General features: G+C 53.5%; 45 protein-coding genes, 1 pseudogene and 1 other annotated feature (2 of these 47 cut by a window edge). Of the genes and pseudogenes, 9 read left to right on the forward strand and 37 right to left on the reverse strand.

Annotation, left to right across the window (positions count from 1 at the left end; all coding sequences use genetic code 11):
* Positions 1-255, forward strand: the 3' portion of a protein-coding gene (locus DVH26_RS35280; protein WP_239630256.1) for a hypothetical protein. Its footprint begins 147 nt before the window's first position; the window shows 255 of its 402 coding nt (coding positions 148-402); its start codon lies beyond the left edge, outside the window; the stop codon is at positions 253-255.
* A gap of 78 nt (positions 256-333) precedes the next feature.
* Here DVH26_RS35280 and trpS read toward each other — a convergent pair whose 3' ends face one another.
* Positions 334-1,347 (reverse strand): tryptophan--tRNA ligase, encoded by a 1,014-nt coding sequence (trpS, locus tag DVH26_RS35285; protein WP_345774027.1) that lies wholly within the window; start codon positions 1,345-1,347, stop codon positions 334-336.
* A 188-nt stretch (positions 1,348-1,535) separates the two neighbouring features.
* Positions 1,536-1,811, reverse strand: a binding site (T-box leader).
* Between the two features lie 89 nt (positions 1,812-1,900).
* A complete protein-coding gene (gene mgrA, locus DVH26_RS35290; RefSeq protein WP_239630257.1) occupies positions 1,901-2,893 on the reverse strand; it encodes an L-glyceraldehyde 3-phosphate reductase in 993 nt (330 codons plus the stop codon).
* 199 nt (positions 2,894-3,092) lie between these two features.
* Between mgrA and DVH26_RS35295 the strand changes: the two genes are divergently transcribed.
* From DVH26_RS35295 to DVH26_RS35305, 3 genes are all read left to right on the forward strand, one after another.
* Complete coding sequence (locus DVH26_RS35295; protein WP_239630258.1) at positions 3,093-3,926, forward strand: AraC family transcriptional regulator; 834 nt, start codon at positions 3,093-3,095, stop codon at positions 3,924-3,926.
* 7 nt (positions 3,927-3,933) lie between these two features.
* The gene (locus DVH26_RS35300; RefSeq protein ID WP_239630259.1) at positions 3,934-4,185 is read left to right on the forward strand and encodes a hypothetical protein; all 252 of its coding nucleotides are present in this window, start codon (positions 3,934-3,936) and stop codon (positions 4,183-4,185) included.
* A 124-nt stretch (positions 4,186-4,309) separates the two neighbouring features.
* Positions 4,310-4,810 carry an NUDIX domain-containing protein gene (locus DVH26_RS35305; protein WP_239630260.1) on the forward strand — a complete coding sequence of 167 codons (501 nt, stop codon included), beginning with the start codon at positions 4,310-4,312 and terminating at the stop codon, positions 4,808-4,810.
* Positions 4,811-5,016: 206 nt separating this feature from the next.
* Here DVH26_RS35305 and DVH26_RS35310 read toward each other — a convergent pair whose 3' ends face one another.
* Both DVH26_RS35310 and DVH26_RS35315 read right to left on the reverse strand, forming a co-directional pair.
* Positions 5,017-6,051 carry a FecCD family ABC transporter permease gene (locus DVH26_RS35310; RefSeq protein WP_239630261.1) on the reverse strand — a complete coding sequence of 345 codons (1,035 nt, stop codon included), beginning with the start codon at positions 6,049-6,051 and terminating at the stop codon, positions 5,017-5,019.
* The gene (locus DVH26_RS35315) at positions 6,051-7,103 is read right to left on the reverse strand and encodes a FecCD family ABC transporter permease (protein WP_239630262.1); all 1,053 of its coding nucleotides are present in this window, start codon (positions 7,101-7,103) and stop codon (positions 6,051-6,053) included. Before DVH26_RS35315 ends, DVH26_RS35310 begins: the two co-directional genes overlap by 1 nt.
* Before the next feature lie 239 nt (positions 7,104-7,342).
* On the opposite strand from DVH26_RS35315, the gene DVH26_RS35320 reads away from it, so the two are divergent.
* Positions 7,343-7,516 (forward strand): hypothetical protein, encoded by a 174-nt coding sequence (locus tag DVH26_RS35320; RefSeq protein ID WP_239630263.1) that lies wholly within the window; start codon positions 7,343-7,345, stop codon positions 7,514-7,516.
* 187 nt (positions 7,517-7,703) lie between these two features.
* Here the strand turns inward: DVH26_RS35320 and DVH26_RS35325 are convergent, their stop codons facing one another.
* The 16 genes and pseudogenes from DVH26_RS35325 to DVH26_RS35395 form a co-directional block, all read right to left on the reverse strand.
* Positions 7,704-8,123, reverse strand: a complete 420-nt coding sequence (locus DVH26_RS35325; RefSeq protein ID WP_239630264.1) for an HIT family protein — start codon at positions 8,121-8,123, stop codon at positions 7,704-7,706.
* A gap of 98 nt (positions 8,124-8,221) precedes the next feature.
* Positions 8,222-9,100, reverse strand: coding sequence for an RNA polymerase sigma-70 factor (locus tag DVH26_RS35330; RefSeq protein WP_239630265.1), 879 nt, complete (start codon positions 9,098-9,100; stop codon positions 8,222-8,224).
* A gap of 26 nt (positions 9,101-9,126) precedes the next feature.
* Complete coding sequence (locus DVH26_RS35335; RefSeq protein WP_239630266.1) at positions 9,127-10,464, reverse strand: phytoene desaturase family protein; 1,338 nt, start codon at positions 10,462-10,464, stop codon at positions 9,127-9,129.
* Between the two features lie 282 nt (positions 10,465-10,746).
* Positions 10,747-12,108, reverse strand: coding sequence for an allantoinase (locus DVH26_RS35340; RefSeq protein ID WP_239630267.1), 1,362 nt, complete (start codon positions 12,106-12,108; stop codon positions 10,747-10,749).
* Between the two features lie 99 nt (positions 12,109-12,207).
* Entirely contained in the window at positions 12,208-13,311 is a 1,104-nt protein-coding gene (locus tag DVH26_RS35345; RefSeq protein ID WP_239630268.1) for an ABC transporter substrate-binding protein, read from the reverse strand.
* A gap of 49 nt (positions 13,312-13,360) precedes the next feature.
* Positions 13,361-14,242 carry an ABC transporter permease gene (locus tag DVH26_RS35350; RefSeq protein ID WP_239630269.1) on the reverse strand — a complete coding sequence of 294 codons (882 nt, stop codon included), beginning with the start codon at positions 14,240-14,242 and terminating at the stop codon, positions 13,361-13,363.
* The gene (locus tag DVH26_RS35355) at positions 14,235-14,984 is read right to left on the reverse strand and encodes an ABC transporter ATP-binding protein (protein ID WP_239630270.1); all 750 of its coding nucleotides are present in this window, start codon (positions 14,982-14,984) and stop codon (positions 14,235-14,237) included. Before DVH26_RS35355 ends, DVH26_RS35350 begins: the two co-directional genes overlap by 8 nt.
* 151 nt (positions 14,985-15,135) lie before the next feature.
* Complete coding sequence (locus tag DVH26_RS35360) at positions 15,136-15,825, reverse strand: GntR family transcriptional regulator (RefSeq protein WP_239630271.1); 690 nt, start codon at positions 15,823-15,825, stop codon at positions 15,136-15,138.
* A gap of 351 nt (positions 15,826-16,176) precedes the next feature.
* Positions 16,177-17,568: an amino acid permease gene (locus tag DVH26_RS35365; protein ID WP_239635598.1), complete on the reverse strand. Its 1,392-nt coding sequence runs from the start codon at positions 17,566-17,568 to the stop codon at positions 16,177-16,179.
* Between the two features lie 431 nt (positions 17,569-17,999).
* Positions 18,000-24,956, reverse strand: a complete 6,957-nt coding sequence (locus tag DVH26_RS35370) for a putative Ig domain-containing protein (protein ID WP_239630272.1) — start codon at positions 24,954-24,956, stop codon at positions 18,000-18,002.
* Positions 24,957-25,005: 49 nt separating this feature from the next.
* Positions 25,006-25,530: a phage tail protein gene (locus tag DVH26_RS35375; RefSeq protein WP_239630273.1), complete on the reverse strand. Its 525-nt coding sequence runs from the start codon at positions 25,528-25,530 to the stop codon at positions 25,006-25,008.
* An 18-nt stretch (positions 25,531-25,548) separates the two neighbouring features.
* Entirely contained in the window at positions 25,549-25,902 is a 354-nt protein-coding gene (locus tag DVH26_RS35380; protein ID WP_345774084.1) for a phage tail protein, read from the reverse strand.
* Positions 25,903-25,920: 18 nt separating this feature from the next.
* Positions 25,921-26,049: pseudogene (locus tag DVH26_RS37190) on the reverse strand (phage tail protein); the annotation flags it as partial.
* 37 nt (positions 26,050-26,086) lie between these two features.
* Positions 26,087-26,602 carry a phage tail protein gene (locus DVH26_RS35385; RefSeq protein ID WP_239635599.1) on the reverse strand — a complete coding sequence of 172 codons (516 nt, stop codon included), beginning with the start codon at positions 26,600-26,602 and terminating at the stop codon, positions 26,087-26,089.
* Between the two features lie 31 nt (positions 26,603-26,633).
* Positions 26,634-26,930, reverse strand: a complete 297-nt coding sequence (locus DVH26_RS35390) for a DUF6916 family protein (protein WP_239630275.1) — start codon at positions 26,928-26,930, stop codon at positions 26,634-26,636.
* Between the two features lie 25 nt (positions 26,931-26,955).
* Positions 26,956-27,432 (reverse strand): GNAT family N-acetyltransferase, encoded by a 477-nt coding sequence (locus DVH26_RS35395; protein WP_239630276.1) that lies wholly within the window; start codon positions 27,430-27,432, stop codon positions 26,956-26,958.
* Positions 27,433-27,686: 254 nt separating this feature from the next.
* On the opposite strand from DVH26_RS35395, the gene DVH26_RS35400 reads away from it, so the two are divergent.
* On the forward strand, positions 27,687-29,354 hold the full coding sequence (locus DVH26_RS35400) for a PhoX family protein (protein WP_239630277.1): 1,668 nt from the start codon (positions 27,687-27,689) through the stop codon (positions 29,352-29,354).
* Between the two features lie 89 nt (positions 29,355-29,443).
* On the opposite strand, the gene DVH26_RS35405 is transcribed toward DVH26_RS35400, so the two are convergent.
* Positions 29,444-30,331, reverse strand: a complete 888-nt coding sequence (locus tag DVH26_RS35405; RefSeq protein ID WP_239630278.1) for a LysR family transcriptional regulator — start codon at positions 30,329-30,331, stop codon at positions 29,444-29,446.
* 186 nt (positions 30,332-30,517) lie between these two features.
* Between DVH26_RS35405 and DVH26_RS35410 the strand changes: the two genes are divergently transcribed.
* A complete protein-coding gene (locus DVH26_RS35410) occupies positions 30,518-31,465 on the forward strand; it encodes a DMT family transporter (protein ID WP_239630279.1) in 948 nt (315 codons plus the stop codon).
* A 214-nt stretch (positions 31,466-31,679) separates the two neighbouring features.
* Here DVH26_RS35410 and DVH26_RS35415 read toward each other — a convergent pair whose 3' ends face one another.
* The 11 genes from DVH26_RS35415 to DVH26_RS35465 all read right to left on the reverse strand — a co-directional run bounded on the left by DVH26_RS35415 (position 31,680) and on the right by DVH26_RS35465 (position 49,191).
* Positions 31,680-33,032 carry a DUF2252 domain-containing protein gene (locus DVH26_RS35415; RefSeq protein WP_239630280.1) on the reverse strand — a complete coding sequence of 451 codons (1,353 nt, stop codon included), beginning with the start codon at positions 33,030-33,032 and terminating at the stop codon, positions 31,680-31,682.
* Positions 33,033-33,276: 244 nt separating this feature from the next.
* A complete protein-coding gene (locus DVH26_RS35420; RefSeq protein WP_239630281.1) occupies positions 33,277-34,899 on the reverse strand; it encodes a type 2 periplasmic-binding domain-containing protein in 1,623 nt (540 codons plus the stop codon).
* A 57-nt stretch (positions 34,900-34,956) separates the two neighbouring features.
* Complete coding sequence (locus DVH26_RS35425) at positions 34,957-35,841, reverse strand: carbohydrate ABC transporter permease (RefSeq protein ID WP_239630282.1); 885 nt, start codon at positions 35,839-35,841, stop codon at positions 34,957-34,959.
* A 12-nt stretch (positions 35,842-35,853) separates the two neighbouring features.
* Positions 35,854-36,792, reverse strand: coding sequence for an ABC transporter permease (locus DVH26_RS35430; protein WP_239635600.1), 939 nt, complete (start codon positions 36,790-36,792; stop codon positions 35,854-35,856).
* A gap of 635 nt (positions 36,793-37,427) precedes the next feature.
* Positions 37,428-39,668 carry a helix-turn-helix domain-containing protein gene (locus DVH26_RS35435; RefSeq protein ID WP_239630283.1) on the reverse strand — a complete coding sequence of 747 codons (2,241 nt, stop codon included), beginning with the start codon at positions 39,666-39,668 and terminating at the stop codon, positions 37,428-37,430.
* A 46-nt stretch (positions 39,669-39,714) separates the two neighbouring features.
* On the reverse strand, positions 39,715-42,735 hold the full coding sequence (locus DVH26_RS35440) for a chondroitinase family polysaccharide lyase (RefSeq protein ID WP_239630284.1): 3,021 nt from the start codon (positions 42,733-42,735) through the stop codon (positions 39,715-39,717).
* A 25-nt stretch (positions 42,736-42,760) separates the two neighbouring features.
* Positions 42,761-43,450, reverse strand: a complete 690-nt coding sequence (locus DVH26_RS35445; protein WP_239630285.1) for a DUF1961 family protein — start codon at positions 43,448-43,450, stop codon at positions 42,761-42,763.
* Between the two features lie 846 nt (positions 43,451-44,296).
* Positions 44,297-45,622 (reverse strand): ABC transporter substrate-binding protein, encoded by a 1,326-nt coding sequence (locus DVH26_RS35450; RefSeq protein ID WP_239630286.1) that lies wholly within the window; start codon positions 45,620-45,622, stop codon positions 44,297-44,299.
* Positions 45,612-46,499: a sugar phosphate isomerase/epimerase family protein gene (locus DVH26_RS35455; protein WP_239630287.1), complete on the reverse strand. Its 888-nt coding sequence runs from the start codon at positions 46,497-46,499 to the stop codon at positions 45,612-45,614. The genes DVH26_RS35450 and DVH26_RS35455 overlap by 11 nt, the downstream gene beginning before the upstream one ends.
* A 128-nt stretch (positions 46,500-46,627) precedes the next feature.
* Positions 46,628-47,860: a Gfo/Idh/MocA family protein gene (locus tag DVH26_RS35460; protein WP_239635601.1), complete on the reverse strand. Its 1,233-nt coding sequence runs from the start codon at positions 47,858-47,860 to the stop codon at positions 46,628-46,630.
* A gap of 32 nt (positions 47,861-47,892) precedes the next feature.
* The gene (locus DVH26_RS35465; protein WP_239630288.1) at positions 47,893-49,191 is read right to left on the reverse strand and encodes an ABC transporter substrate-binding protein; all 1,299 of its coding nucleotides are present in this window, start codon (positions 49,189-49,191) and stop codon (positions 47,893-47,895) included.
* A 195-nt stretch (positions 49,192-49,386) separates the two neighbouring features.
* Here DVH26_RS35465 and DVH26_RS35470 point away from each other — a divergent pair, with 195 nt between their 5' ends.
* Positions 49,387-50,205 (forward strand): helix-turn-helix domain-containing protein, encoded by an 819-nt coding sequence (locus DVH26_RS35470; protein ID WP_239630289.1) that lies wholly within the window; start codon positions 49,387-49,389, stop codon positions 50,203-50,205.
* A gap of 102 nt (positions 50,206-50,307) precedes the next feature.
* Here the strand turns inward: DVH26_RS35470 and DVH26_RS35475 are convergent, their stop codons facing one another.
* The 3 genes from DVH26_RS35475 to DVH26_RS35485 all read right to left on the reverse strand — a co-directional run bounded on the left by DVH26_RS35475 (position 50,308) and on the right by DVH26_RS35485 (position 54,853).
* Positions 50,308-52,653: a TIM-barrel domain-containing protein gene (locus tag DVH26_RS35475; RefSeq protein WP_239630290.1), complete on the reverse strand. Its 2,346-nt coding sequence runs from the start codon at positions 52,651-52,653 to the stop codon at positions 50,308-50,310.
* Between the two features lie 454 nt (positions 52,654-53,107).
* Positions 53,108-53,722, reverse strand: coding sequence for a PH domain-containing protein (locus DVH26_RS35480; protein ID WP_239630291.1), 615 nt, complete (start codon positions 53,720-53,722; stop codon positions 53,108-53,110).
* Between the two features lie 105 nt (positions 53,723-53,827).
* A complete protein-coding gene (locus tag DVH26_RS35485; protein ID WP_239630292.1) occupies positions 53,828-54,853 on the reverse strand; it encodes a LacI family DNA-binding transcriptional regulator in 1,026 nt (341 codons plus the stop codon).
* A 195-nt stretch (positions 54,854-55,048) separates the two neighbouring features.
* Between DVH26_RS35485 and DVH26_RS35490 the strand changes: the two genes are divergently transcribed.
* Entirely contained in the window at positions 55,049-56,368 is a 1,320-nt protein-coding gene (locus DVH26_RS35490; RefSeq protein ID WP_239630293.1) for an ABC transporter substrate-binding protein, read from the forward strand.
* A gap of 198 nt (positions 56,369-56,566) precedes the next feature.
* Here the strand turns inward: DVH26_RS35490 and DVH26_RS35495 are convergent, their stop codons facing one another.
* Together DVH26_RS35495 and DVH26_RS35500 are read right to left on the reverse strand one after the other, a co-directional pair.
* Complete coding sequence (locus DVH26_RS35495; protein WP_239630294.1) at positions 56,567-57,562, reverse strand: hypothetical protein; 996 nt, start codon at positions 57,560-57,562, stop codon at positions 56,567-56,569.
* A 69-nt stretch (positions 57,563-57,631) separates the two neighbouring features.
* Positions 57,632-57,671, reverse strand: partial view of a hypothetical protein gene (locus DVH26_RS35500; RefSeq protein WP_239630295.1) — the 3' portion only. 1,142 nt of this gene lie beyond the right edge of the window; 40 of the gene's 1,182 nt are visible here — the last part of the coding sequence; its start codon lies off the right edge, out of view — the gene reads right to left on this strand; the stop codon is at positions 57,632-57,634.

The following is a 57,671-nucleotide window of genomic DNA, read 5'->3' on the forward strand; positions in this document are numbered from 1 at the left end:
GCACCGGTGCAGCTTATTCCATTGACTGAAGCGGGTGGGGATTCTGTTTCTACACAAGCGGTCAAAATGTGGATCAAAGCGTTGCCGGCAACATCGACTGCGGCTGCGCAATTGGAACAAGCGGACGGCGAGGTCATCTTGGTGAAGCCAATGGAAATAAAAGAAGGCAAATTGGATGATGCTGCAGCGGTACCGGTACAACTGCACAATCTACAAACCGTGGAAGCGGCAAAACTCGTGCCTGCACAAAAATAAAATCATACACGTTTCCTAATGAAATGCGCCGGAACGGAGGTACTTATCGTACCCGCCGTCCGGCGCTCTTTTTTATACTTAACCCCGTCTGCCGCTTTTACCGAAATAATCAATACTCATAGCTTCCCGCACTTCCAGCATCGTCTCTTGGGCTATGGAGCGTGCCGCATCCGTACCGGACATGAGCAGCTCGTCGATAAATGCCGGCTTCTGCTCATACTGCCGTCTGCGCTCCCGAATCGGCTCGAGCACCGTATTCATCGCATCCGTTACCCGCTTCTTGCAGTCAGAGCATCCAATGGCACCGCTGCGGCAGCTCTGCTCGATCTCCTGCCTTCCCTCCGGAAGAAAAGCGGCATGATAACCGTATATTGGGCAAATTTCCGGATGCCCCGGGTCGTGCTTATGAATACGGCTCGGGTCCGTTTTCGCTTTTTTGATCTGGTTCGCCACTTCTTCCTTGGACGAATCGAGATAAATGGCGTTGCCCATGCTCTTGCTCATCTTGCTGTTGCCGTCGAGTCCCTCCAGACGCTCTCCGACGAGAGCCTGCGGCTCCGGAAACACAGGGGCATACAAATCATTGAACCGGCGCACGATTTTTCTCGTCTGCTCGATATGGGGAACTTGATCCTCCCCGACTGGAATGAGCGTCGCTTTGCAAAAGGCGATATCCGCCGATTGGCTTACAGGATAACCGAGAAAACCGTAATACATATCGGTATATCCCCGATCCTTGGCCTCCGTCTTGATGGTCGGGTTGTGCCGCAAAGCATTCACGGTAACGAACATCGAAAAATACACCGTCAGCTCGGCAATTTCGGGTATCATCGATTGCACGAACAGGGTCGATTTCGCCGGGTCGATGCCGACGGACAAATAATCGAGCGCGACTTTGCGCAAGTTATTCCGGATCAGCTGGGGATTGTCAAAATGCGTTGTCAGCGCCTGCACATCCGCAAGCATTATAAAGGTCTCATACTGCTGCTGCAGCTCCACCCGATTTTTCAAGCTCCCGACGTAATGGCCAAGGTGAAGCTTGCCGGTAATGCGGTCTCCAGTCAGTACACGTTCTTTCATCGTCATAGTCATCGTAATTCCTCCTGATATGGATTATGAAATTGCAGATCGTTCGCCACCACCAACCATCATCCATGGCCATCACCTCCTTTCAATGAGCTCTTGATCGGGCTTTGTGCTGTGCCGGCAGCACTTGTCACTACCTGAAGAAGAGCCTTACTGCCCCTGAGCTTCGGGAAAAATAAAAAAACTCCGTCCTGTATAAGGACGAAGTTGAATTCGCGGTACCACCTTGATTAGCCCGCCGCTGCCGGCAGACTCGCTTTACGGGTACGGAGAGATACAGCTGCCGAAGACGGCGCTCTTGCTCGATACCCTGTCTTTTGTAACGGTAAGACATCCGCTTCACCTACCGGCCGTAGCCTTCAGATCGGAGCTCCGAAGCCCATTCAACGCTGCGCCGACACGGATTCGCACCAACCATCCGCTCTCTGCCGTCATTAGCAGCGCCTACTCTTCTTCATCATCGCGCACTATTCATTTGCGCTATTATATCACAGACGCCAGTGCGTTTCACTCCTAAATTTAACCTGTGCAAACCCAGTCGTTCGTCGGCAAATTGGACTTAGCCTCTGAGAATGTTCTCGATTGCCGTCAGCTCTTCTTCGCTGAACTCCAGGTTGCTCAGTCCCGCTACCGCATCCTCGATTTGGCTCACTTTGCTTGCACCGATCAGAGCCGTCGTTACGCGGCCGCCGCGAAGCACCCACGCAACAGCCATTTGGGACAGCTTTTGTCCGCGCTGCTGAGCAATTTCATTGAGCTTGCGCACTTTGCCGAGCACTTCTTCCGTCAGCTCTTCCGGCTTCAGGAACACGCTCTTGCCGGCTGCGCGGGAATCTTCCGGAATGCCGTTCAAGTAACGGTCGGTCAAAATCCCTTTGTACAGCGGAGAATACGCAATACTGCCCACTCCCGCCTCGTCCAGCACATCAAGCAAGCCATCCTCTACCCAACGGTCGAGCATCGAGTACCTTGGCTGATGGATAACGACCGGCGTACCCATGCTTTTCAAAATCGCCAGCGCTTCCTTGGCGCGGTCCGCTCTGTAGTTGGAAATACCGACGTAGAGCGCCTTGCCTTGACGCACGATTTGATCAAGAGCAGCCATTGTTTCTTCCAGCGGCGTATCGTTGTCCGGACGGTGGTGGTAAAAAATATCCACATAGTCCAGGTTCATCCGCTTCAAGCTTTGATCCAGACTGGAGATCAAATATTTACGCGAGCCGCGGTCGCCGTAAGGGCCAGGCCACATGTAGAAGCCGGCTTTTGTCGCAATGATCATTTCATCGCGGTAGCCTGCGAAATCCGCTTTCAAAATTTTGCCGAAGTTTTCCTCCGCGCTGCCTGGAGGCGGCCCGTAGTTGTTCGCCAAGTCAAAATGCGTAATCCCCAGATCAAACGCGCGTCGCACCATCGCCCGGCCGTTCTCGTATACGTCCTCGCCGCCGAAATTGTGCCAAAGCCCCAGCGATACCGCCGGAAGCTTTAATCCGCTTTTACCGCAACGGTTGTACACCATGGAAGCGTAACGTTCACTGCTTGGAATGTAACTCATTCATATCCTCCTCAAATGGTCCCATAGGAACTCCCGTGACAGGCCGAGCTCCTTTCGGGCATCTCTTTTTGTTGTTCTTACATACAAGCGATGGTTTCATTCTAGCGTTTTCCTTGTCCAAACCATATGTCAGCATGTATGATATATATGTCATGATGTCTCTCGTTTATAAACCAGCTATGACCTATGGAGGTTGGCCATGTCTCAATTCGACTACCGTTTCACATCGGATCCTGCCACACCCTGTATAGAATTAAAGCTTTTTTACTGCGGCTCGGAGCAATGCGCTCCGGGACATTCCTGGGGTCCTGCATTGAAGGACCACTATAAATTTCTGTACATCCACAGCGGCAAAGGCATTTACCGCGTCGGCGAGCAGACGTACCGTCTCGGCCCGGGTGACGGCTTCCTGCTAAGCCCGGATGTTGTCTCTTATTACCGCGCGGACGACGAAGATCCGTGGGTTTACTCCTGGGTCGCGTTTGACGGACTGAATGCGGAGCTGTATTTGACCCGTGCCCGCCTGTCGGCGTACCGGCCGATTTTTCGCCCCCGCGATCCGGAGGAGCTCGAACAGTGCTTCCATCAAATTTACGAAGCCTGCCAAAGAAGCGGAAGCAGCGACACCCGGCTGCTCAGCCATTTGTACGGGCTTCTGTCCGTCCTCATCGAGGAGGCTCACACCGATATTCGTGCGCCCAAAGCCGAGAACGCCCAGGACCTGTATATCAAAAAAGCGATCGAGTTCGTGCATATCAACTACTCGCAGACGGTAACCATCGCTGAAATGGCCGACTGGATCGGCTTGGAGCGCAAGTATTTGTCCAAGCTGTTCAAAGCCGCTACGGGGCTGTCTCCGCAGGATTATTTAATTCAGTTTCGCTTGAACAAAGCGTGCGAGCTGATGAACAACCCGTCGCTGTCGATCGGCGAAATCGCCTACTCCGTCGGGTACAAGGACCAGCTTCTGTTCTCCAAAATGTTCAAGAAGCTCAAAGGCGTTTCCCCCTCGGAATACCGGAAGTCCTCGTGACCGGAACGTGGCGCGCGGGGCGCACTCGGTCGATGGCGGTTCAGGCTACTGGAACACGGAAAATCCGCGTTACAGCTCAGCAGCGGCGCGTTCCGTTCGCCGTAAGCCGCTTTTTCCGCGCTACAGCGGGGAATCGGCTCGGACGGAGGCGCAACAGGCTGCTGTAGCGCGGATAATCCGCGTTACAGCTCAGCAGCGGCGCGTTCCGTTCGCCGTAAGCCGCTTTTTCCGCGCTACAGCGGGGAATCGGCTCGACTGAAGGCGCTACTCTATTCCCATCTCAAGCTGAGAACGATTTCATCACAAATCGATGATGGTATTCCTGCTGCTCATCCCATACAATTGACCCATATTTATCCATAAAAATAGAAGAGGTGTGGGATATGAGCCACAGCTGGCACGATTCCTACTTGGGACAGCTTCGTCAAGTCGTAGGCACCAGGAAGCTCATTGTTCATTCCGTCCGGGCTATCCTGCTCGATGCGCAAGGCCGCGCGTTGTTCATCCGCCGCAGAGGCGACGGCAATTGGGGGATGCCGGCCGGCGCAATGGAGCTGAACGAATCCGTATACGACTGCATGGTGCGGGAAGTCAAGGAAGAAACCGGTCTGGATGTATTGCGGGCAACGCTGATCGCCATTTACTCTTCACCGGTCAAGCAGTCTTACACCGACAGGTTCGGCAATGAGCATCAGGTAGTGGAGTATCTGTTCCGGGTCGACGAGTGGACAGGAAGGCTAGAGACCGAAACCGATGAGAGCACGGATGCGCGCTTTTTTACGATCGATGCCCTGCCGCAAGCATCCAGCGAGCGGTTTGCCCAGCACCATGAAGAAGTGTTCCAAGACTATTTGAGATTCGATGGTACATTGATTTTGAAATAACCTGAATGCTGCAGGTACTAAGCCCTCGGTATCCGTGTACATGCAAAAGACGCTTCCAGCCAGCCCTACTTTTACGCGGCTTTGGAAACGTCTTTGCTTATTGGATCGACTCTCTCCCTAATTCAACTTTCGAGACAGACAGCCTCTGCATGACGCTGAGGCTGAGGCTGTGCAGCAAGCCTCGCTTGCTTTGCAGCTGAGGAGCTTTACGCTTTTGCCCGCGCCAGCAAATACAGGAAGTACGGCGCGCCGATGACGGCGACAACGATGCCGGCCGGAATTTCGCTCGGCTGAATCAAGACACGCCCGATCGTGTCCGCCACGATCAGCAGAAGACCGCCCGCCAAAGCGGATGCCGGGACCAAGTACTGATGCTTCGGTCCCACCAGCCCCCGAGCAAGATGCGGGCCGATCAAGCCGACGAAGCCGATTCCGCCGCCGACGGCAACACACGACCCGGCCAAAGCGACAGCTGCCGCTATGAGTCCGAGGCGTTCTTTTTCAAGCGGCGTCCCCAGTCCCGTGGCGGTCTGATCCCCCAAAGTGAGCACATTCAGCACCCGTGCCTTATACATCACATAAGGGATCAGAATGATAATCCATGGCAGCAGGGCGAGTACGAACTTCCAGTTCGAGCCCCAGATGCTGCCCGCAAGCCATACTTGCACGAATTGATAGCTTTGCGGATCGAGACGGAGCGTCAACACAATCATAGCCGCGCTTATGCCTGCCGCTACGGCAATGCCTGTAAGCACCATCCGTGTCGGCGACAGTCCTTCATTTCTGCGGTAGGCCAAGCTGTATATAAGCACGGCGGTCAAGCCCGCTCCGGCCAAAGCGAGAAATGGCAGCAAAAATACCGGAGCCGCCGCCTTGGTCGGATAAAACGAAATGAACAGCACCACCATGAGCCCCGCCCCGGCGTTGATCCCCAAAATGCCCGGATCGGCCAGCGGATTACGTGAAATGCCCTGCAATATGCAACCGGATACGGCTAGACCGGCTCCAACCAGCACCGATATGACGATTCGCGGAAGCCGAAACTCGAACAAAATCAACTCCTGCTTCGCTGTACCCGATCCGACTAAAGTCTTGATCACATCAATCGGAGCAAGCCTGGTAAAGCCCGTATTCATGCTGATAAGCAGCATGAGAAACAACAAAATGCCAAAGATCGATAACACCGTGACCGCGCGCACGCTTCGCCTGCGTTCCCCGACAGAAGACCGTAATGCTTGCATTACAGCTCCCTCCTTTCCTTGCGCACCAAATACAGGAAGAAGGGCACGCCTATTAACGCGATCAGCGCACCGACCGGCGTTTCATAAGGAGGATGTATCATCCTTGCGGCGATATCGGCAAATACCATAAGCAGGCTCCCCAATACGGCGGAGCACGGAATGATCCAGCGGTAATCGACCCCGACCAGCGCCCGGACGACGTGCGGAATGACCAGGCCGATAAACCCGATGGCGCCTACGGCGGACACCGCCGCTCCAGCCAGCACAAGCACAATGATCAAAGCCATCACCTTCACGAGCCCCGTCCGCTGTCCGAGACCTACGGCCAGCTCCTCTCCGAGGCTCAGCACCGTAATCGAACGAGACAGCAGGATCGCACCGATCATAGCTGCCGCCACCCATGGAAACATGATTTTAAGCTGCAGCCATTTGGTTCCAGCTACCCCTCCGGCATACCAGAAAGCCATATCCTGCCCGATACGGAAGTAGAGCTGGAGTCCTTCGCTCAGGGCAACCAGCAGCGCTCCGACCGCCGCGCCTGACATCGCGAGCCGGAACGGAGTGAGTCCGTTTTTGGCTATCGAGCCTATACCGTATACCATTCCGGCTCCCAACGCAGCTCCAACGAACGAGTACATAATGAGGTACATGAAAGGCATTCCTGGAAAGAACGCAAAGCAGAGCGCCAGCGCAAAACCGGCTCCGGCATTGACGCCGAGCAGCCCCGAATCCGCCAGCGGGTTGCGGGTGATCCCCTGCATGATGGCTCCCGCTACGGCAAAACAGGCCCCGACCATAGCCCCGGCGATCGCTCTCGGCAGCCGAAGCTCTTGTATGATTTGATGCTGCGTTACATCCGGCTGAAAGCTGAAAATCGCCTGCCAGACTGTAATCAAGCGAATATCCGCGGCACCCAGCGATATGGATAGGCCGAGCCCTGCCAGCAAAGCGATTAGCCCGCCGATCAAAACAAGTGACGCGGCAAAAGGCCGGGTACGAAAAGGAACAGCCGCTTTTTCTTCAGTAGGATTGACCGATTCTGAAAGTATCATCTAATCCAAACCATCCTTTATGTAGCAATTTCCTTAGCTTTCGATAATGAGAATCAATTTCATTAAGATAATAGCATATGTTGCTGCGAATGGGTAGCCAAAAATGCTCATAGAGGTGCAATCTACGCAAATGTAACTTGGGAGTGACAGATGATGTCATTCTTTTTTCGTCTCTCATTGGTATATATCGTAAATAGTAGGGCAGAATTGAGAGCAACTTGATTGAAGGGGTGCATGTCATGGAAGCCAATATGAGTGTAGTTGACGTCGTGTCGCAAATCCAACAGCTTAAACAAAGCGGAGAAACGATGAGCAAGAAAAAAATCAAGCATTCGCATCCGGATCTGCTGCAAAATGCGCTTTACTACTTCCCGAGCTGGGAGCATGCCATTCAAAACTCAGAATCCGTCTGATCGAACCGAGTGACAGCAGGCCGTGTCAGTTTCTTATGCCGATGTACATGACTTTCTTTCAACACATGCAAAAGGGCTCCCGAATGGGCGCCCTTTTGTTCTTTTATACATAGCAAATGAGAATCCGAATCTACCTTACTTGGCGTTCACGCAAAAAGACACCTGCGACAGGTGCCTTTTCTACTTCTTATAAGTTTTGCTTGATAAGTCCGATAATCTCTTCATATTCCGAAGCGGACAGCTGCTTGTTAGGCGCAGGGTTCATTTCAAACATTTTGCCCCAGGTGTACTCGTTCTCGTATTTCGGCACGATGTGAAAATGAACGTGCGGCATCGTATCCCCGAAGGCGCCGTAGTTGATTTTATTCGGTGAAAAAGCTTGCTCGATCGCACGCGCCACTTGAGCGACATCGCGCATATAGGCATCCTGCTTCTCTTGGGATAAATGGAAAAACTCCGTCTCATGCTCGTTCAAAGCTACGATGCAGCGACCGCGGTACGTCTGCTCCTTGAACAGGTATAGCGTCGACACGCGAAGCTTGCCGATTTCGATCATAATATTATCCAGTCTTTCGTCTTGAGCACAATAAATACAGCTTTGCGTCATGGCTCTTCCCCTGCCTTTTGGATGAATTATACAAGCCCGAGTTTAATACTAAACTTCGAGCTTCTATTTGTCCATGCACATTTTGGGCTTGGCAGCGGCTATTGGAGCCCTTGAGCCACATGCTTGAGCTTGTCGGGGTTCGACACCACAAAGATGCGCTTGAGCTTCCGGCTCTCATCCAGCTCGTAGCTCAATACCGTATTCTGATAATCTCCGCCGCTCAGCACGATTCCTGCTTGCCCGTTGATCACAGCCGTATGAATGACGGATTCCGGCAACAGCTTGGAGACAACGCCCTTGAGGAAAGCGATGACATGAGCTCTGCTCACGATCGGACGAACGGCGGCGTGCACTTTACCTCCTCCGTCGGATACGAGGATGATGTCCTCCGTCATCATGGCGATCAGCTCCTCCATATTTCCCGTTGACGCAGCGTGGATGAACCGTTTGACGATATGCTCCGTCTCTTCCAGACTCGGCAGCGAGGAAGGAGGCTCTGCCTGCTGCACCTTTCGCTTCACGCGGCTGAATATTTTGCGGCAGGCGACTTCCGTTCGGCCCACCATCCCGGCAATTTCCTCATATTCGTAGCCGAACGACTCCCGCAAAACAAAGACCGCCCGCTCCAGCGGGGTCAGCGTCTCCAGCATGATGAGAAAAGCGTAGGTGATCGTATCCTCGAGGATCAAATGCTCCTGAGGGTCCTCGGATGCATCCTGAACCAGCGGCTCCGGAAGCCACGGCCCAATATAGAGCTCACGCTTCTTTCGCGCCGATTTGAGGTGGTCGAGACAGCGGTTCGTCACCGTTTTGCACAGGTACGATTTCTCATTGCCGACATGATCCCATTGCACTTGTCGTGCTGTGACAAAGCAATCCTGCACGATATCTTCGGCGTCGGAAACCGAGCCCAGCATTTTATACGCAATGGAAAAAAGCAGCGGCTTGTAATCGCGGTATGCTTGCTCAAGCTCCATAGCTGATCCCTGCCTTTTTAGATAAATTAAAAAATACCGGCCTTAACAAGCTGAAGCTTCTTTCCCATTATACACGCCGCCGCCTGCCTTGCGCTTGCCAGAGACGCATCCAGCAGCATTCCTTCCGCCCCGACCCAATCGCCTGCCACATAGAGGCCCGGCCATGAAGCGACCTCAGGTGCCGGACGTCCTTTTATCCCGCCCATCGAGGCGGTTACAAGCGCGTGGGTCACCGTCAGATGCGGCATGAAGCGGCTGTTGACGACATGCTCGCGCCAGCCCGGCTGTATCATATCCACGAACCTCTCGAGCTCGTGCTTAACCATGGCAGCATCCTGCATTGATTCAGGGGGTAAATATTTCATGACATGTACTACCGAATGCCCGGGATCGTCCGTCAGCGATGCGGCGTACGAATGATTCGAGAAATACCAAGGCTGGTCTACGCCGAGAGAAAATGTCAGCTTCGGATTCGGCATAGCGGACAAGTGCAAGTCGAGACAAGCGGCGTGAACCGGAATCAGATCATCCCATCGGCGGATTTCCTCTGGAAGGACGCCGCCTCCGAGCATCGCCGCGGTTTCTTTAGGACCTGCCGTCGACAGCACCGTCCGCGCGGCAAAGACCGTCCCATCCTTAAGCGTTACCGACATCTCGGGGGAGCGCCCTTCGATTTTGTGTACCGATGCGCCGCAGCTGAAGGAGACGCCGGCCTCCTCCGCTTTTTGCTGCACTTCGTCTACGAGCTTTTGCCAGCCCCCGTGCAAATATAGCACTTGCCCCATCTGCAGCTGCCCGAGCACCGCTCCGGCGCTAACCCGCTCCGGCGCATTGCTATACGAAGAAACCCGCACGAGCGCCCCGATCGCACTCCGAATGACCGGGCTCTTAATATGGCTTTCCAAGTAGCTCTGCAAGCTGGTCCGCTGAAGCGCGTCCTCCTTCGTGTCGATTTTGCGCAATCCCCTGTAAAAGCGCAATAGCTCCATCTTTTCCGGCCAGCTCAACGCGGAGCCAAGAAACAGCTGAAGCATCGGCACCGCCTTCTCGCTCCCCTGCTCCTTACCGAATACTAACGGACCTTGCGCTTTCGGCTTCTCCCCGTGCGGTTGGATGCCGAGCTCATCCCACACTGCCGCGCCTGCGCCGTTTTTGTACAACGCGTGGGGGCCGAGATTGAAGATGCCCCCTTCTTTGCGCGTAGACATGGCCCGCCCTCCGGTTGCCGGTGATTTTTCCAGCACCAGAACTGACTTGCCGCCTCTCGCCAAAAAGACCGAGGCCGTTAAGCCGGCCAAGCCTCCGCCGATAATGACTACGTCCCAGATTGCTCTTTCTCGATTCATTTGCTGTTGACCTGCCATAGATATCCCGCCTTTGCATCGGTTATTGGGTTGCTTACCCCTAAGACGATTAGGTCGAGCGATCTGTGACCTCTTACCGGCAGGCAGATGAGGAAATTTGGTGTGCGCACTTCTATGTAGTCGGTACTCGACGACGATCTGCGGACACTTACAAAAAAAAAGCCGGGCAGGAGAATCCCGCCCAGCCTTCTTATTCACTTACTTGATTAATGGTTAACCACGCAAACCATACCGAATAGGCTGTATCCCCTGTGCGCTCCGCTGCACTCGCCGAAGACCGCCTCATGTCACGCTGCCGCTCAGCCACACGCCCGGCATCGCAGAGCTCAGCCCGCTCGCTTCTTCGTACACCAGATGCCCCCGGCACCATGTAGCCAGCACTTTGCAAGCGAAGGTCCTCCCGACATACGGGCTGTGCTTGTGCCGGTAATGCAACTGGTCCGCCTGCAGCTCATAAGAGCTGCGAAGCCCGACCATGGCGAGATCGGCGTCGGCGCCGATTCGGATCTCGCCTTTGTACGGATGCAGCCCGAACCTTCGGGCCGGCGCGTACGACAGCATGCGGGCAAGGTCCGGCAGCGGAATGCCCCGCTTCAGGTGGCCTTCGCCGATCATAAGCTCCAGCGAGCTTTGAGCGCCGGAGATGCCGCCCCAAGCTTCGAAGAAATTGCCCGACCGCTTCAGCTCCCCGGGGCATGGCGAGTGATCGGACGAAATCATATCGATATGGCCGTCGCGCAGAGCTTGCCATAACCGCTCCTGCTCCTCCCCGCTGCGCAGCGGGGGAGCGCATTTGGCGACAGGGCCGAGCCTCTCGAGATCGTCCTCCGTCAGCGCGACATAATGCGGGCACGTCTCCAGCGTCACATCGACGCCGCGCCGCTTCGCTTGAGCTATCAAGCGGACGGCTTCGGCGCTGCTGATGTGGACAAAATGCAGCGGACACCCCGTCTGCTCCGCATAAAAAAGCGCCCTCGCCACAGCCTCCAGCTCTGCCATTATCGGCCGCGAGGCCGAATAATCCTTCGCCGATACGGCGCCCGCCGCCTGCTTAGCCTGGCTTAGACGGGCTACAAGCGGCTCGCTTTCGGCGTGCAGCGCCAGCACGCGCTTCATGCTTGCGATGCGCTTCATGCCCTCCCACAGCGTCAGGTCGTCCACCTCGCGGAATGCTTCCTCGCCCGGATCCCCCGGAGAGGACATGAACGCCTTGAAGCCAATAACCCCAGCGTCGTTCAGCCGCTCCAAATCGTCCAGATGGCCGGGCACGAGCCCGCCCCACAGCGCATAATCGACATACGACCGGCCCTTGGCCGCCTCCAGCTTCTGCTTCATTGCCGCAACGGTCACGGTTGGGGGGATTCCGTTCAGCGGCATGTCGATATAGGTCGTGCAGCCTCCGGCAGCCAGAGCCGCGGAGCCGGTAGCGAAGCCCTCCCAGTCGCTTAAGCCCGGTTCATTCAGATGCACGTGAACATCGACCATACCGGGCATCACCACGCTGCCGGCCGCATCGATCTCGCTCTCCGCTTCGCAGTTCAGGTTCTCCCCGAGCTGAGCAACCACCCCGCTCTTGATGCCGATATCCATCAAACGAACCTCATCCTGCAGCACTACGGAGCCGCCTCGAATTATCCAATCCATTCTTTCCCTCATTGACGTACCCTCGCTTTCCACCCCGATTGGACAAAAAAACAGAGCCGAAGCCAAAGCTGCATCGGCCCTGCACACGGTTGCCTACCGTTACTTCACATCGACTTTGATCAAGCCTGCGTCCACTGCTTTTAACAAGCTCAAATCATGGTAAGAATCCGCCTTTGGAACCGTCTTGATATTGCCGACGCTCTTCAAATATTCGCCGACGGCCGGACCGTTGCTCCCATTAACATACGTATCGTCCACAACCATGGAATATACATTGCGGTCCATAATTTGCGTCAGCTCTTCCACACTTAAATGCAGCTCCGGAGCCAAAATTTTGATCGCTTCCGCACGGTTCGAATTAATATAATCGGTCGCTTTTTTCAGTGCAGCGAGAATGGCTTTGATCGTGTTCGGATTTTTCTTGATATAGTCGTCGGACACCTGCATCGTCGTATGGACGCTCATCCATTTGACGCTGCCTTTTTTATCCGGAAGCTCACTCTTCGTTCCGCTGAATAGGAACTTGCCGCCGCCTTGAATCGCCTTCGTAATGAACGGCTCCCAGGCCGCCATCGCGTCGATGTCGCCTTTTTGCAGTGCTACTACCGCGTCGCTTGGCGCCAGATTGACGTATTTGATCTTGCTTACATCGACGCCGAGCTCTTTCCCCATGTTATCGATCGCAATCTTCACATCGGCTCCATTCGGAATGCCGATCGTCTTGCCTTCCAGGTCCTTCGCGCTTTTGAGCTCCAGCTTTTTCGAGCCGACGACCGCCTGAGTACCGGCGATTTGCGCCAAAGGAGCGACAATTTTGACGGGAACGTTGGACGATTTCAAAATAATATCCATAAAGTTCGTCTGAATGGATACCGGCGCACTGCCTCCCGCCACCATCGGTCCGATATCCGGACCGCTTTCGATCAGCTGGCTCGTCACGTTCAAGCCGGCTTCCTTGAAGTAGCCCAGCTTATCGGCGATAATTTGCTGGGAAGAAATTTGCGCATCGCGCACCCCGACCAGCGTCACATCCTTCGTCTCCGGTGTAGTCGAGGCCGGAGCCGTCCCGGGAGCCGCTGCTGCCGGCGTTGCGGCCGGGGAATTGGTGCCCGATGCCGTTTCCTTGGAGCCACATGCTGCAAGCATCATGGATACGGTCACGATGAAAGCTAACGTACGAATCATTTTTCCTTTAATAATCATTGGGTTCCCCTCCGCATATGGCTTTTTTCTAGTGCAAGGCCTCTCGCTTCTACTTCTCAACCGCTTCCCGCATGCCTCCCTTACGCCAGGACAACACCCTCCTCTCCAGCAGCTTCACCAGGTAAGAGAACAAGCTGTATTCCAAGCCAATCAAAATAATGGCTACGAACATATTGGAAATTTTGAAATAGTTCCTTGCATCGACGATGATATACCCAAGCCCCGATTTGGCCCCCATCATTTCGGAGACGATCAGTGCCGAGAAGGATAAGCCTAGGCTGACACGCGCTCCCACGATAAAATTCGGAATGGCCGAAGGGATCATCACTCTGGTAAACACTTGCCTTTGCGATGCGCCCAGGCTAAGGGCCGAACGAATCAGCGTAGAGGGGACGGATTTGAATCCGTCTACCGTATAGACAAGGACGGGGACGAATGTTGTCCAAGCGATAAGCAATATTTTCGGAAACTCGCCGATACCGAACCAAATAATGAAGAGCGGGAGCAGAGCCAAGGCCGGGATGGGGCTGACGAGGTTCAAAATCGGTGACATCCACCGCTCCACCCCGCGGAATTTGCTCATAAGCACACCTGCAATAACCGCGAACAGACAACCGATGACGAAGCCGGCCGCTATTCGGATCGTGCTCGAGAGGATGCTCTCCGTAACAAGTCCCGACTTCGTTAACAGCCAAGCATCCTCCAGCACCAGCGTCGGCGGGGGCAGAAACAACGGATTGAACCAAGCCATCGTTTCGTTAAGCCGGGCGAACAGCTCCCACCCTATGAAGAAAACCAGGAACGGAAGCACATTCCATTGATCCCGGATGCCGGGTCCTTTGCGTTTTCCGGGCACTGCCGTTTGCGGGCCTGAAGCCTTCGCCTCGATCAATTTGTTGTCGGCAGCGGCCGTCACTGGCGCCTCATTCATCGAAACCCGCCCCCTCTTCGTCCTTCATTAAAATTCGTTCGATCCTGCGCATCGCTTCTCCGAATCCAGGCGAATCGAACGTCCGCGGATGCTCGATCCCGATCGTGAACATATCCGCTATTTCCCCGTCTTTCATGACGACGACGCGATCGGCCAAATATACCGCTTCGCTGATGCTGTGCGTCACGAACAAAATCGTCGGCTTCAGCTTGTCGCAAATGCGCCTCAGCTCCCGCCTCATCATATCGCGGGTCAAAATATCGAGCGCGCCGAACGGCTCATCCATAAGCAGTATTTCCGGGTTGCTGGCGAGCGCCCGCGCGATGCCGACCCGCTGCTTCATCCCTCCCGACAGCTCTGCCGGATAATGATGCGCATAAGCGTCCAAGCCGACAAGGCTCAGAAATTCCTGCCCTGTCTCGCGGGCCTTCGCTTTGGGCACGCCCTGCACCTCAGGTCCGAACGAAATGTTCTCCAGAACCGTGTACCAAGGAAACAGCGCATGATCCTGAAACACCATGCCCCTCGATTTGGAAGGACCTTGAATCCGCTCCCCGTCCACCGTAATTTCCCCTTCATCCGGAAGCAGATAACCCGCCACCATATTGAGCAGCGTAGATTTACCGCAGCCGCTGTGTCCCAAAATGCAAATAAATTCCCGGGAATACACGGTCAAATCGATCTGCTTCAATATGGTGCGGTCTCCGAAGCTTTTTCCAGCCTTTTGAACCGTCAGCTTCATGTCCCCTTCACTCCTCTGTTTCTCATTGTCGCTAACGTTGTATGCAAGAGCCGCCGCACATCCGATACGAGATTGTATACAATCCACGGCATGACAACCTTGCTTGATTCACGCAGGTACAACCATCGTTGTTTCCAAGCTATTTATTGGCTTATTTCCTCGCTCCCGCATACCCGAAGGACCTGAAAATATCCGCAAGCGAATTCGCCGATCCCTCCGTTTGTTCAAATTCCAGCGACGCCTCGATTTCCTTCAAATGATCGACCATCAGCCGTTCCGCGGCCAATGCATCGCCCTGCTTCATGACAGCTAATATTTGCCCGTGATCGTGGCAGTACACCTGCTTCCTCAAGCCATAAAACGCTATGATGACATAGGTGAGCGAGATGAGCTCCTCCAAATACCTGTAGTAATAATAGTTGCCGGCCAGCTCGCCGATCCGCAAATGAAAGTCGCCCGTAATCCTGAGCGCGCCGAGGGGGTCGCCCTGTCTATGGGCTTCATGCTCTTCCTCCAGCATGGAACGGAGCTGTTGAAACTGCGCTTCCGACAAGGTCCCGCACACCTTCTTGATCGCGGCGGCTTCCAGCACCCTTCGCATTTCGAATACTTCCCTTGCCTCATGGATTGTCGGGCACGAGACGAACGTCCCTTTATACGGGATGACCGTCACCAGCTTTTCGCCTGCAAGCCTCCTCAGCACATTGCGCACCGGGGTCCGGCTGACGCCGAACGATTCCGCTAGCACATCTTCCACCAGCTGCATATTGGGACGAAGCTTTTGTTCGATGATGGCGTCTTTGACGGCCCTGTAAATGTCGGCCTCACTTGCCTGTAGCATGGGCGCTTCTCCAATCTTTGAGATGGATTAGTGTAACACCATGGTATTATCAATTACCTTTTATGTAAATATAGTTACCATTAAAACAGCTGGTTTTTGTTTTCATTTACAAACAATCGCTGAGTTTTTGTAAAAAATAATAAATAACGAGGCAGGATACTATTTTTATGTAATTTTATATAACATAATTGTGACCTCTCACCAATTTGGCAACGCACGGCCACCGATAGAAACGGGTTTGCTCGGAATAACAACCCCACAACTTTGCGTGGAGCCCCGATTCTAAATTCTATATAGGCAAAAAAAGACCGCCAAGGTTTCCCCTGACGGTCTTTCCAGCAGCATTTTTTGCTACTTCATATCAAAATCGCACTCCTCCAAACGGAGCACCTTCGTTTTATGCTTCCACTTGTAACCGAGCCAAAGAGCCAAAAATAACGGAATCCCGACGTACGACGCGAACAAATACGGCCAATCGATCGTTCCGTCTTTAAAAGCGCCCATACACTGACCGACAATAACAACAAGGCAGAGAATTCCGGCCAAAATCGGTCCGAACGGGAACCATTTGGCACGGTAAGGCAGATCCTGCAGAGACTTCCCTTGAGCGATGTAAGCTTTGCGGAAGCGGTAATGGCTAATGGCAATGCCGACCCAGGCAATAAAGCCCGACATCCCCGAGGCGTTCAAAAGCCAAGTATACACTACCCCATCGCCGTAAAAAGACGACAGGAAGGCGAACATTCCCAAAACGGCGGTTGCGATCAAAGCGTACACCGGCACGCCCCAGCTGCTCAGCTTGGACAAGAAGCGCGGCGCTTTCCCTTCTTGCGCCAGCACCCACAGCATCCGCGTCGAGGCATACATCCCCGAGTTGCCTGCGGAGAGCACCGAGGTCAAAATTACAGCGTTCATAATCGACGCGGCCATGCTCAAGCCCGCTTTTTCAAATACGGTGGTAAAGGGGCTCATCATGATTTCGTCACTAGACAAGCTTTCCGTCGTGTAAGGAATAATCAAGCCGATTATCAGGATGGCAAGCAAATAAAACAGCAAAATGCGCCAAAATACAGTCCGGATGGCGCGCGGAACGTTTTCCCGCGGGTTTTCGCTTTCCCCTGCAGCCACTCCGACCAGCTCGGTTCCCTGGAAGGAGAAGCCCGCCGCCATGAACACGCTCAGAGCCGCCAAAAAACCACCATGGAAAGGAGCGTCGCCAAGGGTCCAGTTACTAAAGCCCATAGGCCGCTGATCGCTGGACCAAATGCCGACAATCATGAGCAGACCAATGATGATGAACACGATGACGGTGATGACTTTGATGAGCGCGAACCAAAACTCCGTCTCCCCGTAGCCTTTGACCGACAACAGGTTCAAGGCCGTCATTAACGCGAGGAACAGCGCGCTCCACAGGAAGGACGAGCTGTCCGGAAACCAGAACTTCATAATTAACGTTGCGGCAGACAGCTCAGCGGCGATCGTAATCGCCCAGTTATACCAGTAGTTCCAGCCGAGGGCGAATCCTAGGGCAGGATCTACAAACTTCGTAGCATAAGTGCTGAATGTGCCGGAAAGTGGCATGTAGGTCGCCATCTCGCCCAAGCTCGTTACAAGAAAGTAGACCATTATACCAATGGTCAAATAAGCGAACAGAGCTCCGCCCGGTCCGGCGGTATGAATGGCTCCTCCGCTGGCAAGAAACAAGCCCGTTCCGATCGATCCTCCGAGGGCGATCATCGCCATATGGCGGGCTTTTAAGCCTCTTTTTAATTGTCCTTGCTCCAAAAAGAACACTCCTTTATAATCATCAAACCGCGTACCGGCGGCACTTTATGGAAACAAAGCGAGCCTGCTCGGCCCCCATAGGAAGCCATGCAAGCCATGCGGTTCACCTAATAGTTTAAATGAGCTTTGCAACCAGCACACCGAGACACACAGCATCTAGCATAAGGCTGTTGAACACAGATTTCAACGACAAATTTTTACATTTATTCACAAGCTGAGCTCTTTTTTCTCCCCCTCGGTAAAACGGTTACTGTTTACGCCAAGTTGGAGCTGATCTCTACTATATTTTACCTCCTCCCGCTCCATTCGATTCCTTCAAAGGTCCTTGAAATAAAAATGGAGCCAGCCTCGGGATTCGGTCCCGATGAGCTAGCCCCATCTTCGTGAGATTACATGAATTGTACTGCTTTTAGTAAGCGATACAGCATCGTTGCCGCTTCAGCGCGGGATGCGGATTGGGCCGGGCGGAATTGGCCCTGGCTGTCTCCTTCAATAATACCCGCTTGAACGGCTTGCTTCACCGCTTCCGTTGCCCAAGTGGAAATGTCGGCTCCGTCCGTGAAGGATACGCCTTGCCCTTGCTTGTCGTTCGGCTTGGCTCCCACATACGATACGGCACGCATTACCATCGCGGCGAGCTCCTCTCGGGTCACGGTCTGATTCGGACGGAATGTCCCGTCATCGTAGCCTTCGATCAGCTTCGCCTTGTAGGCTGTGTTCACCGCCGCGGCGAACCACTGCCCGTTCATGTCGCTGAACGGTGCCTTGTCTTTGGCGTCGCTCAACCCCAGCGCTCTGACCAGCAATGCCGCCCACTCAGCTCGGGTAATGCTGCCGTTCGGCTCGAAGCTGTCCTTCGAGCGCCCTTGGATAATCAGCTTCGAAGCGAGCGTTTCGACCGTTGGCTTGGCCCAATGACTCGCCATGTCGCCGAATGCAATATGGCTGCTCAAGACGGTGTAGAAACTTAAGCCTTGACGTTTCAACTTCGCAACCGGTTGGCCGTCGCGCATCTCGAACACAGTCGGAACAAAGCGGAATTGTTGAGACGTAGGATCCCACCATACTCCCGTAGCCGTATTCGGATCCGCAGCCGCCGTAAGAGGCAGTACTCTTACGATATAGTTTTTAAAGCCGTCTGTATTGACCAATTTCCCTTGACCATCCACTATATTAATGAAAAAATCAAGCGGTTTGGCCAGCTGCGTGCTTCCCATTTCTTTCATCGCCGCAGCAAATTGCTGCTGCTCGTTTTCGTTTGGTTCCCGGATGCCGATTTGTACCTTCAAGCCCTCAGCGGGGATACCGAGGAGTTTCGCTAGAGTCTGCGGATCCATGGTGGCAAGAGGAACCTCAATCGTTCCCGCTGCCGTTTGGAACGCAACCAGCAGCTCCGGATTCAACGAGAGCAGGCTGCTAATCGTTGCCGCCGACAGCTCGGCGGTTCCTGAAACGGATGCCGTGTTCAGGACGACGACGCCTTTTTGAATATCTTCAACCGATATGCGTTCGGTCTCGGTCTTTCCATCCCCGATGATAATAGGCACGGACACTCCGTTATCAGGAGTCGGTGTGCTTCCTCCGGAAGACGAGCCTGAGCCGCCTCCGCCTCTGCCATAAACGACTACTCTGGTTGTTGTGGAGTAGCCCCCGTACGTTGCCGTAATTACTGTGTCCCCTGATTGTATAGCGGTTATAACTCCATCCTTGCCGATAGAAGCTATCGAAGGATTCTGCACTGTGTATGCTGTCAATCCGGTTACATCGACCGCGCTATTGTCCGACAGCTTCGCAGTGACAACCGCTTGAGTCCGTTCACCGATTCTGGAGGAATACTGCTCTTGGCTAAACCGGATTTCCTTAATATCGCTGCCTACCAGAACCACTGTATGTGCCAGCAGTGTGCCCTGCACGCTGCCGTATGTTGCGGTCAGTACCGTCTGGCCGGACTGCTTGCCGTAGACCGTACCGTTAGCGTCAACAGTCGCTATCGAGCTGTCTCCGATATGGTACACTACGCCGCTCGTTAACGGATACGTGCGTCCATCATACGTAACCGATACTACAGTAGCTTGCGATTGGCCTACCGAGACATCGTAAGTTGCTTTGCCGAACGACATGGTCATCGGACCTTGCGGCGCAGGATTTACAATGATAGTGGCTGTCGCGGTTTGGCCGCCATAGCTTGCCGATAGTTCAGCCACTCCTGGACGCAACGCTCTGATAACTCCATGAGAGTCGATTTCAGCGATAGCCTGATTGTCGATGGCATAGATCGCATTGGCTGTAACATCCTGATGAGCCCCATCAGTATACACGGCCGTCACTTTCGCTGTCTTCGATTGGCCCAGTTCGATCTGATACGACGGTGCATCCAATGTAAGCTTGGACAGCTGGGTATCTACGATAATCGTCGTAAGCGCAGTTTGACTGCCATAAGTTGCCTTCAACACGGTCGTTCCTTGCTTGATGCCTGTAACGGTTCCTGTACTACTGTCGACACTTGCGATAGCACCATCTATCTGATACGTCACACCGCTCGTGATGTCGCTTGTGCTGTTGTCGGAGTAGTTCCCCGTCAGCACAGTAGGCTGCTGCTGCCCAGCTTGAACGTTATAGGACGACTGCTTGAATTGAATGGATGTCAGTACCGGCAAGTTGACTTGCAGCGTCAGCTGCTGATCCTTCGTAACTCCATTGCCATCCGTTACTCGAACCGTAAAGGTTTTTGCATCTTTTGTGGTAGGTATACCTGCAATCGCGTATACATTGTTCGATACTTTGGCTAAGACTAAGCCATCCGGCAGATCGTCGCTGACCTTGGTCCATGAGTAGTTGCCGTCGCCGCCTGATGCCACCAATGTTTCACTGTACGACATGCCAACGGTTGCATCCTTCAGCGTGGTTGTCTTAATCTCCAGAGCAGCGTTAACCTGCAGTTCTATAAATTGTGTAACCCAAACGCCGTTACCGTCGGTTACTGTTACAGTAAAATCAAATGCTCCCGCTTCTGTTGGTGTCCCGCTAATTTTCCTCTGAACGATGTCAAATGTTAGCCCGGCAGGCAAATCACCTGAGAAAGCCCATGTGTACAACCCGTTACCTCCAGCCGCTGTGAAGGTTTTATCAGGATACGAGATCCCTACCGTTCCTTGTGGGAACGCAGGTGCTGTTATGATCAGCTGCGGATTGATCTTTAGAGTGAAATTTTTCTTAACCGTAATCCCTGCACCATCAGTAACTTGCACTGTAACAATGCTTGAGCCTTCCGTTGCCGGTTTGCCTTTAATCTGTTGCGATGCAGCGTCAAACGTTAATCCAGAAGGCAAGCCGGCTACAAACCAGGTGTATGTCGACCCGCTGCCGCCGGTAGCCGTGTAGATTTGTGCCGGATAATCTGCGGATACCGTTCCATCTGGCAATGCACCCGTTCCTATCACTAGCTCTGGATTTACCTTTAGCGTTACATTTTCTGTTGTCGCCACGCCGTTACCGTCGGTAACCCTTAATTGAACTGTACTGTTGCCTTCAGCAGATGGTCTTCCAGTGATCTTCTGAACTACTGTATCGAACGTAAGTCCAGCAGGCAATCCACTAATGATAGACCAAGTATAGGTTCCGTTACCTCCGCTAGCGCTATAAGGCTTATCCACATAGTCTACATTCACAGCTCCATCCGGCAGCGATATGGTACTAATCGTAAGCTTTGGATTTACCATGATCGATATTGGTTTCGTGTTGAATACGCCATTACCATCCGTCACTTTAACAACAAAGCTGTTCGTTCCGGCTGCAGTCGGCGTTCCGGAAATGGTAGCCGCCGTCGTTGCTCCTGCCAACTCTGTACCGAATTGAAGACCAGCTGGCAAATTGCCTTCCAGCGTCCAAGTATAGACCCCATTGCCGCCAACGGCTGTAATTACCTGCTTCGTATAGCCTGTTGTCTCCGTACCTTCCGGCAGGCTCTGAGTAATTATACTCAAAGCTAGGTTGATCTCCACCGTGTAGTCTTTCTTCGCTTCGACCCCGTTGCCGTCCGTCACTACTACAGCAAAGTCAAATGTTCCGGCTGTTGTCGGCGTTCCGCTAATCTTACGCTGAGCAGCGTCAAATGTCAGCCCAGCTGGGAAATTACCGGTGACCGACCATGTATACACTCCGTTACCGCCTGCGGCAGTAAAGATTTGATCAGTATAGGAGGTTCCAACCGTACCTTGCGGCAAGGTTGGCGCCGTCATAACCAACTCCGGATTCACCTGGATCGTGAACTCCTCCGTTTTCATAACGCCATTTCCGTCAGTCACTTGTAGAGTGAACGTTTTAGGGCCTGCCTGTGTAGGTACACCGGTTATTGCAGCTCCATTCAGTATCAAGCCATCAGGCAAATTACCGGCTACTGTTGTCCATGTATACGTTCCGTTTCCGCCGCTTGCTGTTAACGTCTCGCTATAGCTCTTCGTCACCGTCCCTTGCTTCAAGGACGTGGTATCGATCGTCAGCTGCGGATTCACAGTCAAGTCGTAAACCTTAGTAGCGGACGTTCCATTCCCGTCAACGACTTTGATCGTGAATCTGCCTACTCCTGCAGTCGTCGGCGTTCCGGCAAGCTTCCGCGTAGCAGGATCGAAGGTTAATCCAGCTGGCAGGTTGCCCTCTACTGACCATACATAAGCTCCGTTACCTCCTGTAGCAGTGAACGTCTGCTCATTATATGCAGCGCCTACTGTACCTTGTGGCAGCACAGCTGGAGCGTTCATGATCAGCTCAGGATTCACTATCATTGTGAGAGGTACAGTCGCTTTAACGTTGTTTCCGTCTGTAACTTCCACAGTGAAAGGAACCGTTCCAGCTGCCGTAGGTTTGCCCGTTATTATCCCAGTGGAGGCATCCAACGTTAACCCGTTAGGCAGACTTCCTACCGTTACAGCCCACGTATAGCTTCCATTGCCGCCCGCAGCCGCCAGCTGCTGTGAGTAATCTACATTCACCGCTCCATCCGGCAGCGATACAGTACTTACTGTAAGCTCTGGGTTGACCTTGATCGTCAGACCTTTCGTTGCTTTAACGCCTTTCGCATCCGTTACCTCTACGGTGAAAGTAAATGTATTTGCCACAGTCGGGGTACCGCTTACTACGCTGGACGCACTGAGGGTTAATCCTGTAGGCAGGTCCCCTCCTGCCATAGCCCAACTGTAAGGCGATTGTCCTCCGGAAACCTCTAGCGGTGCCGACTGGTACGATTTATTTACTGTTGCTTCCGGCAAACTCTCCGTGGTAACCGTTGGCTTTGCGATTACCGTTGTGAGATCGCTTGCCGAGTTGTTCGTTGTATTCTGATCCCCGCCACCTGAAAGCGTGGCGGTATTCGTCAAGCTTGCTGGAGCGCTATCCGCTACGTCTACGGTCACCGTAATGTCCGGATAGCTCGCACCAGCTCCCAGAGCATCCGAACGGGTACATTGCGAACCCGTCACCGAACATGTCCAACCGGTACCGACCAAAGACTTCAGCGTTAACCCCTGCGGAACCGCATCTGATACCGTTACAGTGCCCGATGACGCCACACTTCCGATATTGCCGACCGAAATCCGATATTGGCCGCCGGTTTGTCCCTGCGTAAAGTTCCCTGTATGTACCTTGCTGATGGTCAAATCCGGCAAAGGAGGCGCAGTCACCGTTAACGTGAAAGAGTTCGTTACCGTGCGCTTCACTCCTGACGTTTCGCTATCGACCTGCACCATGATGACGGCCGTTCCAGTTTGATTCAAGGCCGGCGTAATTGCCAAGGAGCGCGACGAGCCTGTTCCCGTAACGGTGATACTTCCATTCGGAAGCAGCGCGGAAGTCGGAGAGCTCGCCTGTACATTCGTTACTTTCGCCTCGTCTCCTACAGCTAACACGATTGTCTTCGTCGTATTGCCCTGCATCGACTGATCCGGCAGCCCCTCATAGGCTCCGATATCAACGCTGCTGCCCGTTTGGCGTGGAAAACCGCGCTGATCGAACAGATCCGACTGCGCATTATTGCCCTTATCCCGCGCCGGGCTGTCGGGTGCCAACGCGTGAGTTTCGGCAAAGCCTCCATTGGCTTGAAGTCCCAAAAGTCCCGGGTTCGCCACATTCAACAGGTTGCCCCCGGCTGTCGATAGCCCTCCCGATCCGCTACCGAACAAGTTATTGGTACTTTGCGTAGCAAACGCGAGCGAGCCGGAGACCGCTACATCGTTTGCTGCAGCTGCCTTCATGTTACCGGAGACAATCGAATTGTGTATAATAGGAGACCCTTTATCCAAATAAATCCCGCCGCCGTCACCGTTAGCGACATTTTGATAAATCGTGGCATGGTTGACAGTCGTCGTCCCTGCATAGTTCGAAACAAGCAGGCCCGCACCTTTCCCTGCCGACGTATTGCCGCTCAGCGTCGTATTCGTTAGGGTGGCCGCTCGGTTCAAATGAATCCCGCCGCCTCCACTGAATGCAGAGTCCGTACCGTCAGCGCGATTCCTAGAGAAGGTGCTGCCTGTGATCAGTACACTCCCTAAATTATTTGTCATCCCCTCAATGGCTAAACCACCGCCAAGACCGCTTCGTGCCGTGTTCCCGTCGATCGAGGAATGGGTAATCTCCACATCCATATCGCCTTCCAGGAACATGCCGCCGCCTTTTTTTTCAGCCTGGTTGTTTTGAATCACAGTGTTGCGAATATACAGCTTACCGCCTGCTTCCCCTGCTACGTTGAGGCCTCCGCCGTACAAAATGTCTCCTGTAGTTGAGTTGCCGGTAATAACGCTGTTGGAGATTGTAAACATTCCGGCAGTGTTTATGAATGCGGAAATACCTCCGCCGCCATACTGGTCACCATTTGCATAGGTAGCCGCCCCGTTGCTGATCGTTACCGACTCAAGTGATATCGTATACGCGTTGTCCATGAGCGGATTAATATCAAATATTTTTTTCTTGGCAGCTCCCGGTTTGTTGCGTATGATCGCTTTGGCCGGATCGCCGCTTTTCCCAACGATCGATATGCTGTTCTTGACCTCCAGTACGCCTTGCTCCAGCTCTACCGTTCCGTCCGGTATCACAATCGTATGAGGACCGGGAGTCGTGTTCGCCTTGCTAATGGCAGCGCGCAGCGTACATTTGCCGGGCTGTGCCGGATCACAGATCGCCGTCTGCCCCGTTCCATCGGTGAAATTGTCTATTTCAATCGTCGCAGCCGAAGCATAGGAGGCAAAAAATAAAGATGATAGTACAACCATCATCAGAAGTCCGGCACGGACAACAAGCCTCCCGGCCAGCATCCGAAGACGCTTGCCGAGCTCCCCTATACGTGAAACTCCTTCCATACGCATCCCCTCTTTCCAAAAACAAATTAGTCAAATCCGCAAACCCGGTTTAAGGTCTCGGAGGGAAAATCCCCTGCAAAGCAATAATGTACGTTACCTTCAAATACGGCTGCATATTATTGTGCGGCTGACTCCCACCAGAAATCAATATCGCGTCTGCCCTCATAGCCACCTGTTTCGACATCGCGCCGTAAGCTTGCCCTGTTAATCGTCCCGGCGTATTAGCCCATATCGACCCTTGGACCCCATTGGAATCGGAAGGAATACCGTAGTTGACCTGATGATTATGGGACGGCATCTCGCTATTCAACAGCGTGACGTCCTTATCGCCCCCAGATTCCCCTAAAGCTCTTGGAGTAAGACCCGGTCCTTGTCCGGGATGCATGGGTACTTTGCCCATAAGATTCGGCAGTCCGAACGTTGTTTTTCCATCGCCTCCATAATTGACTCCAAGCAGCGAAAACAAAGCCGTATTTTGGGATATTGGCATCAGCTGGCCATTGCATAGTGCCCATCCTTTTGGTGCAAAGTTGCCAGCAAACATTCGGATTTCGGCAAGAAACGGATCCGACATGTTCATCCCCTCCTTTAACTAGTTTCTTGAAGGAAAAATACCTTGAAGTGCAATACAAATATTCAAAGTCAAGTAAGGCTGCATATTATTGTGCGGCTGGCTTCCTCCAGCATTTCGAACCGCCTGCTGACTCAACAGGACATCGCCTGTGCTGTTATTGTAAGAGCTTACGGCCGTCTTCGCCCAGAGGTTGTTCGCCGGCGTCTTGGAGGCCGCGTTATCGTCGCTTCCATATACGGGATGCGTGTGCGACGGCATTTCCGATAGAATCAGCGTATGAGCAACCTCACCGCCCATTTCACCATGGGTGAATTGTTCGCCTACATGAAGCGGCACCCTTCCCCGCAAATCCGGAAGCGCAAACGTTGTCACGCCGTCCCCTCCATAATTCGTACCTAATAAAGCAAACAAAGCTTGGTTCTGAGCAATGGACAGTATCTGACCATTACATTGCGCCCATCCTTTAGGTGCAAATGGAAACGAAAAAACGGTGATTTGACCTAAAAACGGCTCTCCCATAAAATGTCCCCCTTAGAGTTCGAGATGCAATTTCATGCTAACCTTGACTCGGAAATATCCCTTCCGTAGCTATAATAAAATGGACACATAAATACGGCATCATATTCTCATGAGGCTGACTTCCCCCGGTAATTCCGACAGCAGCAGGATGCATTGTTCCAGGAATCGTCGTATCCGCTCCAAACTGGTCAAGAGTCGAATTCGCCCATACGGCGTTGTTAGGCGAGTTGGTATCTCCCTGCTGGGAAAATGCTCTCACGGTATGACTGTGAGCAGGGATCTGCTGTGTCGTGAGCGTCACGGTTTCCGTTCCTGCCGCTTGTCCAAGGGCGTAAGTACCGCCAGCGCCGGTACCCTGATGAATAGGAAGACGTCCCCGCAAATCAGGCAGTGCAAACGTATTTACTCCGTCTCCGCCATACGTAGTTCCAATTAATGTGTATAACGTACTATACTGGGCGATCGAAAGGAGCTGCCCGTCACACTTCAACCAGCCTAACGGTGCGAAATTGCCCCCAAACATCCGAATTTCACCTATAAACGGATCAGCCATCATGTATCTCCTTCTTCCCTATCCAGTTTTATCATCCTTCAATGAGCCTGTTAAAAACGATCTCATACAAATAGCCGTCCTTTTCCCGGCCAATAGGAACCATGAACAGCACAAGCTCCCCCAACTCCTCATGCTGCATCCGGTATAGCTGCTGCGGCAGGAACAGGGTTGCCGGTCCGGTAAACAATAGAGAAAATTGCTCTATTTGCGGTGAAGACGTTGTATTCTCCACCTTCACCAGCTGAATGGTGACGGCTCCTGCTTCGGTCTCCACTTGAAATAAACTATGCAGCGCCCGTTGAAAGTCCGCCAAGCTGTCTTTTGCCAAAGTACATCATAACCTCCTTTCTTCACTAGAAATGTGTCGAGGCCGGAACCCATTTCATTTCGCAATACATGGAATCCAAGCTCACCTGCTGAAATCCTAAACGTTCATACAGCTCCTTGGCCCGATTCGCCGTCTGGACATGCAGAATAATCGGCTTGCCGCATTGTTCGGCTTCTCTCTGAAGCGACTGCATGAATGCCGATCCGTAGCCCCTATTCCTGTGTTCAGGCAGCAGCGCAATATCCACCAGCACGATAGCATCATGCTCACGCGCCACCAGCAGCTTGCCGATCCGCCTCCCGTCTTGTACAATCAGCTGCACCACGGCTTCCGGATACCGCGACCGGTACGATTGTTGTTGAAACCGATACTGCATATGTAGAAAAGCTTCCAGCTGCAGGGCATCCCAGCCCCAACCGCTCACCTCCTCCTGTCTCGCACCGGCATACACCGCCAGCAAAAAAGGCTCGTCCTCCGGCATGGCGTCCACGACTTCAAGCATGACAACCCTCTCTTCCGTACCCGTATATGCCCGGCAAATCAAAGAGCGAAGAACGGCTTTCTCCCAGGTACCGTCAGCATCTTTGACGCAGGCTGTCTATTTCTCATCATATCATTTTGTGCTATTTTAAAACTATGATTCTTTCAAAAAAAATTTGTGAAAATTGATACCGTTCGCTAGAAACTACCTTCACGCCGCAATAGTTAGCCTTATAATAGAGTTATCAGTAAAACTTGAATAGAAGGAGCCCCTTCATGAGTGTAAAAAAACCGATTTCCCGCCGTACCTTCCTCGCCTATTTGGGTACCGGCGCAGCCGCCATTGTCGCAACGTCCACAGGTCTCGGAGTCTTGCCGGGGAAAGCTCTTGCAGCAGATCCTCTGTTTTCGTTTCAAACCAACAAAATTTCGGACGCCTTCCAGCCTATCGAGCCTTCCGACAGCGATGAGCTAGTACTCCCCAAAGGGTTCAAAGCCTATGTGCTGGCGGCCTACGGAGATAAAATCAACAGCAAAGGCGACACGTTCGGGTACAACAACGGGTATACCTGCTTTTTCCCGATAGAAGGCTCCAGCGTCAACGGCCTGCTCTTTGTCGGCCATGCCTCCATTCATTCCGTGCTGATGCACGGTAAAAAGCCGCAGGGCCAGCCAAGCGCGGAGCAAATCAAAGCGGCTCTAGTGAACCAAGGCGCCTCGGTCATCGAAGTATACCGGGATCAAGAGGGAGTCTGGAAGATGAATACGGATTCCATCTATGCCCGACGGATGACGGGATACGATCCTATCGAGCTGACCGGACCGGCCAAAGGCTCCAAAGCCGTTCATGGCGCGTCCAGAGTACAAGGGCTATTAGCTGGAGGATCGGGTACGCGAACGCTGTGGAATACGGTTTTATCGTTTGAGGGCGACCATACGGAAGCAAGTCGCGATGCCGGCCTTCCTTCGGAGCAATACGGCTGGGCGGTCGAAGTTGACCCGTTCGACGCCAAATCCGGGCTGCGCAAGCATACCGCGCTAGGCCGGTTCAAGCATGGCAGCGCCGCGATGACGCTGAGCAAGGACGGCCGCGTCGTTGTCTATATGGGCGGAACGTCGCAGCATGGGTGCATTTACAAGTTTGTCAGCAAAGGGACGTATGCAGCCTCGGCGGGCAAACGAAATGCCGACTTGCTGACGGACGGCGCTCTCTATGCCGCCAATCTGGAAACCGGCGAATGGGTCGAGCTAACGATCGACGCCGTGCAGAAAAAGCTGAAGGATAGCGACTTTCAAATCCCAAGCCCTCTGAAAAAAATAAAAGAGGTGCTCACAGGCATGTTCAAGGAGCAGGCCGATGTCCTGACGCATGCGCATGAAGCGGCCATCCTTCTCGGCGCGACGCCGACGGATCGCCCTGCCGGCCTCGCGCTGCATCCGGCCGACCATTCGTTATACATAGCTCATACAAGCCATTCGCGGCACGGCAACATCCACGGGCACTTGACCCGGCTGGAGGAAGCGAAGGGCGATGCCGCTGCAGCCGCGTTCGAATTCGACACGGTCTCCTACGGCGGCCGGCAGAGCGGCTATAGCGCTCCCGGCGCGATCAACTTCGACAGCAACGGCAATCTGTGGCTCTCGTCGGACATCCAAGCCGACAAGCTGAACCAAGGGTCCGTTGCCTCGTTCAAAAACAACGGACTATATTTGCTTCAGACGTCGGGAAGCAAGAGCGGTCCGGCCATGCAGTTCGCCTCCGCACCGATGGAAGCACGGCTGACAGGCGCGAGCTTCGTTCCCGATGAGCGGACGCTGTTCTTGTCGGTACAGAACCCCGGAGACGGTACCGCCGACTCCGCACAACCGACAAGCCATTGGCCGCATCGGTCGAACGGCAAGCCACTCCCGGCTGTCGTCGCGATTAGCGGGTTTAATTATTAATCTTTTTAAATACAGACAAGGGCTGTTCTCTTGAAGCTTACACGCTTAAGAGAACAGCCCTTTTTTCGTACCATTGGCAGCAAATCCGACTACACCTGCAGCTGCACACTTCCGTTTCTAGACTCAAACGACTGCACGCTTTCCAGAAACCGGTGCATCGTCCCGCTGCTCAGCGAATCGTGACGGCGGATAAACACCGTCTTAATACGGCTGTATTCGTCGGGAAGCGTAAAGCAGCGAACGCCTCCCCCGGCTTCCAGCAGCGATACCGTCGATTTCGGGACAAGGGAGATGCCGAGTCCGGAGCTTACCATCGCCAGGATCGTCTCCAGTGTCCCGAACTCCATAATTTTCACCGGCACGACTCCCTGCTGCCCGAGCCATTGGATCAATCGGGCCCGGTAGCCGCATCCCGACCGAAATACGAGCAGCGGCTTCGTCGCGCACTGCTCCAGCGTCGCGAACGATTCGTCCGCCTTCGCGATCAGCACAAGCTCATCCTCGACCAGCTGGTCCTGCACCAGCTCGGGATGATGGATCGGGCCGGTCACGAACGCCCCGTCCAGCTGATACTGCAGCACCTCGCTCATCAGCTTCTCCGTAACCCCGGTAACGAGCGACAAATCGACGCGAGGATATTGCTTGCAATAGTCCGCGAGCAGAATCGGCAGGCTCGACACCGTTTCGACCGTACCGATAAGCAGGGGGCCGGAAGGATCCTCTTCATCCTGAAACGCATGCTTCATTTCGTCCATCAGCATAAATATTTTTTGCGTATATTCCAGCAGCTTGCGTCCGTCCGCGCTCAAGGCAACGCCTTTGCGGTGCCTGTGAAACAGCGTCGTCCCGAGCTCCTGCTCCAGCTGCTGAATACGGCCCGTCACGTTGGACTGCACGTAGCTCAGCTCCCTCGCCGCTTTGCTGACGCTGCCTTCCTGCGCGACGGTTTGAAATATTTTCAAGTCGTTAATATCCACTTGCAGCCTGCCCTCCCAGTCGCACACATCCATTTATAGAAACCTTATGCTCAATTCATCTTCATAATATCAATTCTACTGATGTTTATGATCATTTTCAATCATTTTACATGATATAAATTTCGGAATATGATAGAACCCGTGTGAATTGAACGTACGACAACTGGAAGAAGGTAGGATGGCACCGTGCAAAAAGACCGTGTTTTGAAAGGCGTTTTGATGTGCTTGTTAGCCAGCGTAGCGTGGGGAGCCATGTTTCCTGTAGCGGAGAGCGCCTTTACGTATTTGGATCCTTTTTATTTTTCCGTAATTCGCTATTCTTCGGTTTCTGTCATTTTGCTTGTTTTGCTCTGGATGAAAGAGGGCAGACAAGCGCTTAGCTTCGGCGGTCAAGCCAAATCGCTCTGGTTTTTCGGCACGATGGCTTTTACCGTATACAATCTTCTTGTGTTTTGGGGGCAAAATCAGCTTGGAACGTCGGGCGTTATTCTTGCTTCGGTCAGCGAAGCGTTAATGCCGATCATCTCCGTGCTGGTGCTCTGGATTTATAAACAGCGCAAACCCGAAGCGCCGACCATTCTCTGCATTGCCGTTGCGCTTATTGGCTGCGTGATGGTGATTACCAAAGGCGATCTGAGCGCCTTCATGGTATCCGGCGGAGGCATGTTCCCCGTACTGCTTATTTTTCTCGGCGTATTGGGCTGGGTCATCTATACGATCGGCGGCAGCCAGTTCAAGGACTGGTCGGTTCTGCGCTACTCCACGCTTACATGCGTGCTGGGAACAGCCACTTCGGCCGTTATCGTGCTGATCCTTACGGCGTTTAACGTACTGCAAGCACCTACGCTGCAGACCGTATTTAACGCGGGCTACGAGCTCAGCTTCATGATTATTGTAGCGGGCCTTCTCGCCCTGATCAGCTGGAATGCGGGAATCAAGCTGCTGACGCCGATCAACGGCATCCTGTTCATTAATTTCGTGCCTGTCACAACCTTTGTCATAACCGCGCTTCAAGGTCATAAGATGACCGTTTACGATATCGGAGGCACGCTGTTGATTATGGCCGCTCTGATCGCCAACAATGTGTATCAGCGCAAACGAAGCGGACTTGCGGCTGCCGGAGCCGCCCATTAATGCGGCAGACTGCCTCAACCAACGGCAACCCGCCATAGCACTACTGTACATTCAGCGCATTAATATATGCAAAAAGCCGCAATTTGAACCCGATCCGTTTCTTGCGGCTTTTTTTGTTGCAAACACTGTCTCTACCAGCTACCCCGCGATCATGTGGATGCCACTGACTTTTCTGTTGTCTATGCAAATAAACTTCAGACCGAAGTTTTTGCTTTTACCTAGTCTGAGCCTGAGCCTTCCTCCCGCCAAGCCATTCCGTGAACAAAGCGTAATCCTCCTCCACCTGATGCGCGTAAGAGATAGCCCAATGGGCGATATAATCGCAAAACGCGTCCGTATCCGAGCCGATTGCGAGAAGAATCTCATCCTCGCTGTGGTAGGACATCAGCCCGTGCTCCATATCCGCATCCGCTCTCCCATGAAGCTTCGCCGTGATCCGTCCCATACATTCCAGCACCGGCAGCAGATCTTCCGTCCCCGTCAGCTTGTCCGCTTTCAGCCGCTTCTTGTAAGGAGACCGCTCCCGTACGTAAAAATCGCGGTCATCCATCGTCAAATAGCCTAAATACGGGTCCGCCTCGTGATGCATCGACTGCTGAGTGGTGATAACCCGCTTGCCCTGATGGCCAAAATACGTCCAGAACGATTCGTTGTAAGGCATAAAGTATGCCGGTACCGGGACCCGTACTTCCTTCACCTCGATGATAATATCGTCCAGCGCGTGCTCGCCGCCTTCGCCCTCAATGAGCACGTAAAAACGGTCCAATCCGATGGACGCGGTACCCGAGCCGTGCTTCACCGCCACGTCCTTGATCGAGTAATACCCGTCAGGACGCTTCGTGCTCTCCGCGAGCGAAGCCAAGTATTGCGGCCAGCTCTCCTCCAGCTTGCTGCGTTCCTCCTTCGTAGGCGGTACGATCTCCTCCGATTTCGTAAACCGTCTTGCCGAGCGCGTCAACGTTGTAACCCCTTCTAGAAACTGCGATGCCAGCCGCTTCTCCGTCTTTTTTAACAGCTTGCGGATCGGCCCTGTAGTCCTATCCTTGTCGAAGACGAGCGTCCGCGGATCATCCTTGCGCTTCGCAAACCGTCGAATCTGATTCACGTACGCCTCCAAATACGTAGTGATCGCATTCTTCTGTCCGTCCTCTTCGATCTGCTTGGTCCGGCACACCATCGCTACGCTGACCGACATCCTAAGCAAGTCGTACAAATAGGAGCCTAGATAGCCTTCGTCAAAATCGTTCACATCGTATACGATCCGGCCTTCTTCGCTGCGGAACGCCCTGAAATTCTCGAAGTGCAAATCTCCTTGAATCCACGTCGGCCGCTCCGGCGAGCTGTGGTAAGGAAACCATTCCCGGCTCACGTCAAAATAAAACAAATACGCGCTCCCGCGGAAAAACGAAAACGGGCTTCCCGCCATCTTCGCGTACTTTTGCAATCGCTTGTCTTCCGGCAGCCCCATCAGCTGTCCGTCGAACTCGTCGAGGACGCTTGCCAGCAGCTCTTTGCGCAGCCGTTTCTGCGTAATCCGGACGCGTTCCGTAAGCAGCTCCGTCTTCATGGGCAGTACCTCCTCTATTTATCCCAAATTGTATATTTTCCCATGTTAGCCTACACGCCAACGACGTGTCAACGCGGCTTCCAATCCATTCCGGCAGCCGTGCCGTACCCATTTTTTCAAGCTATAATTATCCGAATCCGCGTCTCTAAAATATTGCCATAGTATTGCCAAAAAGGGGCGATTGTACCATACGACAAAAAAACTGCTTCCCCGAAAACCGGAGAAGCAGCTTTGTATCCTATTCTTATTTCGAAGCGTTGTAACGGTCGTACACGCCTTGGTAAATTTTCATCATTTTATCGAGGCCCATTTCGTTCAGCTTCTTCACGTAATCGTCCCATTCCTTATCGATGCCGCCGGACATCATCCATTTCGCGGACATTTTGCTCACATATCCGTCGATATCGGTCAAGTAACGGGAAATCTGGTCATTTTCCTCGGCTGTGAAATACGCTTTAGGGAAGCCGTTGTTCACCAGGAACGGAGCGTACACGTTATCAACGTCCACCTTCGTTCTCTTGCCCGTAGACGTAACGACCTTCATGTCCTGCACCGCTTTGCCTAAGCCCCATACCGAGTAAGCCGTAGGAGGCACTTTCTTGAATTCCTCCTCCGTCGCGTTCGCCGGCAGCGGAATTTCTTCGAATTTGCCGTCCGGACGCTCCTTCAGGCTGTCGCCTCCGATGACGCCGCTGCTGAATTGAAGGGAAATTTTCGGATCGAAGGAGTAGTCGATCCAACGCATCGTAGCTTCAGGGTTCTTGTTCACATTGGTAATGGAGAACGAGCCTCTCAGCAAAATGCCCGCCGGATAGTCAGCCCACACCGGCTTTTGGCCGTTTGGCCCTTTCAATGGAGGCAGCGACACATAATCCTGGTTGGTCGGGTTCCAGTCGAACGCCACGCCTACGATGCCTTTGCTCGTCTTCGCATTGAACACCTTCGCGTCCTGCGTGAAGCTCTCCTTGTCGGCCAAGCCTTCGGCGAACAGCTTGTTCACGTATTGAATCGCATCTTTAAATTGCGGCTGAACAGCCGTATAAATGACTTTGTTGTTTTCCACGGACAAATGGTTATGTCCGACCTTGTGAATGTCGCGGTCGATCACGCCGAAGGCTCCGAACAGCGCGTTGATATCGGTATTGCTTCCGTTATTTTGCACGAAGGACAGCGGAATTTGATCCTTTTTGCTGTTGCCGCCCAGATCGTTATCCCGGAACGCTTTCAACGTCGTATACAGCTCGTCGGTTGTCGTCGGCATAGGCAGGTTCAATTGATCGAGCCACTTTTTGTTGATGAACATCGTCGATTTGGTCCGTGCATAGGCCTCGTTAATAGTCGGCAGCGAGTAAATGTGGCCGTCCGGAGCCGTCAGCTGTTTCCGGTACGTCGGATTCTCGTCGAGCAGCTTCTTGATGTTCGGAGCATATTTATCGATAAGCCCTTCAAGCGGGATCAAAATGCCCTGCGAGCCGTATTTGACGATATCCGTATCCTCGCTCAAAATACCGTGACCGTAAAAAGCGTCAGGCAGCTCGCCGCCGGCGAACAGCAGGTTTTTCTTATCCTGCCAGCTGCTTCCCGGAGTCAGGTTCCAGTTGATGTGGATGTTCGTTTTCGCTTCGATATCCTGGAACAGCTTGTAGTCGTTCAAGTCTTTGCCTGAAGGCGGCTTGAAGCCCGCGAAGTTCAGCGTCAGCTTCTCCTTGGCGATAGGAAAATCGGTCGCGTTGATGTTGCTCGGCAGCTGCCCCGTCTTTTGGTCATCGCCGGCTGGCGCACTTTTGTCCCCTCCGCAGCCCGTTAATCCGAGAGCTACCGATAGCGTTAATGCCGTTGCGGCGACTGGCCATTTTCTGTTTTTCATAAGAACTTGTCCCCTCTCTATTTCTCCCTGTTATATGGTTGGCGGAAAAACCGCATTTTACCCTTTCAACGAGCCTACAAGCGCGCCCTTGACGAAATAACGCTGCAGGAACGGATACAATACGAGCACCGGCAAGCTGGATACGATAATAATACCGTATTTCATCAGCTCCATCCGCTTCTGCTGCTGTTGTGAGCCGTCGACCATATCCTGAAGGTCCGAGCCTTCATTCATGATGAGAATGTTGCGCAGTATAACCTGCAGCGGCTGCATATCGTTGCTTTTCAAATAAATGAGTGCTTGGAAGTACGAGTTCCAATGACCTACCGCATAAAAGAGCACCATAACGGCCACGATCGGCATAGCGAGCGGAATCGCGATTTTGAAGAAAAACTTCATGTTCGTACAGCCGTCCAGCATCGCGGACTCTAGTACTTCGCCCGGAATATTGGACTGGAAAAACGTACGCGTAATGATCACGTTAAAGACGGAAACGGCATTCGGAATGACCATCGCCCAAATCGAATTGAGCAGCCCCAAATCTTTGACCAGCAGGTAGGTCGGGATCAGACCGCCGCCGAAAAACATCGTGAAGACAAGCAGAAACATAAATACGTTTCTTCCGACCAAATCGGTCCGCGACAGCGCATAGCCGGCCGATACTGTCAGCACGACGTTGATAGCCGTTCCGACTACCGTATACAGCAGCGAGTTGCGGAAACCGAGCCAGATCGAGGCTTCGGACAGCAATCTTTTATAGCCGTCGAGCGTAATCTGTTCGGGGAAGAACAGCAGCTTGCCGGAATAGACGAGATCCGGGTCGGTGATGGAAGCCGTCACTACGAAATACAGCGGATAAATGACCAGCAGCAGCAAAATGGATAAGAGCGTATAGTTAGTTATATCGAAGGCGACATCGCCCTTGGTTCTTGGCAGTTTCATCGTGTCACTCCTTTACCATAAGCTGGTCTGCTTAAGCGATTTGGCAATTTTGTTGACCGAGATCAGCAGGATGAAGTTAATCACCGTGTTGAACAATCCGATCGCTGCAGCATAGCTGTATTGCGCCTGAACGAGACCGGCTTTGTAGACGTACGTTTGAATCGTTTCCGATGCGTCGACGTTAAGCTGATTTTGCATCAGGTACACTTTTTCGAACCCGACGCTCATCATATGGCCCACGTTCATGATCAGCATAATAATGACGGTAGGCATAATCGAAGGAATATCGATATTCAGCACGCGCTGGAGCTTCGATGCGCCGTCCACAACAGCCGCTTCATGCAGATCCGGATTGACCGCCGTCAACGCAGCCAGGTAGATGATCGTCCCCCAACCGACGCTCTGCCATACGCCCGACAAAACGAAGACCGTCTTAAACCAGGAAGCTTCTCCCATAAAGAAGATCGGGTTGATGCCGAACAGTCCGAGGAACGTATTGACGGCGCCTGTCTTCGGCGACAGCAGCAGGGAGACGATCCCGACCACGACGACCGTAGAAATAAAATGCGGCGCATACGTAACCGTTTGCACGAACTTTTTAAATCGTTCGCTGGTCAGCTGATTGATCATCAGCGCCAAAATAATCGGAGCCGGGAACGCTACCAGCAGCTCGTAAACGCTGATTCCGATCGTGTTCTTAATGATTGTGCCGAATTGATACGATTCGAAGAACCGTTCGAAGTTGTCGAATCCTACCCATGGGCTTCCGCTGTAGCCTTTGATCGGATTGAAGTTTTGGAATGCGATTTGCAGACCGTACATCGGAACATAATGAAAAATAATAAAGTAAGCCAGCGTCGGGAGCAGAAGCAAATACAAATCGTAATTGCGAATAATGCTTTGCATTTTTTTCGCCCATGCCGATTTCGAATTCTGTCCCTTTCTTTCCATCATGAGTCCGGTGCCGGCCGTGTTGGTTGATTGTGCCATGGAATGACGTTCACCTCCGCGTGGATGTTGGATCTTGCTATTTTGGTGGGGTGACATGGTAAAACCCGATTTGGACTTGCCCTTTCGGCGAAACCGGTGAAACCGCTTAACCCTCGTGTGACTTAATTAAACAACGGACAGTTCGCCGATGTATATAAGCGAGATTCGCCATGAACTATGCGAAAATTGATATGCGGTGTTTTTACAGGAGAATCGGTGAAAATTGACCGGAGATATGCCGGTTTTGCCTGCGGCAGGGGCAGATCGATTGATGAGATCGTTGAGTAAGGAAATACAGTGCGCTCGCCAAAACAAGAGCAAATGAATTACGGAGATCCGCACAAACGGCGGAATAAATAGGTGTCGCACAGGCCGTACTTCGTGCGGATTCGAGCTATGCCGTACGTAAGCTTGCGCGTAGGCAAAAAGCCCTGCGCCGCGGAAGCCGCTTTGGGAAGCGGACTCCGGGACATGCAGGGCGTAGATAACGAACATGGACTGCGGACTGCTTTACTTGAAGAAAGAGATGGCAGAGACTCCCGTATACAAGGCAGGTAGACTGGCTCAAAGGATAAAGGCTGCAAAGCAGCTCCAGGCTATGCGCGCTGTTGCTTACGGTATTCTCCCGGCGTCACGCCGACGGACTGCTTGAACTTGCGGATAAAGCTGGATACATCGTAATAGCCTACCTGTTGAACGATATCCTTCACCGAGTTATCGTTGGTCCGCAGCAGCAGTTTGGCCTGATCGATCCGGATCTCGTTCAGGTAGTCCATGACGGTACGTCCGGTCTGTTCCTTGAAATACCGGCTTAAGTAAGACAGCGAGAGCGAGAAATGATCCGCAATCTTTTGCACGGAGAAGTCGGACTCGCTGTAATGGTGCAGTATATATTGCGTGATCTGCTCGATCAGCGCCGTAGACGAGGCCGGCTTGCGCTCCTTCAGCGAATCGCACAGCGTTGCGCAGGCGGTGGTGAACAGGTCGGCGATTTCGTCGAGCGTCGTGAAATCGGTCAGCGTCATGACGTCCGGAAAGCTGCCATTCGAGCTGCCCGGCTGTTTTTTCTCGATATAGGCGATAAACTTGCGAATGATGTCGTAGCACAGCTCTCTCGCGATGAACAGCGTCAACCCGCTTTGCTTCATGCGTACGGCGATTTGATTGACGGCATCGGCGATCCGGTCCGGGTTGCCGTGCTGCAGCACCATATCGATCTCCTCGAGCACCCGTCTCGGATTGAACACATCCTCATGATCGTGAGCCATCAGCTCATCGAAGAAAATCGTCCGCTGGTTGCCCCGGATCAGCTTGTAATCGATAGCCGTAGACGCTTCCAAATAAGAGCGCCCTACCTGGGCAAGCTCCGCATACAAATTGCCGGCTCCCATTGTGATCGGCGCCTCGAAGACGGCGCTCAAATGCTCGCGAAGCTTTTCCAGCCACTGCTTCCAATCGTCCGTGGAGCTGTACACCGACATGATGAACATCGCCCGCTGCGGCTCCAGACTTTCCTTGCAATAGCCGATGCAATCACTGTCAAACTGCCGCTCCACTTCGCCGATGATGTTGTCCTTGTAGGGAATGAGCGATGCCGGAAACTCCAACAGCAGCACGGCAGTCTGAGCGAACGGGAACACGATCCCGACCTCTTCCCCCCGCTCGTTGACCTCCTGCAGCGTTTTCATTTCGCCTTTCAGCAGGCCGACCAGCAGATGCTCCTTGATCGCCGAACGGTTCTCCTCGAGCTTCCGGCCGAGCATCCGGTTGGAATCGACCATATCGTGAATGACGCTGCCGATGGCATCGAACTCGTTCGCCCTGCGGATCGACTGGCCGCGGACCGCTTCCACCAATGCCGCCAGCCGTTGAACCGGCTTGTAGTTGAAGAGCATGATGAAATAAACGAATAAGCAGCCCACGATAAAAATGACCAGCAAGCTGTTGATCCATTCGAAAATAACGCGGTTTACGGGCGCAACAACCGATGTTTGCGGCAGCAGCATGACGTAAGTCAAGCCGCTTTTGGGCGATTTCTGGTAGGTGACGGCATACGTCTTATCCTGAATATCCAGCTTTATATCGCCTGTGTTTCCCGTAAGCTGCCGGTAAAAATTAGGGTCGCTCAAGTAAGGCTCCTGCTTGTATGCCGACAGCACCCGTCCCTGCTGATCGAATACGACCGCATTCCCTTGGGGAAGCGTCTTCTGGGGACTCAGCCCCCTCAGCATCATATCCTCTTTCATAATGAACAGCACCGTCCCATACGGACGCTGGCTGTTAATCGGAATCGGCACCACGTACGTAACGAGCCGCTGAACGGGAAGACCATCAATCTTGACGTCCTCCGCCGGCCGCAGCACCGGTGCGGTTAAGCTGTTCAAATCCTCGGGGAACTGCTTCTCCGACCAGTCGGCATAATGATAGAAATCGGTTACAAAGTCCTTTACTTTGTATACGCTAAGCGAGGAATACAAATAGTCCGAGCCGCGGATATGCAGCAGCACCTCGCGGATGCTGTCGTCCACGACCTTGCCTTCCAGCACTTTTCTTCCCTCGTACATGCTAAGCGGATCGTGCGTCAGCACATAAGGCGACAACTCGGGCGTCTGCGTAATCTGCCCCGCGATTTTGTTCATCTGGATCAGCTTCTGGTCTACCTCGTCCTGCATCTTGTCCAGCATCGCCTGGTTGTTGCGCTCGACCTCGTTGCCAACAATATCGGCGAGCCGCAAATATCCTGTCGTTCCAAGAAAGAGAAGCGGAAGCAGGAGAAGCACAATAAAGGACAAAAGATATCGATAAAAGACCGGCAGCCGATTAATCGCAGATTTCATCCCAGTACTCCTCCCCCTCAAATGTTCATTGTCGACGTGTTCCCGGTTAATCGTTTCGTTTCGTGAGCTTCCACTGCAGCGGCATCGCATCCTTGCACGTCAGCTCGATGACGGTGCGCCCATCCCCGCCGATAACCGCGCGGATGCCCTCGGCAGCGGTCTCCGTAACGGTCCAGCTCCCGTTCAGCGTAATCCGCAGCGTGTGCGGCTCGCTCTCGGCATGAACCCACTTACGGGAATATAGGCTGACTTCGCGCAATTGGCCCTGCTCGTCATATTGGTCGGCCTCGATTCCCGAGTATAGACGCAGATCGGGATCGACGGCGCTGATTATAAGGTCGTCCCCTTCTTCCCGGACCATGATCATGGAAGGGGTATCGACGGCAGCGACATGGCCGCTGTTGACGCTTTCATTCGCTTCGAACAGCGCGTAGGAGGTTGTTCGGCTGGCGCGGTCACGGACGATATGCGCGGTACGGTCCTTGCGCAGCACCGTATAAGGCGCCGTCTCCGCGGATTGCATCGCTTCGCAGAAGCTTTGAATGGCATCGCGATCGGTCTGCACCACCATCGCATATTCGTAACCGGCATTCTTCGGCGCCGTCCCATGCTCCAGCCACGCGGAAGCGAAGAATCCTTCGGTATCCGCATCGGTCGCCTGATGCTTCGAAGATTGCAGCAGCTTGGTTAATGATATCGATTGTCCGGCCGGAACGTAAAATCCGTTGTCCTTATTATCCAATATCCATGCATCATTGTCTAATTCCATTTTTCGAGAGCCGCCGTCAAAGCCGGTTCCGTTCAGCCATACGCGCTCGCTCGAGCTGGCTACATGGTTTTGGAACAGCGTCGTTTCGGTAGCATACCGGTCATTATCGTTCTCAATGTCCGTACCGAGACAAATGATTCGGTCCTCGAAGAAAAAGAACGATTTTCTCGCTCTATGCGATCCCTCGTACTTCGGATGCTCATGCAGCTTCATCGCGAACATGCCGTTGCTCCCCTCGAGATGGAGCCCGCCTGCGTACGTTTCATCGGACAGCAGCATTTCCTCGAAGCCGCTGAACGTATCTACGTTGCGGACGTTGGAGCGCAGCTCCGCAATCGGCTTATGGACCGTCGTAGTGCCGGGCCAGCGGTTCCAGTCCCAGCCGTCGTGCGAATATCCGCTGTCGGCGTTGTTGATCGGGTCGCCCTTGGCCATAATTTGCAGATGGCCGTGCGAGATGTATCTTCCGTACAAATTGGCGCTTACGTAGGTCTCGTTCGCCCACAAGTAGCGGCTGTGTCCACGTACTCCCACCAGCCACGAAGCTCTGCGGTGCATGGCGAGCGCCGCATAATTCATCGTCCAGTGTCCGTTCGGGTCCTGCTCCGGCCGAATGCCCATCGCAGCGAACCGTTCGGCCGATTCGCTCGTTTCTCCCGGCTGCAGCAGGCGCAAGTAGGCTGCTGCCACCTCTTCGTCTACCTCGCTAGCACCATCAGGGCTTCCAGCCAGCGCCATAAACTCGAACGGCTGGACGTCGAGAGCCCAATTGCCCGTAGGATGGCGGGCGGACAAGCTGACCAGCCACTCGTATTTGTTCGAATACAGCCGCATGGATAGGAGAGCCTTGCGGGCCGTCCGGTGCGCCTCCTCCGTCACGCGGTAAGGCGTGCCGCTCAGGAAGTACATGACCGGCGTAACGCCCTGAAAGCCCCCGACCGCATAGGCCGGGTAATGGTTGACGTGGTGGTACGCCGATCCGTCGATCTTGTAGGCGGCGCGCAGACCGCGTGCCGGGAGCAGCGACTGGCTCAGCCATAGGCGGAAAGCCTGAAGCTCGCGTACTTTGTGCGGCGTTTCGTCCATGATGAGCAGACTGGCGAGCATCCCGTGCAGCGTCGTGTTGAAAATATCGATGTTGCCTTCCACTTCCTCAAGCGGCGTATGGATGCGCCCGGCTCCGCTGAACCAGTACATCGTCCGCTGCGTCCGCTCCAGCCGCCCTTCGCGTCTTAGCACATCCCGCATCAGGAAGACAGCGGGGTAAAACGTACGGAAGCTGTAGCCGAAATGGTGCACCGTCCCTTGCGAGCTCCCGTAGGTCCATCCCTGATCGTCAAGATGGTCGATCAAGCCGATAAACATCGCCTGCAGCTTCTTACGCCACTCGTCATGCTCCGTGGAACGGTAGTTTAAGGCGATATTCATCATCAGCTTCGTATAGTCGATCAGCTGCACGCTGTTCGCCAGCGCCTTCAGCCGATCCTTATCCTGTAGAGGAAAATGATCGAAGAAAGGCAGCTCAACCGGCCGTCCTTCGATAGTGCTGCCATTTCGGGCGATGCCGTACGAGGCGAAGGCCGCCTCCATTTTGTCCATATCTTCAGCCGTAACGGTGCGCGCGCGGAAAAAGTACCGCTCAAACCGCTCGTTCATGCGCTCGTGGCTTTGGGTTTGCTCCGGTGCGATAGCCCGCTCTACCGGGAGCCGACGCTCCAGCTGCTCGAAAGCGTACAAGCTGAGCCAATGCGAGTTTGCCGCTATGTCGGCCCGCAAGTTCACGAAGGGCACTTGGAAATCGCGCGTATGGAACCGCGGATCGATCGGAGTGCACAGCAGCAGCTGGTCGATGAACAGCGTACCGCGGCCCGTTCCCGGGTGTTGAGGCCCTTTGATGATCAAACGGTTCATCTCTGGATGCGGCGCTCCCTGCATATCTCTTTCGTAGGCGACCCATGCCGTCCGCCAGCCTTGAAACTGCAGCCCGAACTCGAACCAGCAGTCGACCACGGTCTTTCCTGCGGCTTCCCGGCCGAACTGAAACAGCAGCTTGCCGTCCTGCGGCTCCGGATTGTAAATCCATACGGCGAACGAGTCCCGTGCCTGACTTTTCGAGCCTTCCTGAAACGGCCGGTATCCGATGGGCCCGCTTACTTGGAGATAAGCTCCCTCGGCCGAATAGTCCCACTGCAAGCTGTTATTCCCATCCTTATATCGTACATTGCTTATGGCCAGCCGAGACTGGCCGTCGCAAGTAATATTGTCGGGGATTCCCGTTTCGAAGCTGTATATCGTCATCTTCCTGCCCCTCTCTAATGTGGCGTTACGCCTGTCGCAAGTCGTATACCGTCAAGTTAGCGTATTCTCCAATGAGCGGCGCCATCTGCCGGAAGCCGAGCTTGCCCCCGCCCAGCAGCGGCCCGTACGTCTGCCCGTCGTCCGTCCAGCGGAACACCGTCAAGCCGTTCACGGAAAAAGTAATGTCCGCACCGAATTTCGTCAGCTCTAGGCGGTAAGGGCCTTTTGCATCGTACACGTCGGGAATCGGATCGGCCCCTTGGCATACGAGGTGGGCTCCATAGCTTTTGCGTAGGTTGCAGGTGTGAAAAGCACGCTCCTCCGGGTACCTGCGGCGGAAATACGATACGTGCAGCGCGTTGATCTCCCCGCTGTGATAATGCTCATACGGCCCCGACCGCGGCGCCAGGTGAGGCGCGAACAAGTCTTCTCCGTTGCGGCCTGCAGCGGAGAAAAACAGCATGCACAGCCCCGGCTCCCGCACCGGCCAAAAATCCCACGTAACGGCAATATCCGCCGGGAACGTCTCCGGGCACCAGAATACGAAATTGGACGACTGGCCTTCCGCCGGGTCCAGCTTATTTTCCATCCGCATGCGTCCGTTCGGAAACGACACTGCCGCTTCGCCCTCCATGCGAAAACCGCTTACATCTTTGTCCGCAGCGAGCGGATTATAGTAGATCTTCTCTCTTTGAACCGGAACCGGTACCCCCATGATGCATCTCCCTTTTTTCGACTCGCTTTTTCTAACGAGCTGCAGTCGATCTGTTCGTGCCTAACCATGCATTTCAAACCATGCATTTCAACGTTCAAATAATGGTTTAGTTTAATCAATCCATGCCGCATTTGTACATAAGCCGTTTCGATTGCAGCATATGCGAAATTTGCCCTTACAGCGCAGCGGCGGGCTTTTTCGGCCTTTTCGATGTCAATCGGCAGGCAAGCGGTCGATTGCAAACTGCGATGCAACTGCAAGCTGGAGTTGTTGTTGAAACAGGAAGCGTTGAATTCAGACACGGTTTCAATCCTGTGTCTACTACTGCAAGCAACAAGTATCCTGCCAGCCCCATTTCACCGAACTCGACACCTGTATTGCCTCCTTTCACTCGGAGCGGACACACGTTCCGCTATTTTGCCAAAAACGCACCGTTTCTGTGCTCTTACGGACAGAGAATCCCTTATTAGCCGAAAGAGACCTCCTTTTCGCTGCAAATAGAGTGAATAACGGATCCTCTGTCCGCAAACGCACCGTTTTGGCTCCAACATGGTGAAATAGCGGATCTACGGTCCGCTTCGTCTTTGTCACACTTCTTACCCTAGCCGCCTATAGTCGCATTGCATACCAACGCCCGACGAACGCGCTCCAGCCTCTGCAAAAACATACACCGTCAAGCATCACCTCGATCACGAAACATCGTCCTATGGCTCCGCCTATCAAAAAGCCCACGCAAAAAAGCCGCCGCAAACCGAAACGCTTCCACACCTGGAAGGCTTCGTTTGCAACGGCCTTTTCATTTTAAACTGCATAGGCAGATCATCGACTACAACGACGGCTCCCCATCTACTTCTTTTTATCCGTCTCGATCATTTGGTTAATTTTCTCGTCGGCTTCTCTCAGCGCCGTATTCACGTCTTTCTTGCCGTCCGCCACCTCGGCGAAGCTGTTGCGCAGCAGTGCGATTCCCTTGGTGTAGAACATCGAGAAGGGCGGGCTCTGCGCCGGCTTGCTTTTGAAGATGCTCTGCAAGCTTTTCCCCTTCAGATGCGGCATATCTGCGCCGAAGGCCTGATTGAATTTCGGATCCTTGAGCGGCGATACCCGCCCCGTCTCCTTCGTACTGATCATCTGTACCTCATCGGAGAATAGCACCTCCAACACTCTCATAGCGTCGTCCTTATGCTTGCTTGTTTTCGTAATGAAGATCGTGTGCAGGTCGAACATGCCGAAGGTATTCGGCCTCTCCGAGTAGCTTGGATATTGCGCTACATCCCACTGAAACCCCGGGTCGGTGCGGAGCTTGTCGAACATATTAACGGTAGCCAGCATCGCTACGTTTTTTTCTTTGATAAACACATCGGCCGCATTTTGCGTGAGCGTTTTCGGCTTGTTGCCCGGCAAGGAATAAATACGGTTCGTCAAATCGAATACCCGCTTGTAAGGTTCGGTATTCACACTCGATTTCTGCGTCTTGTTATCAACAACGTTAAGCGACATCGGGAACAACATTCGGGTCAGCGACTCCGGATCGAGACCCCTGTAAGCAATCCCGTTTTCCTCGCGGGTCAGCTTCTTGGACAGCTCCATAGCGTCGTCCCAAGTCATACCGTCCTTCGGATACGGAACGCCGAATTTGTCAAAGATGTCCTTGTTGTAATACAATGCATTGATTTGCACACCATATGGAAGCGCATACAACTCCTTGTTAGGAGCTACCTCGCGGATTGTATCCAATGCACCTTGATCAAACCGGCTCAGATCCAAGTTAAACTTCTTCGCAAGCGGCGTAATGTCCTCGTACAAGCCCAAATCCTCATAGCTCGGCAGCGTACCGTTCCATATCGTCACCAGGTCCATGATTTCTCCCGACGCGACGTAATCCGGCAGCCATTTGGCCGAGTCTTTGGCAACCATCTCCACCGTGATATGCGGGTACTTTTTCTTGACCGGGTCCGCAATCAGCTTCTTGAAATCGGCATCGGTTACCTGTTGGTTCGGGAACAGCCGGATCGTCACCGGCTTCAATTCCTCCTGTTTGGCCGGCTGGTTTGCCGCTTCCCGGGACGCCTTCCCGCTCCCGGCAGCTCCTTCCGAACCGCTGCCGCAAGCGGCAAGCACGGTCGAGAGACAAGTACATGCCAGCACAAGCTTCCATGATTTATGCTTCATCGCCTGTTCCCCCCTCAGTATTTTCTTCTTTGAGCTTCTGTCCAGCTCTCTGCACCGCGTCCCGGATATGTGCTATGGCAAACCGGCAGTCCTCGTCGCCCGACGTCTCCTCGTCCGCTGACTCCCGATGCGATGCAGCATAAGGATCGGATACTCTTGGCAAAAACTCCATCGTCAGTGGTCCCTTATACCCGATCTGCAGCAAGGTACTCACGATACCGTCAAAATCGGTCTGTCCACGGCCCGCCGCCTCACGGGTATTATCGGCCAAATGGACGTGGATCAGTTCGTTGGCGATGAAGCGCAAAGCTTCTTCAAAGCTTCGCTCTTCTATGTTCATATGGAACAGATCGGCCATCAGCTTTACGGAAGGAACGTCGACTTCCTCAACGAGCCGCTTCGCATCGGCCAGCCGGTTCACCAGGTACGTCTCGTACCGGTTCAGCGCTTCCACCGCCAGCCGTACTCCGCGGCCTGCCGCATAGCGGCCCGCCTCCCGCAAGCTGTCAACTGCGCAGCTCCATTCCTCTTCCCTCGCCGCCGCAGGAGCCAGCTTGCCTACAGGGGACGGCACTACGATGACATGCGCTGCGCCGACCTCCTCTGCCAAGTCTATGCAATCTTTGACATATTGTACGGCCCGCTGCCTCAAGCCCGGGTCCGCCGAGCTCAAATCCCGCTCCGCCGTATAAATGCCACAGATGGAGGTACAGCTCAACCCATATGCCGACAGCAGCTCCTGAGTCGCACGGATATCCATCCCGTACGGTTCGCCGGACAGCTCGATACCGTCATACCCAGCCGAATGCAAGCGGGCGCATGTCCGCTCCAAAGGCTCTTTTCCAAAAATCCACTGCGTAGCGCTGTACCGATACACGAATGTCCTCACTCCTATTCCATTATGAATTTCAATAATCATTCAAATTCGGTCGCTCCCAAACCGTTCTGCTTTCACTACGGTTCTGCTCCGGGTCCGCTTTACGTATGCACTGCTTCCGCCTTAACCTACGCTTCCAACGGCTGATCCGGGTTCAGCAGCTCCCAGCCCTCCGGCGCGTCGCCGAAATCAGGAATGTCCATCATGACGCCTTCGCGTAACGCCGATTCGTGCGCCACCAGACCGGGGGCGCAATATTTGGCCGCCTCCCATACGTTGACAGGGGGCAGCTTACCCGTAAACACGGACTTGACGAAGTCGTCCACCAAAAATTGGTGCGAGCCCAGATGCCCGTTGCGGAGCCCTTGGAACGATTCCGGGAGCCGGTGTACGGGATGGATCGGCGAGAACAGGCTGTTGAAATCTTTTTGCAGCACCTCGTGAAGATGTTCGTCTTCCTTCGGTATGTGGTTTCTGGCACAGTGAAGCAGCTCCGACAAATCGACGATTTGGTTATGCGCAAGCTCCGTCCAATATTGCCCTCCGCTGTTCTCCTCAAAGCTTCCTTTCGTTCCAAAAATGCTGACCGGGTTGCTGCTCGACCGCCCCCACCAGCCGACGCGGCGAAATTCGTTGATGCGGACCATCCCGCCGTCCGAAGAACGGAGCAGCGCCGTTTGATTGCTGTACGGATTGCTCCACAAATTGCCGCCCTCCGTAAAAATACCGTCCTCATGCCGGTCGCGATAGCCAAGACAGCTGACCTGCGTCATCCGCTGTCCGGTGACGGATATTATCATGCTCGTGGAATGCGTCGGGTAAAACATCGGCGGAAAGCCCGCCACCTTCTTCCAATCGGCGCCTCCGGAATGCTGGAACGCCTGGTAAAAGCCATGTGACATATCGTGCAGATAGGCCGCCTCGCCGTAGACGAAATGGCCGAAATCTCCCTGCTTGAACCGGTCTCGGCAATAAATCGTATGCGGGTAATAGTAGCAAGTTTCACCGTTCATATAGATGAGCTGCGTTTCTTCAACCACCTTGACGACATCCGCGATCTCCTCCAGTGTCGAAGCGATCGGCACGGCGCAGTATACATGCTTGCCTGCCCTCAGCGCTTGAATGGTCAACGGTCCGTGCAAATGCCTCTGCGCGAAGATCGCTATGGCGTCCACATCGCTTTGGCACAAAGAATCGTGAGAGGGAAGCGTCCGTTTGATCCCGTATTTGGCCGCTACATGTGCCAGCCGATCCGGCAGCAGATCCGCAAGCACGACTTCGCTCACCAGCGGATGAGCCTTAAACAGCGGAATGAACGCCTCCGAAAAGGAGCCGACACCGCATATCCCGATTTTCAACATGGTGTTCACTTCACCCCTTCCAATCCTCAACTTTATTTCTTCTTCAGCTGTTCGATCTGAACGGCCTTGTTGATTTCTTCCTCCGCCTGCCGCAGCAGCGTATTCACATCCGCCTTGCCCGCAGCGAAATCGTCGAATTTCTGTCGCACGATTTTTTCGCTAAGATCCCGGTACACATAGACCGGATATTTTACCGGATGGCTTTTGACGATACCCGCCGTATTTTTCCCTTTCAGCAGCGGATTGTCCTGCCCGAACGCCTTCTGGATATCGGGGCTTTTGAGCGGAGATACGCGGCCCAGACGAGATACGTTCATCTGCACCTCGTTGGAGGTCATCACCTCCATCACCTGCAGCGCCTGCTCTTTATGCTTCGATGATTTCGTTGCTCCTACGACATAAACGCTCGCATTGCCGAACACATTCGGCTGCTCCTTATAGTACGGATGCTGCACGACATCCCAGTTCAGCCCGCTTTTCTCCGCTTCGGTAAGCTGGGAGAACAAATTGATGTCGGAGAGCATCGCCACCGTTTGTGACTTCAAAAATCCTTTCTGCCCGTTCAGCTCGGCGTTGGCCGAAGGGGCGTTGCCCGGAATCGTGTATACTTGCTTGCCAAGCTCGAATACCCTCTTCCACGTATCGGTGTTGACGATCGCTTTTTCCGTCTTGCGGTCCACATATTCAAGCCCTAGAGGCTGTGCCAGCCGGGGAACATTCGTTATATCCAGTCCTCTATATTGGACGTCGTTCTCTTGTCTCGTCACCTTTTGCGCAATGGCAATCGTTTCTTCCCAGGTCATGCCGTCTTTGGGGTATGCGACCCCGAATTTATCGAAAATATTTTTGTTATAGTACAGCGCATGGAAGGTTGTCTCTATAGGGAGTCCGTACAGCTCGCCTTTTTCCGTAACGGCGTATCGGATATCGTTCAGGTAATTGTCCAGAAAACGGCCCGTATCCAGCTTCCTGCTCTGGAACTGCGGCGTCATATCTTCTATGACCCCCCGTTCGGCGAGAGGCGGCAGGTTGCCGTTAAACGTAATGAACATATCCGGAATTTGTCCCGAGGCGATGTATTGGTCCCACTGCTCCAGCTGATTTCCCGAAATGACCTCCAAAGTAATGTTCGGATACTTGGCGCGCACCGGCTCGATATACAGCTTGTTGAACTCGTCGTTGATCGGCAGATGACTCGCCAGCACCAGCTTCACAGGCTCCGCCGCTCCTTTATCCCGTGGAGCCGTTTCTTCCTTCCCGCAGCCTGCCGCCGTTCCCGCAAGCAACAGCACCGTCAAGCATGAGGCATGCACTCTTATTCCAGCTCTCAAACAAATTCCCCCCGCCTTTGTGAAAACCCTTTCTCGCCTTTATTGTAAGAAAAGCGCCATCTGAATGACATACCTTCAATTGAAGCAGGCATATCTTCATTTTCCATCTACGAAATGAGCGAAACTAACGCAAAGGCCGGTAATCCGATGGTATACTATATTCATAACAAGTCACCGCGAAGGAGACCGGGCCGGATGAAGCCTCACTTGCTTTCCGATTATATTCCCACCATTACTTACTACGATTATTGGGAACGAAAAGAGAAATTTCTGCTTTATGAGGACCGGTATACCGATTGGACGCTGTTTGCTATAGAAGAAGGCGCCATCTACTATGAATTCGGCAAGCATAAAGGTACGGCCTCTTTCGGGGATTTGCTCTTGTGCCCGCCAAATACGAGCTTCCACCGGGTGGTGGTGGAACCGGCCAGCTTCCATTTCGTCCGCTTGATCTGGACCCATGAGAAGGATCCGCACGCCAACCCCGAAGAGACGGTGATCTCCGGCAAAATAACCATGCAAAATACGGAACGGCTCGTAGCGAACTACACTTGCCTGCGCAGCATCCCGATTGTTACCACTCTCGCACAGGGCAATCGGCGCAATCATTACGTGCGCGATTTGTGGTATACGTTTTGCTCCGAGGAGGAGCCTGCAGAGCCGTATCCGACGACGCTGCGCAGCCGCAAATCGGACAATCTCATGAAGCAGGCGGAGAGACGGATCCGCCACAATGCGTTCGAATCGTTCGAGCTTAGGCACATCGCCGCGGAGCTTGGGATGAGTCCGGCTCAGCTGACCAAGCGGTTCAAAGCCAGCTTCGGATGGACGCCGAGCGATTATTTAACGCATCTCAGGCTGGAAAAGGCACGCTCCCTGCTGCTCGAAACGTATTTGACGCTCGACCAGATAGCACAATGCTGCGGCTATGAGAACGGCTTTTATTTGAGCCGCATCTTTACGAAGCAGTATCATATGCCTCCGACGGACTACCGCAAATCGTACCGTGTGTAGCCGGCAGGACTTACGACACCGCAGCAATGGAGCTGCTGCTGTCATGGATTTGCGGAAATTGCACATGTAAATGCACCGTCCCAACAAGGCCAAATGAACAGCTCACCGCCCTCCGGCAATCGTGTAATGCACTCCCGGAACCAACGGGAACCGGTAGGAGCCGGTTCGCTCCATGTACCGATGCGGGACGATACCGATTTGATCGCTGAGTATGCACAGGGTGGCGGGATTCCAGCCTTCGTTGCCATGCATAACGGTGGATATCGTTATGCCGTCCACATGGGTGTGCGTATATTTGCGGCCTTGACCGGCGGCCGTGGTCGTTGGATACACCTCAACCATATAGCCTTCCTGCGGCTCGTGATACACTACGACTCCTTTGCCTCCGATGAAAACGGGGATCTTCCACTCCGGAACCGGATAGTCGTGAAGCGTAACCGGACCTTCGAACCGTTCACCCGTTTCGTAATCGATCCAAGAGCCTGCCGGCAAATAGATGTCCCGGGCGGACGCCGTACCGAAATCGTTCCCGTACAAAGGCGCAGCCAGCATCGAAGGGCCAAGCATCCACTCGTACTGCCTCGTCTGCCGGTTGATCAGTTCATAGGTTGACGGATCGTCGGCATAAGCAATATGCAGAGGGGTCATCGCATGAGGGTAGCCCGTGCGGAACCCCTCCATGACGGCGCTGTAAATATACGGCGAGTACCGGTTGTGCCAATCGGCCGCTTTTTTCACATAGCTCTCGTATTCGGGATGGTTCATATCCCAAGGCTTACGGCCCATGGACATCCCTGGCGTTACGGCATTGAGCATTGCATTGCGCACGAAGTACCGCTGATAGTTAGGCAGGGTCGGATCGGTCTTGGGCGTCCCTCCCGTAATATCCGGGTACAGATTGGATGCTCCCGATGCAGCGATATTGAGCAAATTGATCGGAACGCGGTCTTGGTCGAAATGATAGCCTTCTCCGCTTCCGTAGTACGTATCGTTAATCCTTATCAGATCGCCCGGCACCGAGTACGCCGAATTGCGCACGATAACGTGCAGATCGCGGTCCATCAGCGCTTCGTTCAGCTTGTTCCAATTGCCGTCCGCATAATGCTTCGTATAAATCATGGCATCTTCCTTGAAGCCCTGCGCCTCCCACGTCTCCGCCTTGGAGACGAACCAGCTCACCGCCTCCGGATTGCGGCTGTCCAGAACGTATACCGTGCCGGACGGGAATTGCGCATTCGTAATACGGACCAGTCCGCCTTCCGGGTGCCGTAGGAAATAATCCCTCTCCAGCGCTTCCTGCAAATACGGTCCGTTGTATACAGGATGATGGCAACCCCCGTCCTCTTCCGGCGCTTTGAGGTGGTTGCGCAGCCCGAGAATGAGCTTGATGCCCCTCTCCGCAAAAAAAGCCTTCAGCCCCGCCACATCCGGAAATCTCGGATTGGCCAGCCCGTCCGTACGCCCTTCCTCATAGGTGTCGTCCCACAGATTAAAGCTGGTGGTCGTTCCTTCGTATTTGCCTTTCCGGTCGCCCTTCCAGAAGCCCGAGCCGATAACCCCCCAGGCCAGATCGTAGCCCCGGTCCAAATATTGCTGTATCGCGTCCTGCACCTCGCTTTGGTAAGAATTCCAGCCGAGCGAGCCGTACGCTTCCCAGCCTACGCGGAACATCGTGTAGCCGGGCCGCTTGTCGATATAGCCTTCGGCTTCGCGAACCCGCTTGTAATCGGCGTACAGTTCCGCCATCTCGCCCATGAAATAATACAGCCGGACGGTGCCTTTAGCCCGGCTTGCTCCGAGCATCGTCTCGGTATCCGTAAAGGCGACGCGCTTCGAGCCTTCCTCGAACAATACCGCGGCGAACCGGTGAGCCGGAAACACCGCGAAGTTGGACACAAACCGCATATTGGTCCCCTGATTGACCATATCGCTGCGCCTGTAGCCGGCGAGGTTCGCCCGGTCCCGGGCCGGGATGTCGAGCTTGCCGTGGGCCGGCGGCTCCTCCGTCGCCACGGTGTCGATCTGCGACCCGTAGTCGCCGAGCCCGTATACCGGCGACATCGGCCCGGTCCTCCCTTCCACGAGGAAGGGAGCTTCTCCTCGAACGGTGATGTCGAATCGGACATACCGTTCGAAGCATTCGATTCGGACGTCCGCTTCGTGTCCGGCTTCATTGTCCACGACGAAGCGGACCGCCGCCCCTTCCCAAGCCGCCAGCCGCGCGGACTTCGCAGGTGACGGAGCTGGCCCGTCAGCCCGCGAGAAGCATAGGCCCGATCGGGCGTGCGGCTCCACCTTCGCCGCCTTGGTGCAACCGGGCTGCTCCAACCCGTACCGAAACCCGTCCTCATCTATCGTCAGCTTATACTGGGACGTGGTTATCTCGAATTGTCGTCTGTTATGCCGACAATTCATCTGTACTTCTGCTGCCTTGAACTCCATAGCCATGCTGTTGTGTCTCTCCTCCTATCCTAACGCCCATGGATGAGAAAGTGTTTGTCCCTGATACCTGTCATTAAACCACGGCATATCGAAATTTCCTCCATGCCGGTATCTCTCATCGGGTATCATGCACGCCATCTCAAAAGATCCTCTTGGAACGATTCCATATCCAGAGCGCCGTCAAAGCGTAATGTAGCTTCATTGTAAGAGAACGTCCTCGCCGTTAACATAGCCGGAATTATTACAAAGCATATCTCCAATTTCCAATACAACGTGCCACTACTACGACTTGCCTCCATTTCCATATCCGTATCCGTATCGAGCAGGTGCAAGCATTCCGCAGCCCTCAGCTCCCCCAATACCCTCCGAGCTCCGAACACACACCAAAAAAAGCATATTCCCGCCATAAAGGCGAAAATATGCTTATATGCTGCGGCAGCACATGCGTCACAACCGCTTGTTATTGATTGATGTACTTCTCGAACACGAAACCGAAGTCTTTCACCTTATACTTCTTGCGGGTGTCCACCATCCACGAAAAAGCGGCCTCGTTCAGCTCCTTGAATTGCTCGGAAAGGCTGTTCTCGTTGTTAACGGTACGGCTGAGCGTAGTCGAAGCGAGCTCCAGGCTCTCTCTGGCATAATCGAGCACAATCTCGTTTTCGTGGGTAATCTCGGATATTTTCACCAACGCCTTGTACAGGTCCTTCACTTCTTCCAGATGCTTCTTATGCACATCGATGGAATAGGCGGAGGAACCGAGGTGGAATTTGATTTCCAAATCCAAATCGATCGTACCGGCGGTTTCCAACGCAACGTCGCTGATTTTGTGGCTGCCGTAGCTGTAGCGGCGCAATACGCGCTTCTTGCTCACGGCACTCGTGCCGTCCAGATGGATGAAAGCATGGTTCGTAAAACAATATTCGTCCGTCTTGGACTTGATCAAGAAGAAAATTTTCTCGCTGTCCTCGTGCATGACGTAATCGTCGCAATCTACCTTGTCGTAGTTTTCAGGCTTGATAACCGAACCGATATCGCTTATGCCAAGCAAGTCTGACGCCATTTTTCCGAACAAACCCATCATTCCTCTCCGCTTGTAATAGAAGACCGGGAGATCCCGCTATCCAAGAAGATTATATCACTCTATACCGCCGTCGTAGTACCGCTTTTGCACAAAAAATTACGCCTTGCGGACAGGCACCGGTCCCGACGATTTGCGAATGCTCATAACGCCCGGCAGTACAATCTCCTGATATTGCAGCCCTGGATCGGCCAGCTGCTGGCACAAAATTTCAATAGCCATGCTGCCGATCAGCTTGGCGGATTGGTTGATGGAAGTAAAAAAGTCCTGGTACTCGTCCGGCAGGAAAGCATACTGCTCGTCAAACACTACGATGCTTATATCTTCAGGAATTTTTAGCCCCTGCTCCTGCACAGCTTTTACCACATTCATCAGCATGGTAGGCTGTGTAACGAATATCGCCGTCGGCTGCGGCTTGGCTTGCAGCAGCTTTTGGGTCGCAGCGTAGACGGTCACGCCGTTGCCGACCTCCTGGTAGTGCGAGTCGATCACGGGAACTCCGGCATTCAGCAGCCCGATGCGGTAGCCTTTGATTCTATCCGCATAAGTAGCGCGACGGGCAGGATCCAGGCTGATACAGCCGATGTGCTGATGTCCCAGCTCAATAAGGTGATCGATCAGCTTAAGAGCTCCCGTAAAATTGTCCCCGCGAACGACATGCGCAGGAAATTCATCCAGCCTCTGATCGACCAGAACAACCGGGACGCGCTGATTGATGAGTTCCTCAAGATGCCTGCCCTTTTGCTCATTGCTGACGCTGAACAATACAAGACCGTCGACGTCCCGTTGAAGCATCTTGGCGGCAACCTTCATCTCCCGCTCGCTGCTGCCCGTGTTCCCTATGACGATGAAATAATCTTTCTCCAGCGCTTTTGCTTCGGCTCCGCCCAGAATCCCCATGCCGAACCGGTTTCCTGTCTTGTCCCCGAGAGGCATTAACATTCCGATCATCATCGAGTTATCCTTGGACCGCTTCAAATCGCTGGCATGGACATTCATTTCTTGCAGTACTCTCAGCACCTTCTCACGGGTTGCCGGAGAAACCGATTCGTAATTGTTGATCACTTTGGATACAGTAACTTTGGACACGCCTGCTCTTGTTGCAACGTCTTGCAAATTAGCCATAGCTGCGACAAATCCCCTTAAGAAACGTGCAAGGAACGTTTCTATCTTTTATTTCCCTCATCGTATCGAATGGTTGCCATGTTGTCAATCTTCCGGAAAATTTCCGGAAACGTTTTACAAATATACCAGCGATGAGTATAATGGGTCTTGGAAACTTTCCAGAAACATAAATATAACTTACAGGGGGAGAAACACATGTTGAAAAAATCGGCAATACTGTTGGCAGCGATTTCGCTTTCTGCAAGCGCTCTCGCAGCATGCGGGAACAACAGCCAGAGCGGCAAAGGGGATGCAGCGGGTCCAGGCACCAGCAAAGAACCTGTAGAGCTGTCCGTGTATAATAATGCGGGTATTACGGAGGAGCAGTTTAAAGAAAAATTCGGCAATTATATCGCCGAGAAGCTTCCTCACGTGACCATTAAGTTTATTCCGAAGGATAAGAGCGTGTCTTTGACCGAGATGGTTTCCAGCGGCTCCACCAAAATCGATATTTATATGGACAGCATCGGCCAAATAGGCCTGAAGAGCTCTCTGCTCGATTTGGGCCTGCAGTATGATATGAGCGACCTGGTCAAAAAGCACAACGTCGACCTAAGCCGTTTCGAGCCTACAACGATCGATGCTATCAAATTGATGGGCGGGCTGTACGGGCTTCCGATCAGCAACAGCACCATGGTCATGTACTATAACAAAGATTTGTTCGACAAATTCGGGGTTCCTTATCCGAAGGACGGCATGACGTGGGAGGAAGTAACCGAGCTATCCAAAAAAATGACGCGCTCCGAAAGCGGAGTCCAGTATGTCGGCTACTCCACCTCCATTGTTCATTACCTGCGTATGAATCCGCTGTCATTGGTCAATGTGGACCCTAAATCGCTAAAGGCGAACTTTGAGTCCGATCAGTGGAGGCAGTTGGTTCAAACTACACTGGTCGATCCGATGAGCGGCTCCGGCTACAAGGACAAAGTGAAGGAGCTGGAGAAGAAGTGGTATAAGGTCCCTTATGTCGACGAGTTCTCCAAGAATAAAGACACGGCTATGTTCAGCTATATTTATGCAGACTCGGCGTGGCTGAAGGATGTGAACTGGGACGTGGTCTCGATGCCTGCCTTAAAGGAGAAGCCGAAGGTAGGCGCGCAGAGCTACCCGAGCTACATGTTCATCACGTCGACCAGCGAAAAGAAGGATGCTGCGATGGAGGTCATCAAGCTGTTTATTTCTGATGAATATCAGACCAGTTTTTCCAAGAGCGGCGGTATTACTTCTCTGAAAAATGAAGAAATCAAAAAAGTATTCGGGCAGGATACGCCGGACAAGACAAAAAACATCAAAAATGCGGTATTCTACAATCAATTCGCTCCCGCCACGCCGAAAACGCCGTTCGATACTCATGTCGAGGCAGACGTCCGGGCGCAAATTCCTAAGCTGATCATGGGCGATACCGATATTAATACGGCGCTTAGAACAGCGCAGGAAGCCGTCAACAAGAAGATCGAGACCGAGAGCGTGAAATAATACAGGCGGGTGCTTACGCCCTCCAGGAGCCTATCCCTTTAAGCATGATCCCGCGGAACGGCCGTCAAACAACGCAAGCGGAGGGCATCTGCCCTCCGCTGTTGTTCTCGGGAACTTTATATTCACTTTCTAGCATTTTTGCGAATAGAGGGGCCTCAACAGGCTCCGTTTTTTTTGTTTATGCCGCCACAACTCCCCCTAGAACGCCTGATCGATCCGTTTCGCCAACCCGTCCCAGAAGCCGCTAATATTAGGGAGAGGACCGCCTATAATGCTCATCCCTTGCTTCCCCGGCTGATAAATGACATCCTTATTTCGGTTGATTTCCTCCAAATAGGCTTTGACGATAGCGGCCGTCTTGGTATCCGGATGCTCCTTCACAAGCTGCTCGTAGCTTTGCTTGACGGCCGGAAGCAGCTTCATCGTCTTTTCATCAATCGCTTCGTAACGGTAGCCACGAATATACTCTTCCATATAATCGGTATAGAGGGCCTTCATTTCGGTCTTTCTGGTTCCTCCAGGATAACGGGTCAAATAGTTCTCCGCCTCAAGCAGCCTGTTTCCAAGCTCCGCACGTGTAATTTTCAAGCTGCCGTCCTGGAAAAACGGTTTGTTGTACTCAGCAGCCCGGGAGGCAAGGTACAGCTTCAGTTCTTCCGACAGCCGGGCCCCGTACGCTTTTTGCAGCGCGTCGTAATCGATGGTCCAATAAAAGCTGTTGTCAAAGGTAACTCCAAGCGCCAGCTTGCCTGCGGTTTGATTCAACAGCCATTGCTTGAACGCATCGTCACCCTTAAGCTTACTGAAATCGAATGGATACGAGAGCTCGCTCAGCTTGTCGGCGGCTCCCGGCTGCTGAAGCAGCTTGCTTAAATTGGCGTTCAACGCCGGGAGCTGACGGACATCGAATGCTTCCAGCGCTAAAAACAACGAGTCTGCGGTCTTCGCATCCACCGTGCTCCAATGCTTATCCATAAACGAGGTCAGCTCACGCGGCTCCTGCGCCTGGGATGCAAGAAGCTGCATTTGCTTCACGACATCCTCCGTCTTCCCTTCGGCCACCGGTACGGCGATAGGTTGAGGCGCGGCGGTCTGCTCCGGAGCCGGCTTTATCGTCAACTCTTTGCCGCCGCCGCTACAGCCCGCTAGAATCACGGCAAAAAGCATCGCTGGTATGATCAAATGTTTCATCATCGTGCAATCACTCCATCGAGTATTATATGATCTGCTTCGATTTTTTCTTCCCTCGTACTCGCCCCATGGTCACTTGAGCCTATAAATCGTCGTCGACGGCTGCCCTTTC

It is taken from the genome of Paenibacillus sp. H1-7 (assembly GCF_022354825.1).
In the GTDB taxonomy this organism is placed as follows: Bacteria; Bacillota; Bacilli; order Paenibacillales; family NBRC-103111; genus Paenibacillus_S.

Coding starts and splice junctions, on each gene's coding strand:
- trpS (WP_345774027.1), bottom strand. CDS start 1,347: ATGACTATGACGATGAAAGAACGTGTACTGACTGGAGACCGCATTACC.
- mgrA (WP_239630257.1), bottom strand. CDS start 2,893: ATGAGTTACATTCCAAGCAGTGAACGTTACGCTTCCATGGTGTACAAC.
- DVH26_RS35295 (WP_239630258.1), top strand. CDS start 3,093: ATGTCTCAATTCGACTACCGTTTCACATCGGATCCTGCCACACCCTGT.
- DVH26_RS35305 (WP_239630260.1), top strand. CDS start 4,310: ATGAGCCACAGCTGGCACGATTCCTACTTGGGACAGCTTCGTCAAGTC.
- DVH26_RS35310 (WP_239630261.1), bottom strand. CDS start 6,051: ATGCAAGCATTACGGTCTTCTGTCGGGGAACGCAGGCGAAGCGTGCGC.
- DVH26_RS35315 (WP_239630262.1), bottom strand. CDS start 7,103: ATGATACTTTCAGAATCGGTCAATCCTACTGAAGAAAAAGCGGCTGTT.
- DVH26_RS35320 (WP_239630263.1), top strand. CDS start 7,343: ATGGAAGCCAATATGAGTGTAGTTGACGTCGTGTCGCAAATCCAACAG.
- DVH26_RS35325 (WP_239630264.1), bottom strand. CDS start 8,123: ATGACGCAAAGCTGTATTTATTGTGCTCAAGACGAAAGACTGGATAAT.
- DVH26_RS35330 (WP_239630265.1), bottom strand. CDS start 9,100: ATGGAGCTTGAGCAAGCATACCGCGATTACAAGCCGCTGCTTTTTTCC.
- DVH26_RS35335 (WP_239630266.1), bottom strand. CDS start 10,464: ATGGCAGGTCAACAGCAAATGAATCGAGAAAGAGCAATCTGGGACGTA.
- DVH26_RS35340 (WP_239630267.1), bottom strand. CDS start 12,108: ATGGATTGGATAATTCGAGGCGGCTCCGTAGTGCTGCAGGATGAGGTT.
- DVH26_RS35345 (WP_239630268.1), bottom strand. CDS start 13,311: ATGATTATTAAAGGAAAAATGATTCGTACGTTAGCTTTCATCGTGACC.
- DVH26_RS35350 (WP_239630269.1), bottom strand. CDS start 14,242: ATGAATGAGGCGCCAGTGACGGCCGCTGCCGACAACAAATTGATCGAG.
- DVH26_RS35355 (WP_239630270.1), bottom strand. CDS start 14,984: ATGAAGCTGACGGTTCAAAAGGCTGGAAAAAGCTTCGGAGACCGCACC.
- DVH26_RS35360 (WP_239630271.1), bottom strand. CDS start 15,825: ATGCTACAGGCAAGTGAGGCCGACATTTACAGGGCCGTCAAAGACGCC.
- DVH26_RS35365 (WP_239635598.1), bottom strand. CDS start 17,568: ATGGCGATGATCGCCCTCGGAGGATCGATCGGAACGGGCTTGTTTCTT.
- DVH26_RS35370 (WP_239630272.1), bottom strand. CDS start 24,956: ATGGAAGGAGTTTCACGTATAGGGGAGCTCGGCAAGCGTCTTCGGATG.
- DVH26_RS35375 (WP_239630273.1), bottom strand. CDS start 25,530: ATGTCGGATCCGTTTCTTGCCGAAATCCGAATGTTTGCTGGCAACTTT.
- DVH26_RS35385 (WP_239635599.1), bottom strand. CDS start 26,602: ATGGCTGATCCGTTTATAGGTGAAATTCGGATGTTTGGGGGCAATTTC.
- DVH26_RS35395 (WP_239630276.1), bottom strand. CDS start 27,432: ATGCTTGAAGTCGTGGACGCCATGCCGGAGGACGAGCCTTTTTTGCTG.
- DVH26_RS35400 (WP_239630277.1), top strand. CDS start 27,687: ATGAGTGTAAAAAAACCGATTTCCCGCCGTACCTTCCTCGCCTATTTG.
- DVH26_RS35415 (WP_239630280.1), bottom strand. CDS start 33,032: ATGAAGACGGAGCTGCTTACGGAACGCGTCCGGATTACGCAGAAACGG.
- DVH26_RS35420 (WP_239630281.1), bottom strand. CDS start 34,899: ATGAAAAACAGAAAATGGCCAGTCGCCGCAACGGCATTAACGCTATCG.
- DVH26_RS35425 (WP_239630282.1), bottom strand. CDS start 35,841: ATGAAACTGCCAAGAACCAAGGGCGATGTCGCCTTCGATATAACTAAC.
- DVH26_RS35430 (WP_239635600.1), bottom strand. CDS start 36,792: ATGGAAAGAAAGGGACAGAATTCGAAATCGGCATGGGCGAAAAAAATG.
- DVH26_RS35435 (WP_239630283.1), bottom strand. CDS start 39,668: ATGAAATCTGCGATTAATCGGCTGCCGGTCTTTTATCGATATCTTTTG.
- DVH26_RS35440 (WP_239630284.1), bottom strand. CDS start 42,735: ATGACGATATACAGCTTCGAAACGGGAATCCCCGACAATATTACTTGC.
- DVH26_RS35445 (WP_239630285.1), bottom strand. CDS start 43,450: ATGGGGGTACCGGTTCCGGTTCAAAGAGAGAAGATCTACTATAATCCG.
- DVH26_RS35450 (WP_239630286.1), bottom strand. CDS start 45,622: ATGAAGCATAAATCATGGAAGCTTGTGCTGGCATGTACTTGTCTCTCG.
- DVH26_RS35460 (WP_239635601.1), bottom strand. CDS start 47,860: ATGTTGAAAATCGGGATATGCGGTGTCGGCTCCTTTTCGGAGGCGTTC.
- DVH26_RS35470 (WP_239630289.1), top strand. CDS start 49,387: ATGAAGCCTCACTTGCTTTCCGATTATATTCCCACCATTACTTACTAC.
- DVH26_RS35475 (WP_239630290.1), bottom strand. CDS start 52,653: ATGGCTATGGAGTTCAAGGCAGCAGAAGTACAGATGAATTGTCGGCAT.
- DVH26_RS35485 (WP_239630292.1), bottom strand. CDS start 54,853: ATGGCTAATTTGCAAGACGTTGCAACAAGAGCAGGCGTGTCCAAAGTT.
- DVH26_RS35490 (WP_239630293.1), top strand. CDS start 55,049: ATGTTGAAAAAATCGGCAATACTGTTGGCAGCGATTTCGCTTTCTGCA.
- DVH26_RS35495 (WP_239630294.1), bottom strand. CDS start 57,562: ATGATGAAACATTTGATCATACCAGCGATGCTTTTTGCCGTGATTCTA.